This window comes from Stenotrophomonas sp. YJH_SMC_65, from assembly GCF_059369475.1.
This window is the reverse complement of sequence record NZ_JCAFSR010000001.1, coordinates 340,921-397,120: the sequence shown is the minus strand read 5'-3', so window position 1 is coordinate 397,120 and position 56,200 is coordinate 340,921. Positions and strand designations below refer to the sequence as shown.

The 56,200-nt window shown below is 67.6% G+C and carries 52 protein-coding genes and 3 tRNA genes (2 of these 55 running past the window's edge); 27 read left to right on the top strand and 28 right to left on the bottom strand.

Translation table 11 applies throughout. The features are described 5' to 3' along the window. The 3 genes from AC5P7A_RS01790 to AC5P7A_RS01780 form a co-directional block, all read right to left on the bottom strand. Positions 1–440: the start of an argininosuccinate synthase gene (locus AC5P7A_RS01790; RefSeq protein ID WP_014647787.1), read on the bottom strand. 757 nt of this gene lie to the left of the window's left edge; only the first 440 of its 1,197 coding nucleotides appear in the window; its start codon is at positions 438–440; the stop codon falls past the left edge of the window. 119 nt (positions 441–559) lie between these two features. Further along, complete coding sequence (locus AC5P7A_RS01785) at positions 560–1,570, bottom strand: N-acetylornithine carbamoyltransferase (protein ID WP_495219832.1); 1,011 nt, start codon at positions 1,568–1,570, stop codon at positions 560–562. A 331-nt stretch (positions 1,571–1,901) separates the two neighbouring features. Then, entirely contained in the window at positions 1,902–2,465 is a 564-nt protein-coding gene (locus tag AC5P7A_RS01780; protein WP_014647790.1) for a glycine zipper 2TM domain-containing protein, read from the bottom strand. Positions 2,466–2,653: 188 nt separating this feature from the next. On the opposite strand from AC5P7A_RS01780, the gene cysS reads away from it, so the two are divergent. From cysS to AC5P7A_RS01765, 3 genes are read left to right on the top strand one after another with little or no spacing between them, the layout of a single operon-like run. After that, positions 2,654–4,030, top strand: coding sequence for a cysteine--tRNA ligase (gene cysS, locus AC5P7A_RS01775; RefSeq protein WP_495219831.1), 1,377 nt, complete (start codon positions 2,654–2,656; stop codon positions 4,028–4,030). A 54-nt stretch (positions 4,031–4,084) separates the two neighbouring features. After that, positions 4,085–4,537 (top strand): SufE family protein, encoded by a 453-nt coding sequence (locus AC5P7A_RS01770; protein WP_032956126.1) that lies wholly within the window; start codon positions 4,085–4,087, stop codon positions 4,535–4,537. After that, positions 4,534–5,781, top strand: coding sequence for an MFS transporter (locus AC5P7A_RS01765; protein WP_032956128.1), 1,248 nt, complete (start codon positions 4,534–4,536; stop codon positions 5,779–5,781). Before AC5P7A_RS01770 ends, AC5P7A_RS01765 begins: the two co-directional genes overlap by 4 nt. 546 nt (positions 5,782–6,327) lie before the next feature. Here AC5P7A_RS01765 and dksA read toward each other — a convergent pair. Then, positions 6,328–7,554: an RNA polymerase-binding protein DksA gene (dksA, locus tag AC5P7A_RS01760; RefSeq protein WP_075076325.1), complete on the bottom strand. Its 1,227-nt coding sequence runs from the start codon at positions 7,552–7,554 to the stop codon at positions 6,328–6,330. 271 nt (positions 7,555–7,825) lie between these two features. Between dksA and yidD the strand changes: the two genes are divergently transcribed. Genes yidD through AC5P7A_RS01745 form a run of 3 tightly spaced genes read left to right on the top strand, consistent with a single transcriptional unit; the run spans position 7,826 to position 10,279 of the window. Next, positions 7,826–8,080 carry a membrane protein insertion efficiency factor YidD gene (gene yidD, locus AC5P7A_RS01755; protein WP_014037867.1) on the top strand — a complete coding sequence of 85 codons (255 nt, stop codon included), beginning with the start codon at positions 7,826–7,828 and terminating at the stop codon, positions 8,078–8,080. A 1-nt stretch (position 8,081) separates the two neighbouring features. Then, the gene (locus AC5P7A_RS01750) at positions 8,082–9,428 is read left to right on the top strand and encodes a dihydroorotase (protein WP_014647796.1); all 1,347 of its coding nucleotides are present in this window, start codon (positions 8,082–8,084) and stop codon (positions 9,426–9,428) included. After that, a complete protein-coding gene (locus AC5P7A_RS01745) occupies positions 9,428–10,279 on the top strand; it encodes a M23 family metallopeptidase (RefSeq protein ID WP_495219830.1) in 852 nt (283 codons plus the stop codon). The genes AC5P7A_RS01750 and AC5P7A_RS01745 overlap by 1 nt, the downstream gene beginning before the upstream one ends. 89 nt (positions 10,280–10,368) lie before the next feature. Here the strand turns inward: AC5P7A_RS01745 and AC5P7A_RS01740 are convergent, their stop codons facing one another. From AC5P7A_RS01740 to efp, 5 genes are all read right to left on the bottom strand, one after another. Next, the gene (locus AC5P7A_RS01740) at positions 10,369–11,073 is read right to left on the bottom strand and encodes a squalene/phytoene synthase family protein (RefSeq protein WP_032956133.1); all 705 of its coding nucleotides are present in this window, start codon (positions 11,071–11,073) and stop codon (positions 10,369–10,371) included. An 11-nt stretch (positions 11,074–11,084) separates the two neighbouring features. Beyond that, on the bottom strand, positions 11,085–11,780 hold the full coding sequence (locus AC5P7A_RS01735; RefSeq protein ID WP_197605046.1) for a phosphoglycolate phosphatase: 696 nt from the start codon (positions 11,778–11,780) through the stop codon (positions 11,085–11,087). Next, entirely contained in the window at positions 11,777–12,493 is a 717-nt protein-coding gene (gene ubiG / locus AC5P7A_RS01730; protein WP_014647800.1) for a bifunctional 2-polyprenyl-6-hydroxyphenol methylase/3-demethylubiquinol 3-O-methyltransferase UbiG, read from the bottom strand. The genes AC5P7A_RS01735 and ubiG overlap by 4 nt, the downstream gene beginning before the upstream one ends. A gap of 26 nt (positions 12,494–12,519) precedes the next feature. Further along, complete coding sequence (locus tag AC5P7A_RS01725; RefSeq protein WP_111205990.1) at positions 12,520–13,863, bottom strand: TRZ/ATZ family hydrolase; 1,344 nt, start codon at positions 13,861–13,863, stop codon at positions 12,520–12,522. A gap of 206 nt (positions 13,864–14,069) precedes the next feature. Further along, positions 14,070–14,636 (bottom strand): elongation factor P, encoded by a 567-nt coding sequence (gene efp / locus AC5P7A_RS01720; RefSeq protein ID WP_005410381.1) that lies wholly within the window; start codon positions 14,634–14,636, stop codon positions 14,070–14,072. A gap of 96 nt (positions 14,637–14,732) precedes the next feature. On the opposite strand from efp, the gene epmB reads away from it, so the two are divergent. Then, positions 14,733–15,773 (top strand): EF-P beta-lysylation protein EpmB, encoded by a 1,041-nt coding sequence (epmB, locus tag AC5P7A_RS01715; RefSeq protein ID WP_495219829.1) that lies wholly within the window; start codon positions 14,733–14,735, stop codon positions 15,771–15,773. A 66-nt stretch (positions 15,774–15,839) separates the two neighbouring features. On the opposite strand, the gene AC5P7A_RS01710 is transcribed toward epmB, so the two are convergent. The 3 genes from AC5P7A_RS01710 to AC5P7A_RS01700 all read right to left on the bottom strand — a co-directional run bounded on the left by AC5P7A_RS01710 (position 15,840) and on the right by AC5P7A_RS01700 (position 19,712). Next, complete coding sequence (locus tag AC5P7A_RS01710) at positions 15,840–17,966, bottom strand: putative bifunctional diguanylate cyclase/phosphodiesterase (RefSeq protein ID WP_014647803.1); 2,127 nt, start codon at positions 17,964–17,966, stop codon at positions 15,840–15,842. Next, a complete protein-coding gene (locus AC5P7A_RS01705) occupies positions 17,963–18,838 on the bottom strand; it encodes a phosphate/phosphite/phosphonate ABC transporter substrate-binding protein (RefSeq protein WP_227864238.1) in 876 nt (291 codons plus the stop codon). The genes AC5P7A_RS01710 and AC5P7A_RS01705 overlap by 4 nt, the downstream gene beginning before the upstream one ends. Before the next feature lie 103 nt (positions 18,839–18,941). Next, positions 18,942–19,712, bottom strand: a complete 771-nt coding sequence (locus AC5P7A_RS01700; protein ID WP_032956141.1) for an RNA methyltransferase — start codon at positions 19,710–19,712, stop codon at positions 18,942–18,944. 120 nt (positions 19,713–19,832) lie between these two features. Between AC5P7A_RS01700 and AC5P7A_RS01695 the strand changes: the two genes are divergently transcribed. Continuing rightward, complete coding sequence (locus tag AC5P7A_RS01695) at positions 19,833–20,660, top strand: inositol monophosphatase family protein (RefSeq protein WP_005417749.1); 828 nt, start codon at positions 19,833–19,835, stop codon at positions 20,658–20,660. A gap of 671 nt (positions 20,661–21,331) precedes the next feature. On the opposite strand, the gene htpX is transcribed toward AC5P7A_RS01695, so the two are convergent. Then, positions 21,332–22,198, bottom strand: coding sequence for a protease HtpX (gene htpX, locus AC5P7A_RS01690; RefSeq protein WP_014647806.1), 867 nt, complete (start codon positions 22,196–22,198; stop codon positions 21,332–21,334). A gap of 93 nt (positions 22,199–22,291) precedes the next feature. On the opposite strand from htpX, the gene gluQRS reads away from it, so the two are divergent. The 3 genes from gluQRS (at position 22,292) to phaR (ending at position 24,686) form a co-directional block, all read left to right on the top strand. Next, the gene (gene gluQRS, locus AC5P7A_RS01685) at positions 22,292–23,212 is read left to right on the top strand and encodes a tRNA glutamyl-Q(34) synthetase GluQRS (RefSeq protein WP_111205989.1); all 921 of its coding nucleotides are present in this window, start codon (positions 22,292–22,294) and stop codon (positions 23,210–23,212) included. A gap of 17 nt (positions 23,213–23,229) precedes the next feature. Next, a complete protein-coding gene (locus tag AC5P7A_RS01680) occupies positions 23,230–23,970 on the top strand; it encodes a beta-ketoacyl-ACP reductase (protein ID WP_014647808.1) in 741 nt (246 codons plus the stop codon). A 182-nt stretch (positions 23,971–24,152) separates the two neighbouring features. After that, positions 24,153–24,686 carry a polyhydroxyalkanoate synthesis repressor PhaR gene (phaR, locus tag AC5P7A_RS01675; RefSeq protein WP_041864232.1) on the top strand — a complete coding sequence of 178 codons (534 nt, stop codon included), beginning with the start codon at positions 24,153–24,155 and terminating at the stop codon, positions 24,684–24,686. A 74-nt stretch (positions 24,687–24,760) separates the two neighbouring features. On the opposite strand, the gene AC5P7A_RS01670 is transcribed toward phaR, so the two are convergent. The 6 genes from AC5P7A_RS01670 to AC5P7A_RS01645 all read right to left on the bottom strand — a co-directional run bounded on the left by AC5P7A_RS01670 (position 24,761) and on the right by AC5P7A_RS01645 (position 32,332). After that, a complete protein-coding gene (locus AC5P7A_RS01670; RefSeq protein ID WP_049405938.1) occupies positions 24,761–25,723 on the bottom strand; it encodes a TraB/GumN family protein in 963 nt (320 codons plus the stop codon). Between the two features lie 2 nt (positions 25,724–25,725). Beyond that, positions 25,726–26,655: a DUF1684 domain-containing protein gene (locus tag AC5P7A_RS01665; RefSeq protein ID WP_049442406.1), complete on the bottom strand. Its 930-nt coding sequence runs from the start codon at positions 26,653–26,655 to the stop codon at positions 25,726–25,728. A gap of 11 nt (positions 26,656–26,666) precedes the next feature. After that, positions 26,667–28,571 carry a DNA mismatch repair endonuclease MutL gene (gene mutL, locus AC5P7A_RS01660; RefSeq protein WP_049442405.1) on the bottom strand — a complete coding sequence of 635 codons (1,905 nt, stop codon included), beginning with the start codon at positions 28,569–28,571 and terminating at the stop codon, positions 26,667–26,669. Positions 28,572–28,717: 146 nt separating this feature from the next. Next, on the bottom strand, positions 28,718–30,286 hold the full coding sequence (locus AC5P7A_RS01655) for an N-acetylmuramoyl-L-alanine amidase (RefSeq protein ID WP_495219828.1): 1,569 nt from the start codon (positions 30,284–30,286) through the stop codon (positions 28,718–28,720). An 82-nt stretch (positions 30,287–30,368) separates the two neighbouring features. Next, positions 30,369–30,851, bottom strand: coding sequence for a tRNA (adenosine(37)-N6)-threonylcarbamoyltransferase complex ATPase subunit type 1 TsaE (gene tsaE / locus AC5P7A_RS01650; RefSeq protein WP_049405932.1), 483 nt, complete (start codon positions 30,849–30,851; stop codon positions 30,369–30,371). After that, positions 30,848–32,332 carry an NAD(P)H-hydrate dehydratase gene (locus AC5P7A_RS01645; RefSeq protein WP_111205987.1) on the bottom strand — a complete coding sequence of 495 codons (1,485 nt, stop codon included), beginning with the start codon at positions 32,330–32,332 and terminating at the stop codon, positions 30,848–30,850. Before AC5P7A_RS01645 ends, tsaE begins: the two co-directional genes overlap by 4 nt. 23 nt (positions 32,333–32,355) lie before the next feature. On the opposite strand from AC5P7A_RS01645, the gene queG reads away from it, so the two are divergent. Both queG and xseA read left to right on the top strand, forming a co-directional pair. Further along, positions 32,356–33,426 carry a tRNA epoxyqueuosine(34) reductase QueG gene (queG, locus tag AC5P7A_RS01640; RefSeq protein ID WP_032956157.1) on the top strand — a complete coding sequence of 357 codons (1,071 nt, stop codon included), beginning with the start codon at positions 32,356–32,358 and terminating at the stop codon, positions 33,424–33,426. A gap of 44 nt (positions 33,427–33,470) precedes the next feature. Next, a complete protein-coding gene (xseA, locus tag AC5P7A_RS01635) occupies positions 33,471–34,802 on the top strand; it encodes an exodeoxyribonuclease VII large subunit (protein ID WP_014647817.1) in 1,332 nt (443 codons plus the stop codon). A gap of 626 nt (positions 34,803–35,428) precedes the next feature. On the opposite strand, the gene AC5P7A_RS01630 is transcribed toward xseA, so the two are convergent. Continuing rightward, on the bottom strand, positions 35,429–36,325 hold the full coding sequence (locus AC5P7A_RS01630; RefSeq protein ID WP_005417787.1) for a M48 family metallopeptidase: 897 nt from the start codon (positions 36,323–36,325) through the stop codon (positions 35,429–35,431). 84 nt (positions 36,326–36,409) lie between these two features. Beyond that, complete coding sequence (locus AC5P7A_RS01625; RefSeq protein WP_329768322.1) at positions 36,410–38,296, bottom strand: formylglycine-generating enzyme family protein; 1,887 nt, start codon at positions 38,294–38,296, stop codon at positions 36,410–36,412. Between the two features lie 84 nt (positions 38,297–38,380). Here AC5P7A_RS01625 and rnd point away from each other — a divergent pair, with 84 nt between their 5' ends. Continuing rightward, positions 38,381–39,460, top strand: coding sequence for a ribonuclease D (gene rnd / locus AC5P7A_RS01620; protein ID WP_032956162.1), 1,080 nt, complete (start codon positions 38,381–38,383; stop codon positions 39,458–39,460). 89 nt (positions 39,461–39,549) lie between these two features. Then, complete coding sequence (locus tag AC5P7A_RS01615; RefSeq protein WP_049442402.1) at positions 39,550–40,623, top strand: hypothetical protein; 1,074 nt, start codon at positions 39,550–39,552, stop codon at positions 40,621–40,623. 71 nt (positions 40,624–40,694) lie between these two features. On the opposite strand, the gene AC5P7A_RS01610 is transcribed toward AC5P7A_RS01615, so the two are convergent. Further along, positions 40,695–43,025 (bottom strand): TonB-dependent receptor, encoded by a 2,331-nt coding sequence (locus AC5P7A_RS01610; RefSeq protein ID WP_046431763.1) that lies wholly within the window; start codon positions 43,023–43,025, stop codon positions 40,695–40,697. A gap of 231 nt (positions 43,026–43,256) precedes the next feature. Between AC5P7A_RS01610 and AC5P7A_RS01605 the strand changes: the two genes are divergently transcribed. Beyond that, a tRNA-Ala gene (locus tag AC5P7A_RS01605) sits at positions 43,257–43,332 on the top strand. 61 nt (positions 43,333–43,393) lie between these two features. Here the strand turns inward: AC5P7A_RS01605 and AC5P7A_RS01600 are convergent. Further along, a complete protein-coding gene (locus AC5P7A_RS01600) occupies positions 43,394–43,567 on the bottom strand; it encodes a hypothetical protein (protein WP_006457496.1) in 174 nt (57 codons plus the stop codon). 158 nt (positions 43,568–43,725) lie between these two features. Between AC5P7A_RS01600 and AC5P7A_RS01595 the strand changes: the two genes are divergently transcribed. Beyond that, positions 43,726–44,211, top strand: coding sequence for a hypothetical protein (locus AC5P7A_RS01595; RefSeq protein WP_075076317.1), 486 nt, complete (start codon positions 43,726–43,728; stop codon positions 44,209–44,211). A gap of 6 nt (positions 44,212–44,217) precedes the next feature. Here the strand turns inward: AC5P7A_RS01595 and AC5P7A_RS01590 are convergent, their stop codons facing one another. Beyond that, the gene (locus AC5P7A_RS01590) at positions 44,218–44,979 is read right to left on the bottom strand and encodes an SDR family oxidoreductase (protein ID WP_014647822.1); all 762 of its coding nucleotides are present in this window, start codon (positions 44,977–44,979) and stop codon (positions 44,218–44,220) included. A 132-nt stretch (positions 44,980–45,111) separates the two neighbouring features. On the opposite strand from AC5P7A_RS01590, the gene AC5P7A_RS01585 reads away from it, so the two are divergent. Continuing rightward, positions 45,112–45,954, top strand: coding sequence for a bifunctional transcriptional activator/DNA repair enzyme AdaA (locus AC5P7A_RS01585; RefSeq protein ID WP_126411190.1), 843 nt, complete (start codon positions 45,112–45,114; stop codon positions 45,952–45,954). Positions 45,955–46,000: 46 nt separating this feature from the next. Here the strand turns inward: AC5P7A_RS01585 and curA are convergent, their stop codons facing one another. Beyond that, positions 46,001–47,026 (bottom strand): NADPH-dependent curcumin/dihydrocurcumin reductase, encoded by a 1,026-nt coding sequence (curA, locus tag AC5P7A_RS01580; RefSeq protein WP_495219827.1) that lies wholly within the window; start codon positions 47,024–47,026, stop codon positions 46,001–46,003. 334 nt (positions 47,027–47,360) lie between these two features. Here curA and AC5P7A_RS01575 point away from each other — a divergent pair. The 7 genes from AC5P7A_RS01575 to dxs all read left to right on the top strand — a co-directional run bounded on the left by AC5P7A_RS01575 (position 47,361) and on the right by dxs (position 53,929). Further along, positions 47,361–47,436 (top strand) — tRNA-Phe (locus AC5P7A_RS01575). 72 nt (positions 47,437–47,508) lie between these two features. Next, positions 47,509–47,584 (top strand) — tRNA-Phe (locus AC5P7A_RS01570). 142 nt (positions 47,585–47,726) lie between these two features. Further along, positions 47,727–48,278 carry a lipocalin family protein gene (locus AC5P7A_RS01565; RefSeq protein WP_049405026.1) on the top strand — a complete coding sequence of 184 codons (552 nt, stop codon included), beginning with the start codon at positions 47,727–47,729 and terminating at the stop codon, positions 48,276–48,278. A 165-nt stretch (positions 48,279–48,443) separates the two neighbouring features. Beyond that, positions 48,444–48,920, top strand: coding sequence for an LEA/WHy family protein (locus tag AC5P7A_RS01560; protein WP_049442392.1), 477 nt, complete (start codon positions 48,444–48,446; stop codon positions 48,918–48,920). Between the two features lie 64 nt (positions 48,921–48,984). Next, positions 48,985–50,775, top strand: a complete 1,791-nt coding sequence (locus tag AC5P7A_RS01555) for an acyl-CoA dehydrogenase C-terminal domain-containing protein (RefSeq protein ID WP_049442391.1) — start codon at positions 48,985–48,987, stop codon at positions 50,773–50,775. Between the two features lie 475 nt (positions 50,776–51,250). Then, the gene (locus AC5P7A_RS01550) at positions 51,251–51,916 is read left to right on the top strand and encodes an HNH endonuclease (RefSeq protein WP_445391808.1); all 666 of its coding nucleotides are present in this window, start codon (positions 51,251–51,253) and stop codon (positions 51,914–51,916) included. A gap of 105 nt (positions 51,917–52,021) precedes the next feature. Beyond that, positions 52,022–53,929: a 1-deoxy-D-xylulose-5-phosphate synthase gene (dxs, locus tag AC5P7A_RS01545; protein ID WP_032956193.1), complete on the top strand. Its 1,908-nt coding sequence runs from the start codon at positions 52,022–52,024 to the stop codon at positions 53,927–53,929. A 139-nt stretch (positions 53,930–54,068) separates the two neighbouring features. Here the strand turns inward: dxs and AC5P7A_RS01540 are convergent, their stop codons facing one another. The 3 genes from AC5P7A_RS01540 to AC5P7A_RS01530 form a co-directional block, all read right to left on the bottom strand. Further along, positions 54,069–54,272 carry a hypothetical protein gene (locus AC5P7A_RS01540; RefSeq protein ID WP_005417823.1) on the bottom strand — a complete coding sequence of 68 codons (204 nt, stop codon included), beginning with the start codon at positions 54,270–54,272 and terminating at the stop codon, positions 54,069–54,071. Between the two features lie 174 nt (positions 54,273–54,446). Continuing rightward, positions 54,447–55,010, bottom strand: coding sequence for a DUF3011 domain-containing protein (locus AC5P7A_RS01535; RefSeq protein ID WP_032956176.1), 564 nt, complete (start codon positions 55,008–55,010; stop codon positions 54,447–54,449). Positions 55,011–55,141: 131 nt separating this feature from the next. Next, positions 55,142–55,348: a hypothetical protein gene (locus tag AC5P7A_RS01530; RefSeq protein ID WP_032956178.1), complete on the bottom strand. Its 207-nt coding sequence runs from the start codon at positions 55,346–55,348 to the stop codon at positions 55,142–55,144. A 402-nt stretch (positions 55,349–55,750) separates the two neighbouring features. Between AC5P7A_RS01530 and AC5P7A_RS01525 the strand changes: the two genes are divergently transcribed. Next, entirely contained in the window at positions 55,751–56,032 is a 282-nt protein-coding gene (locus tag AC5P7A_RS01525; RefSeq protein WP_014647838.1) for a hypothetical protein, read from the top strand. Positions 56,033–56,044: 12 nt separating this feature from the next. Then, positions 56,045–56,200 carry the 5' portion of a DUF1653 domain-containing protein gene (locus tag AC5P7A_RS01520; protein WP_014647839.1) on the top strand. The gene runs 78 nt beyond the window's last position, so the window shows 156 of its 234 coding nt (coding positions 1–156); it begins with the start codon at positions 56,045–56,047; its stop codon lies off the right edge, out of view.

The following is a 56,200-nucleotide window of genomic DNA, read 5'->3' as shown; positions in this document are numbered from 1 at the left end:
ATCTCGCGGATCGGCGCGATGATCTGGTAGTCGCCCAGCGCCTTCACGGCCAGGTCGAAGCGGACCTGGTCGTTGCCCATGCCGGTGCAACCGTGGGCGATGATGTTGGTGCCCAGCTCGGCAGCACGCTTCAGCGCGGCATCGACGATCAGGTAGCGGTCCGAGACCAGCAGCGGGTACTGGCCCTGGTAGCCTTCGCCGGCCCACACGAACGGCTTGACGAAGCCTTCCCAGATGGCCGGGCCACCGTTGACGGTGAGGTGGCTCGCCACGCCCAGTTCGGCGGCGCGCTTCTCGATGAAGTCACGCTCTTCATCATCGACGCCGCCGGTGTCGGCGAACACGGTGTGCACGTTGTAGCCGCGCTCCTGCAGGTACGGCACGCAGAAGCTGGTATCCAGGCCGCCGGAGAAGGCGAGAACGACGTCTTTGTTGCTCATGGGGGTCAGGTCCACTTGGGGGATGGGAATTCGGTAGAGCCGACCGTTGGTCGGCTGGAATATTGGATGCGCCGCTGCGGGAGCAGCCGACCAACGGTCGGCTCTACCCCTTGTTCGATCTAGCGCCCGGCAACCGCCGCCATGATCGCCTTCTGCGCGTGCAGGCGGTTCTCGGCTTCGTTGATGGCGATGCACTGCGGCGAATCCATCACCGCGTCGGTGGCCTTCACGTTGCGGCGCAGCGGCAAGCAGTGGCTGAACACACCATTGTTGGTCAGCGCCATCTTCCGCTCGTCCACGATGAAGTGCTTGAACTGGTCGCGGATCGGCTTCTCCGGTTCCCAGTTGCCGAAGAACGGCAGCGCGCCCCAGCTCTTGGCGTAGACCACGTCGGCGCCGGCGTAGGCGCTGTCGATGTCATGGCTGATCTTCAGCGAGCCGCCGCTCTCGGCCACGTTCTGCTCGGCCCAGCCCATGTAACGCTCGTCGAGGATGTAGTCGGCGGTCGGGCACAGCAGGGTCACGTCCATGCCCATGCGGGTGGCGATGGTCAGCGCCGAATTGGCAACGGCGGTGTTCAGCGGCTTGGGGTGGTAGGTCCAGGTCAGCACGTACTTCTTGCCACGCAGGTCCTGGGTGCCGAAGTGCTCCTGCAGGGCCATGATGTGGGCCAGCTCCTGGCACGGGTGGGTGATGGTCTCCATGTTGATGACCGGCACCGGCGAGTACCTGGCGAAGCTGTTGAGGACGATGTCCTGGCGGTCGTAGGCCCAGTCGATGAACTTGGGGAACGCACGCACGGCGATGATGTCGCAGTAACGACCCAGCACCTTGGCCACTTCGGCGATGTGCTCTTCGGTATCGCCGTCCATCACCGTGCCGAGGTTGAACTCGATCGGCCACGCATCCTTGCCCGGCTGCAGCACCACCGCGTGGGCACCGAGCTGGAACGCGCCCAGTTCGAAGCTGGTGCGGGTGCGCATGGACGGGTTGAAGAACACCAGCGCGATCGACTTGCCCTTGAGCTGGTCGCCGAGCTTGTTGCGCTTGAACAGCGCCGCCTGGGTCAACAGCGCGTCGAGATCGCTGCGGCTCCAGTCCTGGGTGTTCAGGAAGTGCTTGGGGGACATCATCTTTCCTTGCGTGGCGGCGCCGGTTTCGACGCGGTGGAAGGGAAAACAGGAATCAAAGGTGGAGCGGGAAGATTGCAGTTGCAGCTTTCAGAAGATGCATTTTCGAAGCGCGGAAACGAAAAAACCCAGCCGGCGGGCTGGGTTTTTTCGGACGAACAGCAAAAAGCTCCGGTTACCCAGCGAGGATGTGGGGTTCCGGTCGACGCGCACGCGAGGTCATGCCCGACGCCTGTCGGGCTGCGCTGCTGTCGTGCTGGAAGTCGGTGAGCTTCATGGTCAACCATCTTTGCATGCGGCCGAGGCCGGCGCAAGGGCCGGGGTCCCAGAATCAGGGATTGCTGGCCGTGCCCTGCTCCGGGCCGACCCAGGGCGTGATCGACACCCGGATCTTGAGCCGGTTGCCGGGGTCTTCCGGCAGCCGCGAACGGTACTTGGTGCCCTTGTAGACGTAATCCACGTCGTAGGCGATGGGCCGGCGGAATTCACGCCCCACCGGCACGATGCGGCAGTCGCGGGTCAGCATCGGGCCAGTGTTGGCCGGTGCCGGGGCCGGCGTCTCGGCTCCGGGCTCCTCAACGGCCTCTTCGTCGCTGCGCTTGAACATCGAGCGCACCGAGTCCCAGAAGCGGCTGATCCGGCCCTTGTCCTCGACCGGCTCCTCGCCGGTCACGTTCACCGGGGCCAGGGTCCGGGTCGACACCGGCTCGCAGTGCTCCTCGGTGCGGGTCGCGCGCAGGGTCTGGAACACCGGCTCCACGTTCAGCACCTGGGCGTAGTCGAACTTCACGTTCTCAACGATCACCACCCGGTTGCGGGGCTCGGCCTCCTGCGCCAGCACCACGGCGGGCAGCGCCGACAGGCAGGCCAGGGTCAGCAACGCGGTGGATTTCATTGGCGACGGGAGCAAGGACACGGCAATAGTGTAGGCAGTGGCGAGCGCAAGGGGCTGAACATTACCCGTCCACGCCGCTCCTGCCCACCCCACCCCGGGTGGCCCCGGCGTCCACCGGTGGCAACGGGTGCCCCCAAAGGGGGCCGACACGTTCTAAAATCACAGGCTTGTCCCCCAGCCACAGCCCCATGACCCTGCGCCTGCACAACAACCTGACTCGCCAGCTCGAACCGTTCACCCCGCTCGATCCGGCCTGTCCGACCCTGTATGTGTGCGGCCCGACGGTCTACAACTACGTGCACATCGGCAACGCCCGTGGCCCGGTGGTGTTCGGGGTGCTGGCCGACCTGCTGCGGCGCCGTTTCGGTGGCCTGCGCTACGCGCGCAACATCACCGACGTGGACGACAAGATCAACACCGCCGCGCGCGAGCAGGGCGTACCGATCAGCACCATCACCGACAGGTTCGCCGCCGCCTACCGTGAGGACATGGCCGCGCTGGGCGTGGTGCCGCCGGACATCGAGCCGGAGGTGACCGCGCACATTCCGCAGATCATCACCATGATCGAGCAGCTGATCGCCAACGGGCATGCCTACGCTGCCGAAGGCCACGTGCTGTTCGCGGTGGCCAGCTTCGATGGCTACGGCAAGCTCTCGCGCCGCGATCCGGACGAAATGCTGGCCGGCGCCCGTGTCGACGTGGCCCCGTACAAGCGTGATCCGGGTGATTTCGTGCTGTGGAAGCCGTCCAGCGACGACCTGCCCGGCTGGGCGTCGCCCTGGGGCCGTGGCCGCCCGGGCTGGCACATCGAGTGCTCGGCAATGGCCGCCGCCCACCTGGGCGAGACCATCGACATCCATGCCGGCGGCGTCGACCTGCAGTTCCCGCACCACGAGAACGAGCTTGCGCAGAGCGAGTGCGCCCACGGCGGCAAGATCTTCGCCCGCTTCTGGCTGCACAACGGCATGCTCAACTTCGGCGGCGCCAAGATGAGCAAGTCGCTGGGCAACATCGAGCGCGTGCACGACCTGGTGCGCCAGCACCCGCCGGAAGCACTGCGCCTGGCCCTGCTGTCGGCCCACTACCGGCAACCGCTGGACTGGTCCGATGGCCTGATCGAACAGTCGGTGCGCACCCTGGACCGCCTGTACGGCACCTTGCGCGAACTGGCGTCAGTCGAGGCGGTCGTTGCGATCCCGGCCACGGTCGAAGCGACCCTGGATGACGATCTGAACACCCCGCAGGCACTGGCCGAAGTGGCCCGCATCGCCGCCGATGCGCGTCGTGCCACCGATCCGGCCGAGCAGGCGCGCCTGAAGGGTGAACTGCTCGGCGCCGGACTGGCACTGGGCCTGCTGCAGGCCGATCCAGCGCAGTGGTTCGGCACTGCGACCAGCGACGGCGGCGACGATGCCCGCATCCAGGGCCTGATCGATGAGCGTGCCGCTGCCAAGAAGGCGCGCGACTTCGCCCGTTCCGACGCCATCCGCGACCAGCTGGCCGCCGAAGGCATCGTGCTGGAAGACACCCCGCAGGGTGTGCGCTGGTCGCGCAAGCGCGGCTGACCCGCCCTGCCCCGTGGCCGGTACGCCGGCCACGCCCCCACCGTAGAGACTGTTGTGATCGACTCCCCGTTCCCGCTTGAACCCACCGCCGCCGAGGCACAGGCCGCCATCGCCGAGGAATTCGGCTTCTTCGGCGACTGGTCCGAGCGTTACCAGTACCTGATCGACCTCGGCCGCAAGCTGCCGGCCTTCCCGGAAGAATGGAAGACCGAAGAGCATCGCCTGCTCGGCTGCCAGTCGATGGTCTGGATCGTGCCCGAAGGCAACGCGCAGTCGCTGCGCTTCCATGCCATCAGTGATTCGGCGATTGTCTCCGGCCTGATCTTCCTGGCCCTGCGTGTGTACTCCGGGCGCTCGGCGCAGGAGATCCTGGCTACCGAGCCGAGCTACATCCAGGACATCGGCCTGGCCCGCCACCTCTCGCCGACCCGCAGCAACGGCGTGGCGGCGATGCTGGCCTTCATCCGCGAGACCGCGCAGGCCCAGCTGCAGCGCGACCCGTCGTGAGCGAGCCTGCCACAGCCGAAGACAGCGCGCTGGGCCTGCTGTCCCGGCCCGGTTTCGCCAGGCTGCTGGCGTACCGCATCTTCGCGATGCTGTCCTACCAGGTGGTCGCGGTCACCGTCGGCTGGCACATCTACGAAGTCACCCGCAATCCGTTCTCGCTGGGCCTGATCGGCCTGGCCGAGGTGCTGCCGTTCTTCTGCGTGGCGCCGTTCGCCGGTTACCTGGTGGATCACCTGCCGCGCCGCCGCCTGGGCATGGTCGCCTGTTGCGGACTGATCGCCACCGCACTGGTATTGACCAGCGTGGCCATGGGCTGGCTGCCGATCGACGGCGTGTGGCCGATCTACGCAGCCATTGCGCTGACCGGCATGGTCCGCGCCTTCCTGTCGCCGATCTACAACGCCCTGTTCGCCCGCGTACTGGCCCGTGACCAGTTCGCGCGTGGCGCCGGCCTGGGCGCGGTGGTATTCCAGGCCGGCATGATCGCCGGCCCGGCACTGGGCGGCGTGCTGGTCGGCTTCGGTGGCAAGGGCCTGTCCTACGCGGTGGCCACCGCCTTCGCGCTGGTGGCGATGGCCTGCCTGGCCACGCTGAAAGTGGAGGAGCCGGTGCACACCGGCCCTGCCGCGCCGATCTTCAAGAGCATCGCCGAAGGCGCGCGCTTCGTGGTCGGCAACCGGATCATGGTCGGCGCGATGGCGCTGGACATGTTCTCGGTGCTGCTGGGCGGCGTGGTGGCGATGCTGCCGGCGTTCCTGCACGAAATCCTGCACCACGGCCCGGAAGGCCTGGGCATCCTGCGCGCGATGCCGGCGCTGGGCTCGGTGTGCGTGGGCCTGTGGCTGGCCCGCCACCCGCTGCACCGCAATGCCGGCCGCGTGCTGCTGTTCGCGGTGGCCGGCTTCGGCCTGTGCGTGATCAGCTTCGGGCTGTCGCAGCACTTCTGGCTGTCGGCGCTGATCCTGCTGTTCTACGGCGCCTTCGATGGCGTCTCGGTGGTGATCCGCTCGACCATCCTGCAGCTGGCCACGCCGGAAGAAATGCGCGGTCGCGTATCGTCGATCAACGGCATCTTCATCAGTTCGTCCAACGAGCTGGGCGCGTTCTATGCCGGCACGATGGCGAAGCTGCTCGGCCTGGTACCGGCCGTGGTGCTGGGCGGGTTCGCGGTGCTGAGCGTGGCCGGGATCACCGCGTGGAAGAACCCGACGCTGCGGAAGTTGAATCTTCGCGACCTGCAGTGAGCCTGTAGAGCCGAGCCCATGCTCGGCTGCGTATTTCCGTGCGCCCACGCGCCGGGCCATGCCCGGCGGGCTCTTTCCGCGACCGCGGTGGGGTGTCACGTTTCTTTTCGCGCGAAAAGAAAAGTAACCAAAGAAACACGCCGCCATCCGCGAGCCGGCGCTGCGCGCCGGTGCCCTGTGCTCCTCGGTGAATCAGGGGACGACGCGGAGAGCCAGCCGACCAGCAGTCGGCTCTACAGGATAGAGCCGCCTCTTCGCCCCTGATTCCCCTGCGGTGCTCGGCTCGCTACAAGGCGGACTCAACAGCCGCGAGCGCACGCATGACCGCTCCTGATAGAGCCAAGCCATGCTTGGCTGCCTTTGCTTTTGCTTTTGCTCTTCCTTGCCCTCCGGCTTCGGCCTGAGCCGAGCGTGGGCTCGGCTCTACATCGGACCCACCCGCAGGCTCCACCCGATACCCGGAAGGCGCTCTACACAGCCAACTCGAACCCAACAAAAAACCCGGCCGAAGCCGGGTTTTCTGCATGACCAGACAACGATCAGGAATCAGTCGCCCTGCTGCTTCTGCAGATGCTCCCAACGCTCCTGGGCATCGATGGTGCGCTCGGCGGTCAGGCGCGCCTCCAGGCGCTCCAGGCCGATTTCTTCGCCGGTGTCGACGCAGTAACCGTAGTCGCCCGCTTCCAGGCGCTTCAGGGTGCTGTCGATCTTGCCGATCAGCTTGCGGTAGCGGTCGCGGGTACGCAGTTCCAGCGAGTTCTCGGTTTCGCGGGTCGCGCGCTCGGCTTCGTCGCCGATGTCACGCACTTCCTCGCGCAGGTTCTCGATGGTCTGCTTGGACTCTTCCACCAGGTCCGCGCGCCAGTTCTGCAGGCGCTGGCGGAAATACTCCTGCTGCAGCGGGCTCATGTATTCCTCTTCCGAGGACGGCTTGTAGCCAGCCGGCAGGATCGGGCGGCCGGTGGCCTCGTCGGTCTTGTATTCGACCACCTTGTACTTGCTGCGCGGGGCCGGTGCTGCCGAGCGGGCGGCGACGGCCACGGCAACCTTGCCGACAGGGCGCGACACGGTCTTCGGGGCGGAATCGGATTTCACGGCGGTTTTGGCAGGCGATTTCGAAACGGGCACGGGATTCTTGGATTGCGGGGCCTTCGAAGCGGCAGGAGCGGCGGCCGGGGCCGGCTTGGAGGCCGGTTGGGCTGCTGCCACTGCCACGGTCTTGGCCGGGACAGGCTTGGCCGGAGCCGGCTTGGCAGCAGGCTTCGGTGCGGACTTCACTACTGGGGCCGGGGCCGGCTTTACGGCCGGTGCGGCAACATTCTTGGCAACCTTCTTTGCAGCGGCAGGCGTGGCGACCGGCTTGGCCGCAGCGACCTTCTTTGCCGCCGGCTTGGCGACCGGCTTGGCTGCAGCCTTCTTCACCACCGCCTTCGGCGCCGGCTTGGCTGCTGCCTTCTTGACCACCGGCTTGGCGACGGTCTTCTTCACCGGCGCAGCCTTGCTGACGGCCTTTTTCACCGGCGCCTTCTTGCTGGCAGCGGCTGGCTTGGCCTTGGCGGGCGCAGCGGCCTTCTTCGCCACCGGCTTGGTTGCCTTGACCGGCGTTTTCTTTGCGGTGGCCTTCCTGGCCGCCGGTTGCGAGGACGCTGCCTTGGTCGCCGGCTTGCTCGCCGGCTTCTTGGCAACGGGCTTTGCCGCCAACTTCTTCACAACAGGCTTGGCGGTTTTCTTGGCGGCCGTTGCGGCCTTCTTTGCAGTTTTTTTAGCAGCCACGAAACGCTCTTCCTTGGATTCCCCGGGGCCCGGGAAAGCGGGCCTTTATAGCCTACCCGACCCGCAGCAGCAACCTCGGCACCCTGCTCCATTCAGTCCTGGAGCCAAGGCGCCCAATGGGCAGTCCGACGAACACGGACCGCCTTGCGCGGTACGGAACCTGGCCAGCACCCGACGGTGCTGGTACCGGTCGCAGGCCATCGGCGACATGCGACCAACGGCCCATCCTGCACAAATGCGGCCTTCATGCCAACTGGCATAAGATGACTGGGTGATCTCGCGCCTGCTCATCGCCCTGCTGCGCTTCTACAAGCGCTTCATCAGCCCCTTGCTGGGGCCCCGCTGCCGTTTCGTGCCGAGCTGTTCTGAATACGCGATGGACGCGATCTCGCGGCACGGCCCGCTGCGCGGCAGCTGGCTGGCTGCGCGCAGGCTGGGCCGCTGCCACCCGTTCCATCCCGGCGGCTTCGACCCCGTGCCCGAGTCCCCCAACGCCCCCTCTTGCCGTTGCACAGGAAAACATTGACATGTCCTCCACCCTCATCACCAATGCCCGCATGGTCAACGAAGGCCGCACCTTCGACGGCGACCTGCGCATCGAGAACGGCCGCATCGCGCAGATCGGCAACGGGCTGGCGCCGCGCGACGGCGAGCAGGTGGTGGACGCGGCCGGGCGCTGGCTGCTCCCGGGCATGATCGATGACCAGGTGCACTTCCGCGAACCGGGCCTGACCCACAAGGGCGACATCGCCAGCGAATCGGCGGCGGCCGTGGCCGGTGGCCTGACCAGCTTCATGGACATGCCCAACACCAACCCGCCGACGCTGGATTCGACCATCCTGGAAGCCAAGTACGAGCTCGCGCGCGGCCGCGCCTGGGCCAACTACGGCTTCTACCACGGCGCCAGCAATGACAACCTGGACGCCATCCGTGCGCTGGACCCGAAGAAGGCGCCGGGCGTGAAGGTGTTCATGGGTGCTTCGACCGGCAACATGCTGGTCGACAACCCCGAAACGCTGGACGCGATCTTCCGCGAATGCCCGACCCCGATCATCACGCACTGCGAAGACACGCCGATGATCGATGCCAACCTGAAGGCCTTCCAGGAAAAGTACGGCGATGCGCTGACCCCGGACATGCACCCGGACATCCGCTCGCGCGAAGCCTGCATCAAGTCGACCCGCCTGGCGATGTCGCTGGCGCGCAAACACGGCACCCGCCTGCACGTGCTGCACATCTCCACCGCCGATGAACTGGCGCTGTTCGAGAAGGGCCCGCTGATCCGCGCCGATGGCAGCCGCAAGCAGATCACCGCTGAAACCTGCGTGCACTTCCTGCACTTCGCGCGCCCGGACTATGCGACCAAGGGCAACCTGATCAAGTGCAACCCGGCCATCAAGGAAGTGTCCGACCGCGAGGCGATCACCGCTGCGCTGGCCGACGACGTGCTGGACGTGCTGGCTACCGACCACGCGCCGCACACCTGGGAAGAGAAGCAGAAGCCCTACGCGCAGGCCCCCTCCGGCCTGCCACTGGTGCAGTACGCGCTGGTGGCCGCGCTGGAGCGCGTGCACGAAGGCAAGCTGACCCGCGAGCAGGTGGTGCAGAAGTTCGCCCACGCCCCGGCGCAGCTGTTCGACGTGGAAGAACGTGGTTTCCTGCGCGAAGGCTACTTCGCCGATCTGGTCCTGGTCGAAGACGTGCCGTTCACGGTCAAGCGCGAGGACGTGCTGTCCAAGTGCGGCTGGTCGCCGTTTGAGGGCACCACCTTCCGTTCGCGCGTCGCCTCCACCTGGGTCAACGGCCAGCTGGTGTGGGACGGCAGCAACCTGGTGGGCGAACCCGCCGGCCAGCGCATGACCTACGACCGCTGATGCGCTCGGCACTTCTGATCGGGGCGCTGCTGGCCGCGCCCCTGTTTTCCGTACCCGCGGCGCAGGCGCAGGCGCAGGATGGCATTGGCAGCCTGATCGACAGCCGCGTGGTGTTCCCGACCAGTGCGTCGCAGGGCGCACTGGTGATCGGCAAGGTTCCCGCCGGCAGCCGCGTGCAGTACGCCGGTCGCCAGCTGCGGGTGAGCGGCTACGGCAGCGTGGTGTTCGGCATCGGCCGTGACGAGAAGGGCCCGCTGCGCGTGCAGGTGCAGCGCCCCGATGGTGGCAGCGAGACCGCGACCATTGCGGTGACGCCGCGCGACTGGCCCACAGAGCGGGTCAATGGCGTGCCGCCGAAGACGGTCAACCCGCCGCCGGCGATTGCCGAGCGGATCAAGCGCGAACAGGCGCAGGTGACCGCCGCACGCGCCCGCGATGACGACCGCACCGACTTCACCCAGACCTTCATCTGGCCGGTGCAGGGCCGCATCAGCGGCCGCTTCGGCAATGCCCGCGTGTACAACGGCCAGCCCGGTGCCGGTCATTCCGGCATGGACATCGCGGTGCCGACCGGCACGCCGGTGAAAGCACCGGCCGCCGGCATCGTCACCTTCGCCGGCCCGGACCTGTACCTGACCGGCGGCACGTTGCTGCTCGACCACGGCTTCGGGGTCAGCTCCAACTTCCTGCACCTCTCGCGCATCGACGTAAAGGTCGGCGACCGGGTTGAACAGGGCCAGGTGATCGCTGCGGTCGGCGCCACCGGCCGTGCCACCGGCCCGCACCTGCACTGGGGCATGAACTGGTTCGAGACCCGTATCGACCCGCTGCTGGTGCTGGAGCGCAAGTAACGGTAGTGCCGGCCGCTGGCCGGCAACCTCATCCTCTTCCGCGCCCTGCTGGATGCCGGCCAGCGGCCGGCACTACCAGGTACGTTGGATCAACCGCGCGCGGCCCACCACACGCGCAGCAGGGTGCGCACCGGGGTGGCCTCGATCGGCTTGCCTGCGGCCTGTGCCGCCACCCGCGCACGCGCCAGGCTGGACCACACACGGCGCGGGCGCGGGCCGGGCACGCGGGTGCCCCACCCCTTCAACAGATGCTGCGCCCAGCGCTGTGCGGCATTGCTGGCGTCCTCGTCCAGCAGGCTGCGCGGCACACCCGCCACGCCAGCGTCCTGCAGGCGCTGCGCCAGGGTCTGCAGCTGCACCGCACGACCGGCGCCGGTGCGCGGCTTGTCAGCGAACAAGGCCGCCTCCACCGCGGCTACGGCCTCGGCGTAGTTCGCCAGCGCGCGCTCGGCGCCGGCCGCATCCAGCGCGACCGTGCGCGCTTCAACCAGATCCGGAAGTGCTTCGGCCAACTGGGCCCACGGTGCACGCACCGGCTCCAGCAGCCTGCCCAGCGGATGGCGCGAGCGATGTCCCGCCCAGCTGCGCAGCTCCTCGCCCCACCACGCCAGCTTGGCGTCGGCCGGCAGCGGATCGCCGCTGGTGTTGAGCATGTCGTCGAACTCCTGCAGCAGCGCGAACCACGCCACTGCAAGCTCGCGTTGCGATTCGGCCACGAACGGGGCGGCCACCGACCATTCCGGCCAACGGCTGCGCCACTTGTCGAGGAAACTGTCCAGCGCGGTACTGCTCACTACACCATTCCTTACGGCTGGGCCGGGGCTGCCGGCCGGGTCGGCCAGAGACTGGCCAGTTGCAGAAGTTCAGCGTTCTCGACCAGCACGTCGGCCTGCCAGGCCAGCGGATCGTCGCTGTGCAGGCGGTAGCCCCACAGGGCTGCCACCGACGGCATGGCCGCGGCCCGCGCGGCGATGATGTCGCGCTCGTCGTCACCCACGTACACGCAGTCTTCGGCGGCAACGCCAATGGCCTGCGCAGCGTGCAGCAGCGGCAGCGGGTGAGGTTTGCGCTCGGCCAGGCTGTCACCGCCGACCAGCACTGCGCAGCGCTGCTGCCAGCCGTGCTGCGGCAGGATCAGCCGCGCCAGGTACTCGGGCTTGTTGGTGACGATGCCCCATACGGTGCCGGCGTCATCCAGCGCGGCAAGCATGCCGGCCACGCCATCGAACAGCACCGCGTGTTGGCCGATCAGCGCTTCGTAGCGCTGCAGGAATTCCGGAATCAGTGCATCTCGCGCAGCGGCATCCAGGTCCGGGAAAGCGGCCCCGACCATCGCGCGCGAGCCCTTGGAGACCACCGGGCGCAGCACCGCCGGATTGATCGGCGCACGACCACGCTCGGCCAGCATCGCGTTGCAGGTGGCGACGAAGTCCGGCGCGCTGTCCAGCAGGGTGCCGTCCAGGTCGAACAGCACCGCACGCGGGAAGCGGGCGGCGGTCATGCCGGCTTGACCGCGTAGGCCAGGTAGTTGATATCGGTGCGGCTGCTCAGGCGGGCATGGTTGCGCCACGGCTCGTAGGCCATGCCGCTGACATCCACCAGCTGCAGGTCGGCCTCGCGCAGCCAGCGCGCCAGCTCGGCCGGCTTGATGAATTCCTGGTAGTGGTGCGTGCCCTTGGGCAGCAGGCGCGCCACGTACTCGGCGCCGACGATCGCCACCGCGAACGCGGCGGCGGTGCGGTTGATGGTCGACAGGAACAGGTGGCCGCCCGGCTTCAGCAGGCGCTTGCAGGCCTCGATGATCGCGCCCGGGTCCGGCACGTGCTCCAGCATTTCCATGCAGGTGACCACGTCGAAGCTGCCCGGCTGCTCGGCGGCCAGATCTTCGGCCGCCTGCACCCGGTAATCGACCTGGGCGCCGCTTTCCAGCGCATGCAGGCGCGCGACCTTGACCAGCTCCGGGGCCAGGTCGATGGCGGTGACGTCAGCACCGGCCTGGGCCAGCGCTTCGCTCAACAGGCCGCCACCGCAGCCGATGTCGAGCACGCGGGCGCCGCGCAGCGGCACGCGGTCAGCCACGTACTGCAGGCGCACCGGATTCAGCGCATGCAGCGGCTTCTGCGGGCCGTCAGCGTCCCACCAGCGGTTGGCCAGCGCGGCGAACTTGTCCAGCTCGGCCTGATCGAAATTTGAGGAAGCGTGGGGGGCAGTCATGGGGGATGTCCTTGCGGCGCCAGGGTTCAGGCGCGGATATGGCGGATGCGCTCGCGCCACTGGCGCGCGTTGGCGATGATGCCCGGCAGGTCCATGCCGACCAGCTCGCGCTGCACCAGCTTCGGCTTGCCGGCGATCCAGACATCGCTGACCTGCTGGCGGCCGGTGGCGTACACCAGCTGCGACAGCACGTTGTGCAGCGGCTGTGTTTCCAGCGCGGACAGATCAACGCAGACCAGGTCGGCCTGCTTGCCGACTTCGATCGAGCCGATGCGGTCGCCGAAGCCCAGCGCGCGTGCGCCACCCAGCGTGGACGCGCGCAGCGTGGTTGCCGCGTCCAGTGCAGTGGCGTCGTCGGCCACGGCCTTGGCCAGGATCGCCGCGGTGCGGTTCTCGCTGAACATGTCCAGGTCGTTGTTGCTGGCGCAGCCATCGGTACCGATCGCCAGGTTCACGCCTGCGCGCTGCAGGGCGCAGGCCGGGCAGAAACCGGAGGCCAGCTTCAGGTTGGATTCCGGGCAATGCACCACGCTGACGCCACGTTCGGCGCACAGGTGGATTTCCGCATCGGTCAGCTGGGTCATGTGCACCGCGATCAGGCGGTCGTTGACCAGGCCGAGCCGATCCAGCCGCGCCAGCGGGCGCTGGCCGTGCAGCCTGATCGAATCGTTGATTTCCTGCGCGGTCTCGTGGGTGTGCAGGTGCACCTGCATGTCGAGCTGGTCGGACAGCATCCGCACCCGCTCGAAGTTGGCATCATTGACCGTGTAAGGCGCATGCGGCGCGAACGCGGTGCCGATCAGCGGATCGTTGCGCCACTGGTCGTGCAGTTCACCGGCCTTGGCGAAGTACTCGTCGTCGCTCTTGGCCCAGGCGGTGGGGAAATCGATGATGACCGCGCCCACCAGCGCGCGGAAACCGTGTTTCTTGTAGACCGCGGCCTGCACGTCGCCGAAGAAGTAGTTCTCGTTGGCGCAGGTGGTGCCGCCGCGCAGCATCTCGGCGATGGCCAGGGTGGTACCGTCGGCAACGAATTCGGGGCCGATCACCGCCGCTTCCACCGGCCAGATGTGCTGCTGCAGCCAGGTCATCAGCGGCAGGTCGTCGGCAACGCCGCGCAGCAGGGTCATCGGGTTGTGCGTGTGCGCGTTGACCAGGCCCGGCATCAGCGCAGCCTCGGGTCGGCTCACCACCTGGGTGGCGCGGAAGCGTGCGCGCGCCTCGGCACGCGGCAGGATGGCCACGATCTCGCTGCCACGCACGGCAACGGCATGGTCTTCCAGCACCACCGCATGCGGCTCGATCGGAACGACGTAACCGGCTTCGATGAGCAGGTCGCAGGCTTCGGGGAGGTGCGGGCTATCGCTCATGCGGGCTCACTGGCTGTGGGGGCGGCGAGATACTTCTGGGGACACGCCCCTGAGTAAGGGGCTGCCGCGAAGCGGCGGGGTCTGGAGACCCGTGAAGCGGGGCCCATGATCTGCCGAAGCAGATCATGGGAGCGCCAGCGCGAATGTGCTGGCGCGTACCCGGCCAGCGGCCGGCATTACCGCAAGGTCGGCCTATGGCCGGAACCTTACTTGACGCGTGCGGAGTATTCGCCCGAACGGGTGTCGACGCGGATCACTTCGTCCTGGTTGACGAACAGCGGCACGCGGACCACGGCGCCGGTTTCCAGGGTGGCCGGCTTGCCGCCGCCGCCCGAGGTGTCGCCACGGACGCCCGGATCGGTTTCGGTGATCTTCAGTTCGACGAAGTTCGGCGGCTGCACGAAGATCGGCTCACCGTTCCACAGGGTGACCACGCAGGACTCTTCGCCCTTCAGCCACTTTTCGGCGCCGCCCATGCCGGCCTTGGTGGCCTGGACCTGCTCGAAGGATTCCGGGTCCATGAAGTGCCAGTACTCACCGTCGCTGTACATGAAGTTCATGTCGGTATCGACGACGTCGGCTGCATCCAGCGAGTCGGTCGACTTCATGGTCACTTCCTGGGTACGGCCGTCCTTGATCAGGCGGTACTTCACGCGGGTGAAGGCCTGGCCCTTGCCCGGCTTGACGTATTCGGTGTCGATGATGACGGCCGGTTGGTTGTTGACCAGGATCTTCATCCCGTTCTTGACGTCGTTCATGCCGTAGCTGGCCATGCGTAAACTCCTGAGTGGCAAAAACGCCGCGGGTGCGGCGAGCCGTTAGAATGGAAAGCCCACCGGGTGCCGGTGGGCGACTGTTTTTCTGCCCCCATGATAACCGCAGGCCCCCTCTCCATGCAGCTTTCCGCCTTCCCCCGGCCCCAGTCGCCAGGCGCGCCCGCGCGCTGGCAGCAGCTCTGGCGCCAGGCGCTGCGCGACCCGCACGCCCTGCTGGCCCGGCTGCAGCTGGACCCGGCCGCGCTGGGTGTCTCGGAGGCGGCCATTGCCCAGTTCGCGCTGCGCGTGCCGGAGGGCTTCGTGGCGCGCATGCGCGTGGGCGACGCGGCCGACCCGCTGCTGCGCCAGGTGCTGCCCGTCGACGAGGAAATGCGCCCGGCACCCGGGTTCAGTTTCGATGCGGTGGGTGATGGTGCCGCCAGGAAGGCCACCGGCGTCATCCAGAAGTACCGTGGACGCGCCCTGCTGGTCGCCACCGGCAGTTGCGCGATCAACTGCCGCTACTGCTTCCGCCGCCACTTCGACTATGCCGTGGAAAACGCCGCCAAGGGCGGCTGGCAGGAGGCCGTAGCGGCCATCGCGGCCGACCCGGACATCGACGAGGTCATCCTGTCCGGCGGCGACCCGCTGTCACTGGCCACGCACAAGCTGGCCGAGCTGACCGATGCGCTGCGCGCGATCCCGCACATCCGCCGCCTGCGCATCCACACCCGGCTGCCGATCGTGCTGCCGGAGCGCGTGGACGAGGAGCTGCTGGCCTGGCTGGGCAGCCTGCCGTGGCCGCTGGCGATCGTGGTCCACGCCAACCATGCCAATGAGTTCGACGCCAGCGTGGACGCTGCGATGAGCCGCCTGCGCGGCGTCGGCGCCCAGCTGCTTAACCAGGCCGTCCTGCTGCGCGGGGTCAACGACAGCGTGCAGGCCCTGCAGGACCTGAGCGAGCGCAGCTTCGCCGCCGGCGTGCTGCCCTATTACCTGCACCAGCTGGACCGGGTCGAGGGCGTGGCCCACTTCGAAGTGGACGACAGCCAGGCCAAGGCGCTGATTGCCGGCCTGACCGCACGCCTGTCCGGCTACCTGATCCCCAAGCTGGTGCGCGAACTGCCCGGCGACCCGAGCAAGCGCCCGGTGTAATTCCGCAGGGGGTCAGATCCCTTTTCCTGCGGAAAAGGGATCTGACCCCGACACAACAACCGTCGGTCAGAGACCCGATTCGATCATCCGCACCACTTCGGTGGCAGTCACCGGGTGGCTCAGCCAGTAGCCCTGGCCAAGATCGCAGCCGCGCTGCACCAGCAGTTCGAACTGCGCCTGCTGCTCGATGCCTTCGGCCACCACCGTGATGCCCAGCGCGTGGGCCATGGCGATGATGGCCGTGGTCAGTGCCAGATCGTCGGGATCGCGCTGCATGTCGGCCACGAAACTCTTGTCGATCTTCACGCCGTCCACCGGCACCTGGCGCAGGTGGCTGAGACCGGAGAAGCCCGTTCCGAAATCATCCAGCCAGACCTTCACGCCGGTGCGGTGCAGCTTGTCCAGCAGCTGCGCGGCAACCATCTCGTCGCCGATCACTGCGGTTTCGGTCAGCTCCAGGTGCAGGCGCGAGGCCGGTAGCCCGGACTCATGCAGGCACTGTGCAACCAGCGCCGGCAGCTCGCCGCCGCGCAGCTGCCGCGGTGATACGTTCACCGACACGAACAGATCGTCGCCGCCCGCACCCCGTGGCCACTGCGAGGCTTCCATGCAGGCCGCACGCAGTACCTTCGGGCCGATGATCTCGATCAGCCCGCTCTGCTCGGCCACTTCGATGAACACCGACGGCGGAATCGTGCCCAGGGTCGGATGCTGCCAGCGCAGCAGCACTTCGACGCCGACCATGCGCCGGTCGCGCATGCGGAAGATCGGCTGGTAGGCCAGGCGCAGCTCGCCGCGCTCCCAGGCCCCGCGCAGCTCCTGCTCCATGTGCACGCGGCGCTCGACCGCATGGTCCATCGCCCGGCTGTAATGGCGGTAGCAGTTCTTGCCGGCCATCTTCGCCTGGTACATGGCGATATCGCCGTTCTTCAGCAGCGTCGTCGCATCGGCGGCATCGTCCGGGAACAGGGTCACGCCGATCGAGGTCCCCAGGAACAGCTCCCTGCCCTGTACCACCAGCGGCTTGCCCAGTTCGCGCACCAGCACCTCGGCCAGCAGCCGGGCGTTCGCGGCCACGTCGCCATCGCCGACCAGGATCACGAACTCGTCGCCGCCGAAGCGGGCCAGCAGCGCCTCATCGCCTCCCGCTTCGGCGACCGCGCGCCCGATGCGCTGTGCGAACTGCAACAGCGCTTCGTCACCGGCCTCGTGGCCGAGGGTATCGTTGACGCGCTTGAAGTCGTCGATATCGGCGAACAGCAGGCCCAGCCGATGATTGGATGCGCGCGCCGCCATCAGGCGATGGTCCAGTGCTTCCCGGAACGCCAGCCGGTTGGTCAACCCGGTCAGCGCATCGGTATAGGCCATGCGCCGCACCTCGCGGTCATGGCGGGCGATGGAATCGCGCATCCGGGCAAAGCCGCGCACCAGCTCGCCGACCTCGTCATTGCGGGTGTTCTCGGCCAGCGGCGCCTGGTAGTCGCCAGCCTCGATGCGGCGTGCCGCAGCGGCCAGGTCCCGGATCGGCGCCACCAGGGTGCGCTGCACGTACAGGATCACCGCCACGCCGATCACCACCAGCAGGCCCAGCATCAGCAGCAGCCAGCCCAGGTGGCGGCTGCCGACCTGCTGCAGGCGCTCGCCGAGCGTGGCATTGGCTGCCTGTTCGCGCTGCTGCACCTCGTCCAGCGCCATGCCGACGCGGACGCCGCCGATGCGCTGGTTGCCGACCATGATCGGCATGGTGTTGTCGAGCACCTTGGGCGATTCCTGCACCACCAGCGCCTGCGCCACCGCGGCCTTGGGAGCGAGCGGGTCGGCCATCGGCTGGCCGAAGCCGGACACCTCGATCGAGCCGTCATGCACCAGCCGGCCACGGTCGTCGAACACCAGCACATAGCGCACGACCGGCTGCCGTGCGGTGCTGCGCACCAGCGCACCGACCTGGTCCAGGTCGCGGTAGTACAACGGGTTGGCCAGCGCGTCGGACAGCTCGCGCGCCATCGCTTCGCCGCGGCTGCGCACGCTGCGGTCGAACAGTTCATGGATGACGCCACCACTGAGGTTGCGCACCTCGCCCTGCATCGCCGCCTGCCGCCCCAGCAACACTGCCAGGATCGCCACCACCACGACCATCGCCCCGCCCATCGCGAGCAGGAACCGGGCCTGCATTCCCGAGCCGAGCCACTTCATTCCACTTCCATCCGCACGCGCGTCAATCCTTGTTTCAATTCATCCAGCCGCTGCTGCGCATGCGCATCGACGCGGTGGAAACCGGAAGTACCGAAAAACCGATGCAACGCCCCCTGCGCCTGCGGGTCACTGGCCGCCTGCAGCAGGACGTCCTGCAGCCGGTCACGCACCCGCGGGTCGAGGTCGGCGCGCACCATCTCCACCGCCCGCGGGTAGGGCCTGGTGCGCAGCAGCTCGCGGAAGTCGCGCCGGAATGCCGCCGGCATCCGTCGCTCGTCGTTCCAGTCCACGCTGCTCACCGCCCCCACGTCAACCACGCCCTTGTGCACGAACGTAGCGATGTTCAACTCGCTGCGCGCGAACACATACCCCACACTGTCCCGGCCCGGCATGTCCCACACGCCGGCCAGGATCTGCGGCGCCAGCCCCTCCTGCAGCAGCGTCATCACCGGCACCAGGTAGGCACTGGTGGACGCCGTGTTCTGCAACGCCAGGCGATGCCCACGCATATCCTGGATGCGCTGGACCGGACTGTCGCGGCGCACGAAGAACACGGTCTGGTACTCACGCACGCCATTGCGCTCGGTCAGCAACAACGGCCGCGCGCCACTGCGCTGGCCGAGTGCCACCGCCGTACCCGACGTTTCCGTGACCCAGTCGACCCGCCCCCGCCGCAGATAGCTGGCCATCTGCTGCGGGTCGCGCGCCATCAGGATCCGCCCCTCCTTGATGCCGACGTCATGCATGCGTGCCACCACATAGTCCAGCAACGGCTGCAGCTGCTCGTAATGGGCCTTGGGATCATCGCTGATCCGGCCCAGCACCAGCACCGGGTCCGGTGCTGCATGCACCGTCCCGGCCAGCAGGATCATGACCAGGCTCAGCAGTCCCCTCTGCACTGCCCTTCGCAGACCCGACACAGGCTTCATCCCCCCTGGGTATCCGGACAGACTACCCGAAAAAATGAGAACGTCGTCAGCTGTCCTTGTTGCCCGCTTGTGCCAGTCGCGCCATGCGCTGGGTGTCGGCCAGGATGCCGCGCAACAGGCGCACTTCCTGCTCGCTCGGCTCGCTGCGCAGGAACAGGCGGCGCAACTTGCGCATCGCTGATTCCGGTGCGCGGCCCTTGTGGAAATCGATCTCGTCCAAGGTGTCGCCGAGCTGGGCGAAGAAGCTCTCCATCTGCTCATGGCTGGCGGCCTGTTCGCGGAAACCCGGCTCGGCGTCGGCGGCCGGCTGCGCGCCCAGCAGCTGCATGCGCGTTTCATAGGCCAGCACCTGCACCGCGGCTGCCAGGTTGAGCGAGCTGAACGCCGGGTCGGATGGAATATGCACCGCCGCATGGCAGAGCTGCAGTTCCTCGTTGGTCAGCCCGGTGCGCTCGCGACCGAACACCAGCGCCACCTCGGCGCCCTCGCCCGCCTTGGCCACCGCACGGGCGGCGGCATCGGCCGGCAGGTACTCCTCCAGCTGGACGCGGCGGGCACGGGCGGTGCAGCCCAGCACCAGTCGGCAATCGGCCACGGCCTCGGCCAGGGTGGCCACCACCGGGGCGTCCCCCAGCACGTCTTCGGCACCGGCCGAGCGGCGGAAAGCCTCCTCGTCCAGCGGTTTTTCGGGGGCGACCAGCACCAGGCGGGCCAGGCCCATGGTCTTCAGGGCACGGGCGGCAGCGCCCATGTTGCCGGGGTGCTGGGTACCGACCAGGACGAATCGGAGGCGGGTGGCGGCGGGAAACTGGGACATGAACAGGGAAAAGGTCGAGCTGGACGATGACCAATGGTAAACTGTGCGGCCGGCCACTGCGCCGGACCCGCTCTTTTCCCCCGCCAGTCCATCTCTTCTGCCTTTCCGGGAGCCCACGCCATGCAGAAACCCGCCGTCACCGTCATGGTCAAGGCCGCCCGCCTCGCCGGCAACGTCCTGTTGCGCAACATCAACAAGCTCGAGGCACTGAACGTAGTGCAGAAGGGCCGGATGGACTACGCCAGCGAAGTGGATGCGGACGCGGAAAAGGTCATCGTCAAGGAACTCAAGCGCGCTTACCCGGACTACGGCATCTTCGGCGAAGAAGGTGGCGTGCAGGGCGAGCGCCGCCAGATGTGGGTCATCGACCCGCTGGACGGCACCAGCAATTACCTGCGCGGCGTGCCGCACTACTGCGTGTCGATCGCCCTGGTCGAGAATGGCGAACCGACCGATGCGGTCATCTTCGACCCGCTGCGCAATGAACTGTTCACCGCAAGCCGTGGCGCTGGCGCCGTGCTGAACGACCGCCGCATCCGCGTGGCCGATCGCAAGGACCTGGAAGGCACGATGATCCACACCGGCTTCGCACCGCGCGAGCGCAGCCGTGCCAGCGCCCAGCTGAAGGCGGTTGACGCCCTGCTGGTGCACGGCGAGGACATCCGCCGCACCGGCTCGGCCGCACTGGACCTGGCCTACGTGGCCTGCGGCCGCGCCGACGCCTACTTCGAAGCCGGCGTGAAGGCGTGGGACATCGCCGCCGGCCTGCTGCTGGTCCGCGAGGCGGGTGGCAAGGTCTGCGACTTCAAGGGCGCGACCCTGGGCCGCATGGACAACCGTGGCCCGGAGACCCACCAGATCGTGGCCGGCAACCTGAAGGTGGCCGAGTCGCTGCAGAAGGTGCTGGTCAACACCGGCTATGCGGCGGAGTTCGACGCGAAGTTCTGAGGTTTCGCGTAATGCGGTTCATGGAGACGGCACCTGCGAGGGTGCCGTTTTCGTTTGCGCGCACGGAGAGTCGTTTCCGCGACTGCGGAGGGGTGTCACTTTCTTTGCTCGTGCAAAGAAAGTAACCAAAGAAACACGCCGCCAGGGCGCGAGCCGATGCTACGCATCGGTACCCTGCGCTCCTCGGCCCGTCGAGGGACGGTGCGGGAACTCGCTGCGCTCAGACACCCGCACCTCTTCGCCCTCGCCGGACCTGCGGTGCTCGGCTCGCTCAAGGCGGACCCAAGGTCAAATGCCACAGCTGCACCCAGTAAATCCACGCCACGTGTGGATGCTGTTGTTCTTGATCTTGATCTTGATCTTCCAGTCCGCCTTGAGCGAGCCGAGCATCGCAGGGGAATCAGGGGCGAAGAGGCGCCGGTGTCTGAGCGCAGCGAGTTCGGCGCCGTCCCCTGATTCGCCGAGAAGCACAGGGAACCGTCGCGCAGCGACGGCTCGCGCCCCGGCGGCGTGTTTCTTTGGTTACTTTCTTTGCACGAGCAAAGAAAGTGACACCTCCCCGCAGGCGCGGAAACGATCCGCCGGGCACGATCCGGCATCAGCAATGCATCGCGCAAACAAAAACGCCCGGCGCGGGGCCAGGCGTTCCTGCACTACCGTGGAGCGGTGGCTTACGCCGCCGTCGACGCCCGCAGCGCGGCGATGCGCTCTTCCAGCGGCGGGTGGCTCATGAACAGCTTCTTGGCCGTCGAACCGGAAATGCCGAAGGCGGCAATCTGGGTCGGCAGCGTGCTCTGGCCGTGGTTCAGCTGCAGGCGCTCCAGCGCGGCGATCATCTTCTGGCGGCCCGCCAGCGAGGCACCACCCGCATCGGCACGGAACTCGCGGTGGCGCGAGAACCACATCGAGATCATCGTGGCGAACAGGCCGAACACCATCTCCAGCACGAACACGATGATGTAGTAGGCGAAGCCGCGGCCGCCGCCTTCGCGGTTGCCCGACAGCGCGCTGTCGATGATGCCGCCGACCACGCGGGCCAGCACGATCACGAAGGTGTTCAACACGCCCTGCAGCAGTGCCATGGTGATCATGTCACCGTTGGCGACGTGGGCGATCTCGTGGCCCAGCACCGCTTCGGCCTCGTCTTCACTCATGTTGTGCAGCAGGCCGGTGGACACCGCCACCAGCGCGTTGTTGCGGTTGGCACCGGTGGCGAAGGCATTGATCTCCGGGCCGTCATAGACCGCCACTTCGGGCATGCCGATGCCGGCCGCCTTGGCCTGCCGCTCGACGGTGGCCAGCAGCCAGCGCTCGGTCTGGTTGCGCGGCTCGGTGATCACCACCGCACCGGTGGAGCGCTTGGCCATCCACTTGGACAGCAGCAGCGAGATGAAGGAGCCACCGAAGCCGAAGATCGCGGCCATGACCAGCAGGCCACTCATCTGGCTCGGATTGACCCCCAGCAACGACATCACGATGCTGGCGAGGATCAGGACCGCGAAGTTGGTCGCCAGGAACAGGGCAATGCGGGTAAACATGGGAAAATCCGGCTCGGAAGGGGTCGATACCAGTCAATTTGCGGTGTGGTCAGCTTGAATTCAAGCGCCAACCTGACCGACGATTCAGCCAGCATGACCTCCCCCATTTCCTGCGGCCGCTTCGCGCCCTCGCCGACCGGCCTGCTCCACCCCGGATCCCTGCTTGCCGCCTTCGGCAGCTGGCTGCTCGCCCGCCATCACGGCGGCCTGTGGCGGCTGCGCATTGAAGACGTCGATCCGCCGCGCACGGTGCCTGGCGCCGCGGAGGCACAACTGCAGGCGCTGGCCGCCTTCGGCCTCACCCATGACGGCCCGGTCCTGTGGCAGAGCGCGCGCGGGGAGGCCTACCAGGCCGCGCTCGACGTGCTGCTGGCCAGCGATCTGGCCTTTGTCTGCCACTGCAGCCGCAGCGAACTGGCCGCCAGCGGCGGCATCCACCACCGCTGCGTTGCGCGACAGCCACGACCGGACCCTGCCGTCCGCTTCCGCGTGCCACGCGGCAGCATCGTGCACTTCAATGATGGCCTGCGCGGGCCGCAGCACCAGGACGTGCATGCCGAGGTTGGCGACTTCGTGCTGCGCCGTGCAGATGGCTGCTGGGCCTACCAGTTGGCCGTGGTGGTCGATGACGCCGAACAGGGCGTGACCGAAGTGGTGCGCGGCGCCGACCTGCTCGATTCCACCGCGCGGCAGATCCTGCTGCAGCAGGCGCTGGGCCTGGCCGTGCCACGCTACTGGCACCTGCCGCTGCTGCTCGATGCACCGGGGCACAAACTGTCCAAGTCGCTGGCGTCGCTGCCGGTGGACAGCACGCGGCCGGTGCCGGTATTGCGCGCGCTCTGGCAGCTGCTGGGCCAGGCGCCTGCCGCACTGGACGGCGCCGATGAGCGGGATGCGCTGCTGGAGGCTGCGCAACGGGCGTTCGACCCGGCGCGGCTGCCGCGGACCGACATCCTGTTGCCGGCCGGCGCACTTTCCGCGCCGATGTTGCAGAATCCCCCTTCCCCCACCTGATACCCGGACAGCACTCCATGACATCTCGCGTCGCACTGGTCACCGGCGGAACCGGCGGCATCGGTACCGCCATCTGCCAACGCCTGGCCGACCAGGGCCACCGGGTCGCCACCAACTACCGCGACGAGGCCAAGGCCCGCGCCTGGCAGCAGGCGATGACCGAGCGCGGCTACCACGTGGCGATCTTCCCGGGCGATGTCTCCGATCCGGACAGCGCCGAAGCACTCGTGCGCGCCGTCGAGGCCGAGCTGGGCCCGGTCGAGATCCTGGTCAACAACGCCGGCATCACCCGTGACACCACCTTCCACCGCATGCGCGCGGACCAGTGGCACGATGTGATCAACACCAATCTCAACTCGGTGTTCAACGTCACCCGGCCGGTCATCGAGGGCATGCGCCGCCGCGGCTGGGGCCGGGTCATCCAGATCAGCTCGATCAACGGCCTGAAGGGCCAGTACGGCCAGGCCAACTACGCTGCGGCCAAGGCCGGCATGCACGGCTTCACCATCTCGCTGGCCCGCGAGAACGCCGGCTTCGGCATCACTGTCAACACCATTTCGCCCGGCTACGTCGCCACCGACATGGTGATGGCGGTTCCGGAGGACGTGCGCGCCAAGATCATCGCCGACATCCCGACCGGACGCCTCGGCAAGCCGGAAGAAATCGCCTATGGCGTGTCCTTCCTGGTGGCCGAGGAAGCCTCGTGGATCACCGGCAGCAACCTGGACATCAACGGCGGACACCACATGGGCTGGTGAGCCGCGCAGGGGGCGCCGCGGCATGCACCGGCGGCCCCTGCCGATGGTCATGCTGCGCAGCACGCAAACCCTTGTTGCGCAACATGATCGCCCCTGAAAGCCAAGCCTGGCGGGGGCTGGGGCGGTTGCAACCGCTGCTGCACTGCGCCATGCTGCGCGTCTACTGTGACGAGTACCGCTTCATGGCTGCGACCCGCATCATCAAGAAGTATCCGAACCGCCGTCTCTACGACACCGAGATCTCCAGCTACATCACCATCGAGGACGTGCGCCAGCTGATCCTGGATGGTGAAGACTTCGAAGTCCGCGACGCCAAGAGCGGCGACGACCTCACTCGATCGGTCCTGCTGCAGATCATCGCCGACCAGGAACAGGACGGCGAGCCGATGCTGTCCACCCAGCTGCTGAGCCAGCTGATCCGCTTCTACGGCGATTCCCTGCAGGGCTTCATGGGCAACTATCTGGAGCGCAGCATGCAGGTCTTCCTCGACCAGCAGCAGCAGTTCCGCCAGCAGATGGGCAACCTGCTGGGCCAGACCCCGTGGGCGATGATGAACCAGCTGACCGAGCGCAACCTGGAGTTGTGGCAGGAATTCCAGCGCAGCATGGGCAGCGGTTTCGGTGGCCCGCGCCCCGGCGGTACCGGAACGGGAACCGGCACCGGCAACAAGCCCGGCGAACCGGGCACCGGCACCGGCGGCAAGACCCGCCGCTGAACGGCAGCTACGGCTGATACGAAAACGGCGCGCCCCTGGCGCGCCGTTCTGTTTGGCATCGCGCCAACGATGCGTCAGCGTTTCGCCTTGCACCCCGTGCACACGCGCTCGACCTTGTAGCCCTTGGCCTTCAGCTTCTCGACCACGCCATCACTGCCCAGCAGGTGCAGCGTGCCGACCACCACCAGCGTACCGCCCTGCCCGGCCTGCAGGTACGGCTGCAGCTTCGGCACCCAGGCATCGTTGCGCCCGGTGTTGATGCGCTGGTACAGCTGCGGATACTGCTGGCGCATCTCCGCCGCCATCTTGGTCCACAGCAGGCGCTCGTCGCCGCGACGCCATGCATCATGCAGCAGCCGCGCCTGCTCATCGGCCTTGCCGGCCTGGTCCAGCGCTTCGGCCAGCATCTGCCGCTGCTCCTGCACCGTCATCCCGTCAAGCATGCCGATCTGGGTATCGATGTCCTCCAGGCCCGCCGTCTTGCGGCCGGTCTTCTGCGCACGCTCCATGAAGTGGCGGTCCAGGCCCAGCGCCGGGTCCAGGCCCAGTTTCTGCATCTGCCCGACCGAAATGCTCAGGCCGACAAACCAGGCCTTCATGCCCTGCATCTGCGCCAGCGGCAGCTGGTTCTGGGCAGCAAAGGCCTGCAGCTTCTGCCAGGTCGGCGCATCCAGATCACGCTTCAGCTCGCTGCCATCGGTGCGGGTCGCGGCCTGCACCATGCGGCTGGCCAGCTGCGGCGACTGCATGTCTTCCGGCGACAGCTCGAACACCACCCGCTGCGAGGCCTCGAACGCCTGCTCGACATCGGGCGACAGCGGGTAGTCCTGCGGCTTCAGCAGGTGGAACGACCCCAGCAGGTACACGCGTGCATCGCCCGGGCCGGTGACTTTCCACAACAGCGGTACGGGCGGCTTGGCCGCCGCCGCGGTCGCGGCCGCAGCCGTGGTGCCCGGCGCATCGCGGGCAGTGGCCAGGGGTGCCATCGCGCACGCCGCCATCAGCAGCGCGGCACGGAACAGGTGTTTGATCGGCATGGTCAGCCTTCTCCTTCAGGCAGGTGGTACGCCTTCTCGCCCGCTTCCACGTGCAGGTCCAGCCGGTTTTCCGGTGGCGCCAGCGGACAGGTGGCGTAGGCGGTGAACGCGCACGGCGGGTTGTAGGCATGGTTGAAATCGATGCGCACGGTGCCGTCTGCGGCGGGCGCATCGGTATCCAGGTAGCGACCGGCCGGATAGCTGCCGCGGCCGCTGGTGCGGTCGGCGAAGATCAGGAACAGCGGCTGCCCGGGCGCACCGATCGCTTCCAGCCGCCAGCTGCGACCATCGCGTTCGAACTCGACCGCGCCGGCATTGGGCATCTCGGTGGTCAGGCCGGTGATGTCGACGATCGGCAGGGTCTTGCCCGGCGGGTGCGCGATGAAGCGCGCCTGCACCTGCCAGTCCACGCCGCCCGGCCAGTACTGCAGGCCGGCAAAGTCACGCCGCGCAGGCGCATCGGCATGCTTGACCCGCAGCGCGTCCCGCGGCCCCCGGCGGATGATGCTGAGCTGGCCCTTGCCGCCATCGAAGGCCAGCAGCGTCGGTTGCGCGTCCTTGTCGGTGTCAACGCGGATGCGGCCGCGCACCGGCAGGCCATCATGACTGACATCGACACCGGCTTCAGGCGTGAACCACCACTGCGTCCCTTCGCGACGCAGCAGGCCCAGCTTGTCCGGGCCAACCGTCAGGCGGATGCCGTTGGTAGCGCCGCTGCCAACGAAATGCGATTTGTTCTGCAGCCAGTGCAGGCCCACCAGCGCCGTCCAGCCATCGGGCCGGGTCAGGTCCTGGTAGCGCGCTACACGCCATTGTTGCTGCGCGGCCGCGTAGGCCGGATCTTCAGCGGCCGTCGGCACCGGCGGTGTTGCCGGGCTGCAGGCGGCCAACACCACGGCGGCCAGCAGGCCCGCCATTCCCCGATAACGCATCGATGCTCCCCTCAACGTCCGCGCAGGAACCAGCGGTCGATCTCCGCCAGCGAAAAACGGGCCCAGGTCGGTCGGCCGTGGTTGCACTGGCCGGACCGTTCGGTGATTTCCATGTCGCGCAGCAGCGCGTTCATTTCCGGCAGGGTCAAGCGCCGGTTGGCACGCACCGCGCCGTGGCAGGCCATGGTCGAAAGCAGTTCGTCGCGTGCACTGGCCACGCGGCGGCTCTGGCCATGCTCGCGCAGGTCGGTCAGCACGTCGCGCAGCAGCCCTTCCGGTTCGGCATGCGCCAACAATGCCGGAATACTGCGCACGTGCAGCGAACCGGGGCCGGCACGGGTCACCTCGAAGCCGAGCGCCGCCAGGGTTTCAGCTTCGCTCTCGGCGGTGTCGGCCTCGCGCTCGCCCACTGCCAGCGTGATCGGCACCAGCAACGGCTGCGACTGCAGGCCGATGCCATCGTGCGCGTTCTTCAGGCGCTCGTAGCCGATGCGTTCGTGGGCCGCATGCATGTCGACCACGATCAGGCCTTCGGCGTTCTCGGCCAGGATGTAGATGCCATGCAGCTGCGCGATCGCATAGCCCAGCGGCGGCACGCCTGCGTCGGCACTGGTGACCGGCAGTCCGTTCTCGGTCGGCATCGGCGGCAGCGCAGCACCGCGCTCGGCGCCGGCCGGTGCGGCATACAGCGCGGCATAGGCAGCCGGTGCATCGGCCACCTGCAGGCCCAGCGGCTGCTGCGGGCGCCATCCGGAGAATCCGCCACCACCACCTCCCGAGCCGGCACCCGGCGCGGGCCCACGCACCAGCCCGAAGCCCGACGCGCCTGCGCTCGATGCCATCGGCATGGCCGTGGCATCCACCGGCTGCGCAGCACCGGCACCGATCTCCTGCGCCGACATGCCGGCGCGGGTATCGGCCAGCGCATCCTTCAGCGTGCGGTAGACGAAATCATGGACCAGCCGCGAATCACGGAAGCGCACTTCGTGCTTGGCAGGGTGCACGTTGACGTCGACGCGGGTCGGATCCAGTTCCAGGAACAGCACATAGGCCGGCTGGCGGCCGTGGTACAGCACATCGCCGTAGGCCATCTTCACTGCGTGGGCGACGCTGCGGTCACGCACCGAGCGACCGTTGACGTACAGGTACTGCTGGTCGGCGCTCGCGCGCGAATAATGCGGCTGCGCGATCCAGCCATGCAGGCGCAGTCCGGCACCGCTGTGGTCCACGCGCACGGCCTGGTTGGCGAAATCCTCGCCCAGCGTTTCGGCAAGGCGTGTATCGGAATACAGATCGCCCGGCTTGTAACGACGCGAGGCCTTGCCGTTGTGCGACACGCGCAGCTCGACATCCGGCCGTGCCAGCGCCAGCGAACGCAGCCACTCTTCGATATGGCCCAGTTCGGTGCGCTCGGCGCGCAGGAACTTGCGCCGCGCCGGCACGTTGTAGAACAGCTCGCGCACTTCCACCGTGGTGCCCGGCGCGTGCGCGCGCGGGGTCACCTCGCCGATCTTGCCGCCTTCGATCTGCAACGCCGAACCGTGCTCGTCATGCGCGCGGCGCGAGGCCAGGGTGAAGCGGCTGACCGAGGCGATCGAAGGCAGCGCTTCACCGCGGAACCCCAGCGTTGCCACCGATTCCAGATCGTCCAGGTCGGCGATCTTGCTGGTGGCGTGGCGCGATACCGCCAGCGGCAGCTGCTCCGGTGCGATGCCGCTGCCATTGTCACGGATGCGGATCAGGCGCACACCGCCCTCTTCCAGATCGATGTCGACGCGGCTGGCGCCGGCATCGATCGCGTTCTCGACCAGTTCCTTGACCACCGACGCGGGCCGTTCGACCACTTCGCCAGCGGCGATCTGGTTGATGAGGATCTCCGGCAACGGCCGGATCGGGCGCGGACCGGGCGCGCTCATGGGAGGTGATGGGCAGCAGACTTCATGGGTCGATGATAGCGGAGCTGCCGAGGATAGAGTCGAGCCATGCTCGACTGCGGGCTACCGACAAGGCCCAGTCGAGCGCGGCTCGACTCTACGGAAAGCAGCAACCCGCCTTCGGCGGCTTACTTGCTGCCGCCGGCCATGGTGCCGGCCGCGTCGATCTCGGCCTGGGCGCGGGCCGCATACAACGTCCCCGGCGGCGGCTGGCGGCTGAAGAAGGTGTGCACGCCGTCCAGCACGGCGCCAGCGATCTTGCGCTGGTACGCCGGGTCCATCAGGCGGCGTTCTTCATCCGGATTGGAGATGAACGCGGTTTCCACCAGCATCGCCGGCATGTCCGAGGTGCGCAGCACCGCGAAGTTGGCGCGCTCGATGTTCGGCTTGTGGTTGTTGCCGATCCGCTTCAGGCCGCCCAGCACGTGGCCGGCCGCGTCTTCGGACGCCTTCATGTAGCCGCTCTGCGCCAGGTCCAGCAGCACGTTGGCCAGGGTGCCTTCGGTCTGCTGCAGGCGCACGCCACCGACCAGGTCGGCCGCGTTTTCCTTGTCCGCCAGCCAGCGGGCGCGCTGCGAAGAGGCGCCCTTGGTCGACAGCACGTAGACCGATGAGCCCGTGGCCGAGCGGTTTTCGGCCGCGTCGGCATGGATCGAGATGAAGATGTCCGCCTTGTTCGCACGCGCCTTCTGCGCACGCATCGGCAGCGGAATGAACACGTCGCTGTCGCGCGTCAGGTAGGCCTTCAGGCCCGGCGTGGCGTTGACCTGGCGGGCCAGCTCGCGCGCCACTGCCAGAGTGACATCCTTCTCGCGCTTGCCGGTCGGGCCGATCGCACCCGGGTCCTGGCCGCCGTGTCCGGGATCGATCGCCACCACCAGGTGGCGCATGCCGGCCTGCATGCGGATACGCGACGCATCGCTGGGCATGACAGGACGCGGCGGTTCCACCGGCGTCGGTGCCGGTGTAGGCACGGTGGCCGGCGGCGTGGTCACCACCGCTGCGGTGCGCTGGCCGGCGAGGATCGCGGCCGGCGAGGACGACGGCGTGCTGCTGGCGGTGACACCGGCCGCAGCAACCTGGGCCGGCGCAATGGTCGGTGCCGGGGTCGGCGTGGCCGGTGCGGCGGCAGTGGCGCTGGCCTGCTGCTGTACCTGTGCGGTCAGCAGGGCCGTGGCACGCGCGGCATCGGTGCGCGACTGCGCGCTCTCGGCCGGAGTCGGTACTGGTGCAGCTCCCGCCGCGGGCGCCTGCGGCTGCACGGCTGGCGTCGCCGCCGGGCGGCTGCTGGCCAAGGCCGCGCCATCGCCCGGCCATTCGATCACCAGCTTGGATTCATTGCCCTCGCGCTGCATCTGCGGGCGGAACGGCGCCACCGATTCGGCGAGGTCGAAAACGACGCGGAACGTGCCCGGGACCGGCTGTCCGGTACGCACCGCCGTGACCACGCCCTGCGCGGCCGGCATCTTCAGGTTGCGTATGGCGCTGGAGTCGGGGAAATCGACCACCAGGCGGTTCGGGCCGGCCAGCGACAGGGTCTTGTAGCCGCCACTGCCGACCAGCGAGATCTCGGCACGGGTGCCGGTAGCGCCGGTGTTCAGCAGGACCTGTCGGACTTCACCCGCCCACGTACTGACGCTCGCCAGACCCAGTCCGACGGCGGCACAGATGGCGATGAGACGGTTCCCCGGGCGCATGGCTCAGGATTCAATCACCGCGCTGAACGGAATGCAACACTTTTTTCCTTAATAATCCGTAACCTGCCGGTCTTTGTTCTCGTCAGCCGACAGAAATGGCCTGCAAGTCGCCCCCTTGCGGCAACCGTTCCAGCCATTCATGTCCTACGTCGCTGGCCCCAGTGAGACGGACGCGTCGTCCCTGCCCCTCGATCTCCAGCGCCACCACCAGGTCGGTCGGCGGCAGCGCGCCGGCGCCCCGTTCCGGCCATTCGACCAGCCACAGCACCGCGCTGCCCTCGTCCAGGCCGAGGAAATCCAGCTCACCGGCCTGGCCGATGCGATACAGGTCCAGGTGCCACGCCTCGCCGCCACTGGCCAGCGGATAGCGCTCGACCAGGGTGTAGGTGGGGCTGCGGATCGCGCCCTGCACGCCCAGCGCGCGCAGCAGCGCGCGGGCCGTGGTGGACTTGCCGGCACCCAGGTCGCCGCGCAGTTCGATCAGCGCCTGCGGCGGCCGGGTGGCCGCCAGCCACTGCCCGAGCAGTTCGGTGGCGTCGCTGTCGGCAAGGAAGAATTCGGTCATGGGGAGAGGTCCGGGTTGGCCAGTCGCCGCAGCGGCGCCAGCAGATCAGTAGGAAGCAGGCCGCGCGCGCCATCGGCGGCAGCTGCATCGCCCGCCAGCGCATGCAGCAGCGCGCCCGCGGCCGCGGCATCGAAGGCCGCAAGGCCCTGCGCGCGCAGGCTGGCGATGATGCCGGTGAGCAGGTCGCCCATGCCTCCCGCGGCCATCCCTGGGTTACCGGCAGCGATCAACCGGGGCGTTTGCCCAGGCGCTGCCACGATGCTGCCAGCGCCCTTCAGCACCACCACGGCATGGAAGCGCTCGGCCAGCATGTGCGCACAGGTGTAGCGGTCGGCCTGGATTTCAGCCGTGCTGCAGCCGAGCAGGCGCGCGGCCTCGCCCGGGTGCGGTGTGAGAATGGCATCGGGCAACGCGCGCGGATCCTGCGCCAGCAGGTTCAGGGCGTCAGCATCGACCACCAATGGCTTGTTGCTGGCCAGCACCCGCGCAAACAAGGCGCGTGCCCATTCGTCCTGGCCCAGACCGGGCCCGATCGCCACCACCTTCGCCTTGTCCAGCAGCGCCGGCAGCACATCGCCATCTTCCAGTGCATGGGTCATGGCCTCGGGCAACCGGGCCAGCAGTGGACCGACGTGGTCGCGGCGGGTGCCCAGGCTCAACAGCCCCGCACCCGCGCGCAAGGCGGCTTCGGCCGCCATCGCGATGGCACCGCCGCTGCCGTGGTTGCCGCCGACGCACAGCACGTGCCCGGATTCGCCCTTGTGGGTATTGGCGCGGCGCGGTGGCAACAGGGCCCGCAACCTCACCTGCGTCCAGTGCTCCGCAGCGGGTACCACGCCTTGCCAGGCCGCCGCGGGCAACAGCAGGGGCGCCAGGACCTTGTGCCCGCAATGATCCAGCGCATCGCCGGAATACAGCCCGCGATGCGCCACGATGAACTGCAGGGTCAGTGCAGCGCGCACTGCTACGCCCGGCACCGCCCCACGGTCGGCATCGACGCCACTGGGAACATCCAGCGCCAGCACCGGCGCAGTCTGCGCGTTGAGCGCGGTAATCAACGCCTGCGCCGTACCCTCCGGCGCGCGATCAAAGCCCAGCCCGAACAGGGCATCGACCCAGACGTCGGCCTCGGGCAGCATGCCGTCGAAATCGGTGATGGTGCCGCCGCCGGACCTGAATTCAGATGCTGCACGCTGTGCCAGCGCGGTCGAGGGCGGCCTGCCCGGCAGGGCGATCACTGTCACCTCGCGCCCGGCCTGCAGCGCGTGACGGGCCAGCACATGGCCATCGCCCCCATTGTTGCCAGCGCCGACCACCACGCCGATCCGCCGCGCCTGCGGCCAATGCTGCAGCAGGCACTGCCAGGCGGCCTGGCCGGCCTGCGCCATCAGGCCCCAGCCGCCGTCGGCGGCCAACGCCGAGGCCTGCGCATCAAGCGCACGCGCGGCAGCGGAATCGAACAGATCGGCAAGGTTGGCCATGCAGGGATTTTATACTGGTGCACATGTCCCCCGCCCCCACCCCTGTCGATCCGGTCCAGGCCGTGCAGCGCATCCGCGAACTGGCGCGTGCGCATGGCTTCCAGCGCTGCGGCATCGCTGGTATCGAACTGGGCGAGGATGAAGCGCACCTGGCCGACTGGCTGGGCCAGGGCCTGTACGGCACGATGGACTGGATGGCGCGCCACGGCACCTTGCGCGCGCGACCGGCCGAGCTGCTGCCCGGCACCGTGCGCGTGATTTCAGTGGGCATGGACTACAGCCACAAGGACGACACCGAAGCCTGGGCGACCCTGGCCGACCCGGGCCGCGCCTACGTGGCGCGCTACGCGCTGGGCCGCGACTATCACAAGCTGATGCGCAACCGCCTGCAGAAGCTGGCGACGCAGATCAACGATGAAGTAGCGCCACTGGGCTACCGCGTGTTCGTCGATTCCGCCCCCGTGCTGGAACGCGCACTGGCGCGCAACGCCGGCCTCGGCTGGATCGGCAAGCACACCTGCCTGATCGACCGCCATGGCGGTTCATGGTTCTTCATCGGCGAGATCTACATCGACATCCCGTTGCCGATCGACACGCCGGCCACGGCGCACTGCGGCACCTGCACGCGTTGCATCGATGTCTGCCCGACCCAGGCCATCACCGGCCCGCAGCGGCTGGACGCGCGGCGCTGCATTTCCTACCTCACCATCGAGCACGACGGCGCCATTCCCGAAGACATGCGTCCGTTGATCGGCAACCGCATCTACGGCTGCGACGACTGCCAGCTGGTCTGCCCCTGGAACAAGTTCGCCAAGCGCACCGACGAAGCCGATTTCCGCGCGCGCAACAACCTCGATACCGCGCGCCTGGACCAGCTGTTCGCCTGGGACGAGGCCGAGTTCCTGCGCCGCACCGAGGGCAGCCCGATCCGCCGCAGCGGGCACGAGCGCTGGCTGCGCAACATCGCCGTGGCACTGGGCAACGCACCGTCCTCGGCCGAAGCATTGGCCGCGTTGCAGACCCGCGTCGATGATCCCTCGCCGCTGGTGCGTGAACACGTGCAGTGGGCGCTGGGCCAGCACACGGCGCGCTGACGTGCGATCCTGAGCCCCCGCTCCACCCGCAGCACGCCGTTCCCATGCAGCCACGCAACAACGACATTTTCACCCCCAGCCAGCTCAACACCCTGGCCCGCGACCTGCTGGAAGGCAGTTTCCCGGCGATCTGGGTCGAGGCCGAACTGGGCAGCGTGGCGCGTCCTGCCTCCGGTCACCTGTATTTCACCCTGAAGGACGCGCGTGCGCAGCTGCGCGCCGCAATGTTCCGGATGAAGGCGCAGTACCTGAAGTTCGTGCCGCGCGAAGGCATGCGCGTGCTGGTGCGCGGCAAGGTGACCCTGTACGACGCCCGTGGCGAGTACCAGATGGTGCTGGACCACATGGAAGAGGCGGGCGAAGGCGCACTGCGCCGCGCCTTCGAGGAACTGAAGGCACGGCTGGAGGCCGAGGGCCTGTTCGACCCGGCGCGCAAACGGCCACTGCCGGCGCATGTACAACGTCTGGCAGTGATCACCTCGCCGACCGGCGCCGCCGTGCGCGATGTGCTGAGCGTGCTCGGCCGCCGTTTCCCGCTGCTGGAAGTCGACCTGCTGCCGACCCTGGTGCAGGGCAGCAGCGCCGCCGCGCAGATCACCCGCCTGCTGCAGGCGGCCGATGCCAGTGGTCGCTACGACGTGATCCTGCTGACCCGCGGCGGCGGTTCGCTGGAAGACCTGTGGGCCTTCAATGACGAAGCCCTGGCCCGTGCGATCGCCGCCAGCCACACCCCAGTGGTTTCGGCGGTCGGCCACGAAACCGACTTCAGCCTCAGCGACTTCGCCGCCGACCTGCGTGCGCCGACGCCTTCGGTGGCAGCTGAACTGCTGGTACCCGACCAGCGCGAACTGGCCCTGCGCCTGCGCCGCACGGCCGCGCGCATGGTGCAGCTGCAACGGCATGCGATGCAGCAGGCGATGCAGCGCGCCGACCGCGCCCTGCTGCGCCTGAACGCCCAGAGCCCGCAGGCGCGGCTGGACTTGTTGCGCCGACGCCAGCTGGATCTGGGCCGGCGCCTGCATGCGGCGTTCAACCAGCAGCAGGAGCGTCGCGCCGCGCGCCTGCGTCATGCGGCGGCAGTGCTGCGCGGGCACCATCCGCAGCGCCAGCTCGATGCGATGCAGCGCCGTCTGGCTGCCCTGCGCGGGCGGCCGCAGGCCGCGATGCAGCGCCTGCTGGAGCGCGATGCACTGCGACTGCGCGGACTGGCGCGTTCACTTGAAGCGGTCAGCCCGCTGGCGACCGTGGCGCGTGGCTACAGCATCCTGACCCGCAGCGATGATGGCACCCTGGTACGCCAGATCGATCAGGTAAAGCCAGGTGACGCACTGCAGGCCCGCGTCGGCGACGGTGTGATCGACGTACAGGTCAAGTAAGGGGTGTTCGGCAGGGCTGCGCCCTGCACCTGCGGTAGTGCCGGCCGCTGGCCGGCAACCTCAACAGCAACAGCAAAAGCGGCTCTGGATTGCTGATGGTTTGGCGGGGCGGTGTGGCTGTGCAGGACACGCCGTAGACCCCGCTGCGCGGTCCGGCCCAGCCGCCGGCGGCTGTGCGTTCGGGCGCTTGCGAAGCAGTGCTTCGCAAGCAAAGCGCCCTCACCCTTGGGGGCTCGATGTCGCCAACGGTCCTGCACAGCCACACCGCCCCACCTCTGACAGATTCCGATGACTGTTGGTAGGTGTCGAGCTTGGTCGACACGGTAGATCCTGTCAGATATCGAATCAATTCGGGGTCAGATCCGTTTTCCTACGGAAAACGGATCTGACCCCAAGAGCATTTCCGACAGACCGCAGCAAACTGTCGAAGGCGGGGTGGGTCCGGTTGCGGGAGTGTCCGCGGCATGGATGCCGCGGCCAAGCCCCCATGGAAGGGTTTACGGCGTCTCCCGCAACCGGACCCACCCCGCCATCCCTCAGGAAACCCGCTTCCGCTGTTGCTGCTGCCGGCCAGCGGCCGGCACTACCTACCGCGGGTGCAGGGCTGCAAGCCCTGCCGCCCCCCCCTACTTTGCCTGCTCGCAGAACTTCTGCCGGTACTCGAGCGCCTTCGGCATCAGCGCCTGCAGGTTCTGGATGCGGGTACCCGGGTTCGGGTGGGTGGAGGCGAACTCCGGCGGCGCCTGGCCGCCACTGGCCTGGCCCATGCGCTGCCACAGCGGCACCGCCTCGCGGGGATCGAAGCAGGCCGCTGCGGCCAGCATCAGCCCCACTTCATCGGCCTGCGTCTCGTGGCTGCGCGCATAGGGCAGCAGGTAGCCGTAGCCCATCGCCGACATCATCATCTGTTGCTGCTGCGCATCCATGCCGCTGGCGGCACCAGCCATCTGCCCGATCTGGGTCAGCTTCTGCTGCGCCATCCGCTGTGCACCATGGCGTAGAAGCGCATGGGCGATCTCATGGCCCATCACCACCGCCATCGCGTCACGCGTACGCGCCACCGGCACCAGGCCGGTGTAGACCGCCATCTTGCCACCCGGCAGGCAGAACGCATTGGCCTGCTCGGACGGGATCACATTCACTTCCCACTGGAAATCCCGCGCGAAATGCGCCGGCTGCACGCCGTGCTCCTGTGCCAGCGCGGTCTCCACCACGTCCACCTTGGCGATCAGGCGCTGGGCGATGTCGCGCACATCACGCGCGATCGGCGCATTCGGATCCATCGGCCGTTCCTGCGACAGGATCTGCTGGTAGGCCTGCAGCCCGAGCGCGGTCTCCTGGCGCGCATCCAGGCTGCTGTCGATCATCACCTTCTCGCCAGTGTAGGGATCGACCGTGCGATTGGAGAACCAGTAGAACACCGCATAGCCCGCCGCCAGCAGCAGCACCCACCAGCGGATGTTGCCGAACAGGCCGCGCCGCTGCGGGCCTTGCGGCGAGCGGGAAAAGGGATCGTTGCGCATCGGTGTCTTCCAGCAGGCCCCGCCGGCCGGCGGGCACGGCGCAATCTTAGTGCGCGGACGCCAGCAGCGGGTGAAGCCCGATGCTCAGATGCCCCGCACCAGACGGAAGCCGATGCGCGCGTTGGTGGTGTCCGAGTCCTGCGATTGCCGCCAGGCCGCACGGGTCTGCTCGGGCGCATTGGCCCAGTTGCCGCCCCGGATCACCCGCGACCGGCAGCCCGGGTTGAACCAGGCGACACCATCGGACGGCGCACGCCGGTAGCTGGCATGCCAGCAGTCGGCCACCCACTCGCTGAGATTGCCAGCCATGTCGTGCAGGCCGAAGGCATTGGCCTGGAAACTGGCCACCGGCGCGGGCCCCCACCAGCCATCGCCATAGCCGACGAAGGCGTTGTGCCAGTGCCGTCCCGAGGGCGAGACATCCTTGCTGCCGGTGAAGTTGCCAGCGCCGGGCGGCGGCGTGCCGGCGTCGCCCCACGGATAACGGCCACTGCTGCCGGCACGCAGCGCGTACTCGAATTCGGCCTCGCTCGGCAGCCGGTAGCTGCGTCCTGTCTGCTCGGACAGCCACGCCGCGTAGTTTTCGGCATCACGCACGCTCACATGCATCACCGGCGAATTGCCCAGTGCGCGCGCGCCATCGTAATCGGAACGCCAGTCCACACCGCTGCGGCGGATGAAATTGCCGCTGCGCTCGTCATAGACCACCGAGTGGCCGCGCCGGGTCGCACGCGGCCGCGCATTGGTCGACTTCACATAGCGCTCGAAATCACTGACCGTGATCTCGGTGATCGCCATCGCAAACCCGCGGTCGAAGCGCACATAATGCGAGGGCCGCTCGGCATCGCTGGCACCGGGCTCGGCATCACCCGCGCCCATCTGGAAGCCACCATGCGGCACCACGATCATCTGCGGGCCGCGCCCGCCATCGCGCATGGCGTCGCTGAACACCTGCCCGGGACGGAAGCTGCCGTAATGGGTGGCCAGGTCGATGCGTTCGCGCAACTGGGCCACCACCGCATCACCTGGCAAGGCGATGCGCAGGGCCTCGGCCAGCTTCTCGCGCGCCGGCTTCAGGCCCTGTGGCGTCGCCAGTTCGCGAAGGCCATCATCGCGCAGCTGCAGCAGTGCCGCCGCGCGTATCTGTTCGATACGTTCGAAGGCATCGGCAATGGCCGGTGATGAGTCACGGACCTTGCTGGCTTCGGCCAGCCAGGTGCCGGCGCTGGCAAAGTCACGCACCCGCGCCGCGTCCTCGGCACGGCGGATCAGGCCACTCTCGGCCGCCGCCAGGCCCTGCCGTGCCCGGCTGTTGTGTTCATCCAGGGCCAGCGCTTCACGGAAGTTGCCGATCGCTCCGTCACCGTCCTCACCGATCCGCCCCGAACGCAGGTCTTCCTCGCCGGCACGGTTGTAGGCCACCACGCGCTGGGCGAGCTCCACCCGTCCCTGCAGCGCGCGAACCTTCTCATCCTTCGGCGCCAGGGTCAGCAGCACCAGTGCTTGGCGGCTGGCCTCGGCCAGCGCCTCGCGCTGCTGCAGCGGCCGGACCAGCAGGGCATCGGCCTGCTGCTGAAGGCGCTGGCGGGCGCGCTGCAGGCCGTTGCGGGCCTGGCGGTCATCCGGGTCTTCTTCCTGCACCGCCAGCCACAGCGGAACCGCCGCGTCGGCGTCCTCGTACAGGCGCCCTTCGGCGAACGCCTTCTCGGCCGCGCGACGCAGCTGGGCCAGGCTGCGCCCCTGCCGATCGACCCGCGGTGGCGTCCACCGCTGCACATCCTCGGCGGCATCCTCACCGGCGATGGTGACGCTGCCCTGCGCCGCCTCCTGCGTCGCGTCCGCCTGCATGCCTTGCTGCGGCCGTGCGTCTTCGCCAGCAGCCGGTCCCGGCTCCGGTGTCGCCGAGGGCGACGGCGTGCAGCCGGCCAGGGCCAGGGCGGTGCACAGCACGGACGACAGCGGAAAACGCAAGCAGGATCTCCTTCGGCACGGATGCGGACCGACGTTAGGCTATTCTCCCCTGCCTGAGCAAACCCGAGTAGTAGGCCCTGACCCGTGGCAATCTGGATCACCACCCCCGCCGAGCTGGATCCGTACTTCCAGCAGCGTCCGGCCCGCATCGGCCTGGACACCGAATTCATCCGTGAACGCACCTTCTGGCCGCAGTTGGCCTTGGTGCAGATGGCGGTCGGGCAGGACATCCTGCTGATCGACCCCCTGATTCCCGGCATGACCGAGGCGCTGGCGCCGTGGCTGGCCGATGAATCGATCGTCAAGGTGATGCACAGCGCCAGCGAAGACCTGGTCGCCTTCAAGTGGGCCTGCGGCGTGTTGCCACGTCCGCTGTTCGACACCCAGATCGGCGCCTCGCTGGCCGGCATCGGTGGCGGTATGGGCTACCAGAAGCTGGTCGCGGAAATCACCGGCGTGGCGCTGGCCAAGGGCGAAACCCGTTCGGACTGGATGCGCCGCCCGTTGTCCGAGTCGCAGCTGCAGTACGCCGCCGACGATGTCGAGCACCTGTTCGCGCTGCATGACGCCATCGATGCCAGGTTGCAGGCGCTGGGCCGCCAACAGTGGCTGCACGACGACGGCGAGCGCCTGCTGGCCAGCGTCGCCAATGACGAAGACCGTTGGCCGCACCTGGCGATGCGCTCGGCGCAGTTCCTCGACACGGCCGCACAGCATCGGCTGCTGCGTCTGCTGCGCTGGCGCGATGTGCAGGCACGCAGCAGCGACCGCCCGCGCAGCTGGATCCTGGACAACGAACTGGCCGCCACGCTGGCACGCACGCCACCGGCCGATGCCGCCGCACTGGGCAAGCTGTTCGAACAGTTCCCGAAGGCACCGCGCAAGCTCGCGGGCGCTGTGTGGCAGGCGCTGGATACGCCGCTGGCCGATGAGGCCGAAGCACCGCTGGCGCTGCCGGCCAACGACAGCAACAAGCAGGCACTGAAGAAGCTGCAGGACGCGGTTGCCGAGCGCAGCCGCGAACTGGGCCTGCCGGATGGCGTATTGGCCTCACGCAAGCACCTGGAAAGCTATCTGGAACGCCGCCAGTGGCCGGCCGCACTGGCCGGCTGGCGCCAGCAGGAACTGGAATCGCGGCTGCAGGCGCTGCTGCCCGCACGTTGATGGCACAAGGCGCCGGACCACGTCGGCGCCATGCACCTCGAGCCTGCAGGGGCCGTGCTAGGTTTACCGGTACTGACAAGGAGACGTCGATGCAGACCCTCAAGATCGCGACCGCCTGCGCACTGCTGCTAACCACGTTGGGCCTGGCATGCTCTGGGCAGGCCGCACCGCTTTCCTATGCACAGGAAAAGGAGAACACAGCCAAGCTGGTGGACATCATTGACGGTGCCACCCGCGACGGTCTGGTTGCCGTGCTGGTGCCGGCCCCGTATGTCGTGCACAACGGCGGGCCAGGCGTCGGCTCTCCGGTCCCCGGCTTTCATCTGGGCAAGCGCTCGACCGACCTGCCCGGGTTCTCGACGCGGGTGTCCTTCCAGCACAAGGACATTCCCTCCCAGGGCTATGTGCAGCTGTTCAACACCAACGAACTGGAAACCGGCCCGCAGCGGACGGTGTTGATGGACGTGTTCGAGGTGCATCTGATTCCGCCGGGCACCTATCTGCTGAACGGTGCGGAGAACTACCGCCTGAACACCCGCGTGGCCAAGCTGAAGCCGCTGGGGACTACGGACGAAGTATCGAAGGACATCGGCGCCACCCGCCTGGCCGACGTCGATTACCGTTTCTATTCCTGGAAGAAGGTCTGGGTACCACCCGGCGTCCTGACCGATCAGCACTCCCAGCAGGTCTGCATCTCGGTGCATGTGGCCTCCGGCAACTGCGTGGCATGGGGCACCCAGAACTACGAAACCTCGCGCCCGACCGAAGGCTACTGGGATGACAGGATCGTCCCTGAAGACATCCCTGCCGTACGCATCCAGGCGGTCATTGCCAAGGCCCACGCGCCACTGGCCTTCACTGCCCGCGAAGGGCAGATCCTGCTCAGCCCCTTCATTGTTGCCGCCGACGGCGATATCGATTTCAACGCGAACGACTGCGCACCGGTCGACAAGCTGACGGGATGCGCCCTGCGCCGCTTCACGGTGCACTACCAACCCGCGCCGCTGGACGCTGCACGCAAGCACATCGCAATCACCTCGCGCGGCCTCAACGGCAAGCAGCGCAAGGTACTGGAGCGGATGGAGGCGATGCAGCTGCAGGTGCTGGGCCCCAGTGCGCCGTCCGATGCAGCGCTGGGCAAGGGCGTCAGCGCCACGCCGTGAGCACGGATGATGCCGAGCAACGAAAAACGGCGCTCGATGAGCGCCGTTTCCGTTACACGACGGGGTAAGCCTTACCAGTTCATGTTCAACGAGACACCGACGGTGCGCGGTTCGTTGTAGACCGCGGCCATGTAGTTCTCGATCACACCCTTGAGGTTCTTCTCGTTGGTGATGTTGCGCGCGAACAGCGCCACTTCATAGGCACCGTAGTTGCCCGAGTAGCCGATCTTCAGGCCGCCCTCGAAATCACCCTTGGAGTTGAACTCCTTGCTGTCGTACAGCACGAAGCTGGTGTAGCCCTGCTTGTTCCAGTCGGTGGACACGAACATGGTGCCCGCGTCGCTGACCGGGAAGTCGTAGCGGGCGGCCAGGTTGACGTTGTACTTCGGCGCGTTCGGCAGCGGGTTGCCGTCGATCTGCGCGAAGGTGTTGGCACCGACCTTGATGGTCGGGTCATTCACCGTGCACACCACCTTGCCGTTGAGGCCGCAGACCTGCGCGTAGACGCGCTTGTCCTTGATCTCGCTGTGCAGCAGGCTGACGCCGGCGCTCAGGGTCAGGTTCGGGATCGGGCGCAGCTCCATGTCCGCTTCGAAACCGTAGGCCTTGGCCTTGTCGGCATTGAACAGCACGCCGTTGCCGTCCGAATCGTTGCCGTTGAGCTGGATGTCATTGACGGTGTAGGTGAACGCGGTGGCGTTCAGGCGCAGGCGATTGTCCCACAGGCTGCTCTTCACGCCGGCTTCCCAGGACAGGATGGTCTCGGAATCGGCGGTGGTGAAGTCGGCATTGAACACCGCCGAACGGCCCTGGATGGTCGGGCCGCGGAAGCCGCGTGCGACCTTCGCATAGACGCTCACGTCCGGCGTGATCTGGTACATCGCGCTCAGATCCCAGCTCGGGGTGGTGTCGGACATCTTGACGTCGGTGCGGCCCTTGTAGGTCACCACGCCGGCGGCGGTGTCAGCGGTCTTCAGCAGGCGGGTGTGCTTCTCGTCCTTGGTCTGGCGCAGGCCGGCCGTGACGGTGAACTTGTCGGTGAAGGCGTAGCTCAGCTGGCCGAAACCGGCCCACGAGGTGTTCTTGTTGCGCAGTCGCACCCAGTTGTTCGGGTTGCGGGCCGCACCCTGCAGGAACCACGCACGCTGGTAGAAGTCGGTGGTGTCGCTGCCGTTGAAGTAGAACGCACCGGCCTGCCACTGCAGGGCGCTGTCGTCATGGCTGGCCAGGCGGAATTCCTGGGTCCACTGGTCCAGGTCGCGGATGCGGCCCATCGACTGGCCGTAGCCGTTCGGCACGCCGTTGACCGGGAAGTTCACCGCAGCGCCGCCGTCGGTGTCACCGCGGCTGTAGCCGGAGGTGGTCTCATAGGCGGTGATCGAGGTGAAGTCGATCGCGCCGAAGTCGTAGCGTGCCTTCACCGAGCCGCCGTAGGTCTTGTAGGCCTGCGGGTTGTTGTCGGCTTCGTCGTAGGCGACCTGGTCGCGCGGCACGTCGGTCTTGTTCGAGCCCTTGGTCAGCGCACCACGCAGGAACAGGGTCGAGGTGCCTTCGTAATCACGGGCGTGGGCCGAGGCCAGGATCGAGAACTGGTCGCTCGGGGTCAGCAGCAGCTGCGCGCGCACGTTGCGGTCATCGAAGCCGCCCATGGCGTTCTTCTTCGGGCTGACCGTGCCGTCAGCGCTCGGGCCCTTGTAGGTGTTGTCAACGTAGTCGTCGCGGTGCTGGTACAGCGCCGACACGCGGAACGAGGCGATGTCGTTGATCGGGCCGCCAAAGCCGCCGTCGATCGACACGCTGTTGTAGGTCGCATAGCTGGCGCTGACGCGGCCGGTGTAGTCCTGGGTCGGCTTCAGCGTGTCGAACTTGATGATGCCGGCGGTGGTGTTGCGGCCGAACAGCGAGCCCTGCGGGCCGCGCAGCACTTCCACCTGGTCCACGTCATAGACCGGGTTGGACTTCAGCACCACGTGCTCCAGCACCACATCGTCCTGGATGATCGACACCGGCTGCGAGGCACCCAGGTAGAAGTCGATGTTGCCCAGGCCGCGGATATAGAAGCGCGGGAAGATGCGGCCGGTGGTGGTTTCCGCATACAGGCTCGGCACGCGGCCGGACAGCGCCAGCAGGGTGTCGTCGCCGCCGGCGGTGAAGTCGCGCATGCGCTCGCCCTGCACCACGCCCACCGAGACCGGCACTTCCTGCAGGTTCTGCTCGCGGTGCTCGGCGGTCACGGTGATCGTGTCCAGGCCCGTCGGGGTCGGCGCGCTGTCCTGCGCGGCGGCACCAAAGCTGCCGACCAGGGCCAGGCCGGCACAGGCCAGGGCCAGCGGATGGCGGCGGAAGGAAACGAAGGAAGACGACATACCCGACAGGCGGCGGGAATCGGAATGGGAGGGCATGGAATGCTCTGAGGAGGCGTCCGTGCGGCCTGCGCGAGCCGGGCGGCAAAAAGGAGGAGAACTGCGCAAGCCGCCATTATCCCCCAAATTGTTACGATTTCGTTGCGCGGCATCCGGCCCCGACAAACCGGACGGTTTCGGCACAGTGCACGCCTTCATGCCACGCCGTCCGGCACATCCCGGGTCGGCTTGGCAAGGCGCAGCCAGTTGGCTACACTGAAGCCCTGCCGTGGGGCCATAGCTCAGCTGGGAGAGCGCGTCGTTCGCAATGACGAGGTCAGGAGTTCGATCCTCCTTGGCTCCACCACTCATTAAGAAGACCCGCCGATCGTCGCGATCTGCGGGTTTTTTCTTGCATCGATCACGAGTCAGGCAGGTTCCTGATCCCCGTCCTTGCGGCGTGGACCACGCGAATGCGTATCACGCACCTGCTGATCGCGCTGCCCCGGCCGCTGCTTTGCCACGTCCTCCTGCGCCCTGTCCTGACGGCTTTCCTGTACGCCCTGTTTCGGATCGCCAGGGTCTTTGTCGCGCTCGCTCATCGAAGTCTCCTGTGCCGGCGAAGGCCGATCAGGACTTCACGCTAGAGGCTGCGCAGTAATCCGCAGGTCAGGCCCGCGCGAACAGCGTGTGCAGTTCCGCTTGCCGCCGCAGCTCACGGCTCTGCAGAATCCGGACCAACATGCCCAGCCAGTCCGCGATGTCACCTCCCGCCCAGCACGCCGCGCGTACGCTGCCAATGCGCCTCGATCCAGCGGACGGCAGCATCCAGCTCGGCCACCTGACGACGTTGATCTGCCCCACCCTTTCACTGGAGGAGGCGCGCATCGCCTTCGCCACGCTGATGCATGGCGAGCGCGATGCCGGCACCGGCTATCACTGGCTCAGCCTGCACCGGGTCAGTCTGGGCGGTGCGCCCGCCGGCATCAGCCTGTGCTTCCACGGGCAACAGCTCGACATGGTGACGATCGGCGTCGATCTGCCGGGTGCGACACTGGAAGACGGCTGGCCGACCCAGGTCGCGATCGATGCCGAAGTCGCTTTCATGCGTCGCACCTTGGCCACGGCTCTGGGGCGCAAACTGGCAGGTGGCCGCGCCCGGTTCGAGTGGGGCGAGGCATGGGCCCGGTTCGACCCGAAAGGCTTCATGGCCAGCAGCGGTATCCGCTACACGCCGCGCTCATGACGCCGCTCAGGTACGGGTGATCGACACTCCACCTTCAACACGCATCGCGGTACCGGTAACGAAACTGCTTTCATCGCTGGCCAGGAACAGCGCCGCGTTGGCGATCTCCTCCGGCTCGGCCATGCGCTTGAGTGCGTGCAGCGAGCGCACGAAGTCGCGGGCATCGCCGGTGGGTGCGGCCTGCCGGCCCATCTCGGTATCGGTACCGCCAGGCAGCAGCACGTTGCTGCGTACGCCACGCGCGCCGTACTCGGCGGCGATCACCTGGCTCAGGCCGATCAGTCCGGCCTTGCTCGACGCGTAGGCGGCCATACCCGGGAAGCCCACGGTATGGCCGACAAAGGTACCGACAAACACCAGCGAGCCACCCCCGCGTGCCAGCAATGCCGGCAACTGCGCGCGTGCGGCATGGAAGGCGGCGTCGAGATTGGTGGCCATCACCTCGCGCCACGCATCCGCCGGGAACTCTGCTGCCGGCACGCCGGGGCCGAGCATGCCGGCATTGTTGAGCGCGATGTCCAGGCCTCCGAATGACTGTTGGGCCAGATCCACCAGCGCCTGCGCCGTGCCCGGATCAGCCACATCGGCGGCATGCATCACCACCTCGCCGCCGGCGCCACGGATCTGCTCGGCCAGTGCGTGCAGCGGTTGCGGCCGCCGCGCATTGAGCACCAGTTTTGCCCCTTCGGCAGCAAAGCGCAGGGCGCTGGCACGACCAATGCCAGCGCTGGCACCGGTGATGAGGGCGATCTTGTTGTTCAGGCGCATGAGGGTGGTACCGGTTGTGGAGTGGCCGCCACGATGCCGCGCCTCCGGCCCACCAACACTCCGTTTCCGGGCCTCGCGACCAGGTGCAGGAAACGGAGTTTCCGCAGAACCGGCACGTGCCAGAATCCTCCCATGGACAGCACCGCCACCACCGCCCTCGACGCCCGCGTCGAACGGGTCTGCCGCCATCTGCAGGCCAGCCTCGACGAGCCCTCGCTGCAGGAGCTGGCCGACATCGCCGGCTGCAGCCCGACGCGCCTGCATCGCCTGTTCAAACAGGCCACCGGGCTGACCCCCAAGCAGTACGCTGCCGCGCTGCGCGCCGACCGCCTGCGCACCGGGCTCGAACAGCAGGAGCGCATCACCGATGCCTTCCACGATGCCGGCTTCGGCTCCAGCGGGCGCTTCTACGAGAACGCACCGAAGTTGCTGGGCATGACTCCCAAGCAATGGCGCGCAGGTGGTCGCGGCGAAGTCATCCACTTCGCGCTTGCCGAAAGCTCACTGGGCAGCGTGCTGGTGGCCAGCAGCGCCACCGGCGTGGTCGCGATCCTGCTCGGCGACGATCCGGAGGCGCTGCTGCAGTCACTGCAGCAACGCTTCCGCCAGGCCGAACTGGTCGGTGCCGACCACGGCTATGAGCAACTGGTGGCACAGGTGGTGGGCCTGGTCGAGGATCCCTCGCGAGGCGCCACACTGCCGCTGGATATCCGCGGCACCGCCTTCCAGCAGCGGGTATGGCAGGCACTGCAGCAGATTCCGCGCGGCCAGACCGCGTCGTATGCGGATATTGCCGCGCATATCGGTGCACCACGCTCGAGTCGTGCGGTGGCACGTGCCTGCGCGAGCAATCCATTAGCGGTAGCCGTGCCCTGCCACCGCGTGGTGCGCCGCGACGGTGACCTGTCCGGCTATGCCTGGGGCGTTGCGCGCAAGCGCGAACTGCTGCGCCGGGAAAAGGTCGCCAACGGCTGACGCCACCCGATAGCCGCCGACCTTGGTCGGCACACCCACCAAGCACTCAATCCAGCTTCACCACCAGCTTGCCGAAGTTACGCCCCTGCAACAGCCCGAAGAACGCCTCCGGCGCCTTCTCCAGACCTTCCACCACATCCTCGCGGTACTGGATGCGGCCCTCGCGCAGCCACTGCGGCATCTCGCGTTCGAAGTCCGGCCACAGGTGGTTGAAGTCGTGCACGATGAAACCACGCACGGTCAAGCGCTGGCGCAGGATCTGGCTGAACAGTGACGGCAGCCGATCCGGGCCAGGCTGCTCGACGCCCCGCTCGTTGTAGGTAGCGATGGTGCCGCAGACCGGAATGCGGGCGAAGTCGTTGAGCAGCGGCAGCACCGCATCCAGCACATGGCCGCCGACATTCTCGAAGTACACGTCGATGCCCGCAGGCACTGCCGCGCGCAGCTGGTCCGCAAAATCAGCCACGCGATGATCCAGCGCCACGTCCACGCCCAGCGTCTGCAGATAGGCACGCTTGGCCTCGCCACCGGCGATGGCGACCACGCGCGCGCCCTGCAGCCTGGCCAGCTGCGCCACGGTCGCGCCCACCGGCCCGGTCGCGGCGGCTACCACCAACGTCTCGCCCGGCTTCAGACGGGCGATTTCATGCAGGCTGGAATAGGCGGTGAAGCCGGGCATGCCATATACCCCCAGCGCCGTACTGAGCGGCAGCCCGGCCGGATCCAGACGACGCCCCAGCGCCTTGGCCGGCAGCACCGCGTGGGTCTGCCAGCCACCCGGCGCCAGCACCAGCTCGCCTGCGGTTACGCCCTCGGCCTTGGATTGCAGCACCTCGGCCACGGTCTGGCCTTCCATCACCGCCCCTACCGCCACCGGCGCGGCATACGACGGGCCCTCGTCCATGCGTCCTCGCATGTACGGGTCCAACGAAAGGTAGCGGTTGCGCAGCAGCACTTCGCCCTCGGCCAGTGCCGGCAGCGCAACCTGTTCCAGGCGGAAATTGGCTGCATTTGGCGCCCCCTGCGGGCGCGAGGCAAGCACGATGCGGGACGCGGTGGAGGAATCGGACATGGCCAGGTCTCTGCTGTTGCCAGCATCGGGAAAGGACTGCCGACACTACGCTGCGGCGATCCCCGATGGCGGCCACGAAAACAGCGTTCCACTGCCCGGACCCGCGCGGGTCCGGCGCACCCCCTGCCCTTGCAGCTTTGGCGAACGCGGCGACCTGCAGATTTCCACCGCAGACGACAATCGATGGGGCACGCCCCGCCCCACAACGGAGGATCAAGCACTTGCGAGCGCGCAGAGGGCAATGTGAAGAAATCTTGGCAAAACGCTTGCCGAAGGCAGCCGACCTCCGTAATATACGCGTCCTTGGCAGCGACCTCGCTGCAACGAAACATGTGGCCGAGTAGCTCAGTTGGTAGAGCAGGGGATTGAAAATCCCCGTGTCGGCGGTTCGATTCCGTCTTCGGCCACCACTTTCGAAGGCCTGCAGAAATGCGGGTCTTTTTTTTCCGGAAACCGCACTCACCGCGGTAGCCACACAATTTGGCCGAGTAGCTCAGTTGGTAGAGCAGGGGATTGAAAATCCCCGTGTCGGCGGTTCGATTCCGTCTTCGGCCACCATCTTCAGAGACCTGCAGAAATGCAGGTCTTTTTTTTATTCGCGCTTCGCGCAAGCGGCGACCACCGTGGCTCGGTTGACGAAACATTTACACCGGCACGGGCCGCGGCACCTACGCTCCAGACTCCTGCCTGGAGCCTGCCGATGCATCTGCGCCCCGCCCTGCTCGCCTGCCTGCTGCTGGCCGCCTTCCCGGTGATCGCCACTGAACCGGTGCGCGCGGTCGAGCACCTGGACATTGATCGCTACGCGGGCCAATGGCACGAGATCGCGCATCTTCCAGTCTCGTTCCAGAAGCAGTGCGTGGGCGACATCACCGCCAACTATGGCCTGCGCCGCGACGGCCGCATCAGCGTCACCAATGCCTGCCGCAAGGGTGACGGCGAGCGCGTGGTCGCCGAAGGCGTGGCACGCCCGGTGGCCGGCCATCCCGGGCAACTGCAGGTGCGCTTCGTCCCCGACTGGCTGAGCTGGGCGCCCCTGGTCTGGGCCGACTACTGGGTGCTGGCGCTGGACCCGGACTATCAATGGGCCCTGGTCGGCGAACCCGGCCGCAAGTATCTGTGGATCCTCTCGCGCCTGCCGGAGATGGAGCGCGATCGGTTCGAACAGTTGAAAGCCAAGGCCGAGTCGATGGGGTACGACCTCGGGCCACTGCGCCTGATGGCCCCGCTGCGCGATCCCGCGGCCGACTGAACCGCTTCGCATCCGGCGCATCGTGCGCGCGCCATCCGGCGTTGTGCATGCCCGACCGCCATCTTCACGCGCTACCCTCTGCGGACGGGTCGCTCCGGGCGATCCATAAAACCATACGCCGTAGTATGCTTACCCCAACGCACCCCCTCCAGAGGACTTGCGCCCATGCTCCACCGCTTCCGTACCGCCTTGATCGTCCTGTGCACCCTCGCCCTTGTTGCCTGCAGCGACGGCATCGTCAAGCGTGTTTCGGAACCGGCGGCCAGCCTGCAGCAGCTGACCGTGCGTGCCGACGGCAACTGGACCGTGGCCCTGCGCCTGCAGAACTTCAGCTCGATGCCGATGACCTTCGATGATGTCTCACTGGCGCTGACCGTCGGCGACAGCGATGCCGGCACCCTGCAGGTCAAGCCCGGCATCTCCATCGGCGGCACCTCCGCCGACGTCATCAATGTCGACCTCGTGCCCAGCTCGACCGCGCGCCTGGTGGTGGCCGACGCGCTGGCCAGCAACCGCACCCTGGCCTACGCCCTGAAGGGAACGGTGGCGGCCACGCCGCAGGAAAAGAAGCAGCGCAGCTTCGACATCAGCAGCCGCAGCACCCTCAACCAGGCCCCCGGCCTGCCCGGCGTGCTGCGCTGAACCCGCCTTTCGTCGCGGCGCCCGGCGCCGCTCCCCTCTGCCCTGATCAAATCGAGACGTACCGATGAGCAGCTACACCGCCCCGCTTTCCGACCTCCGTTTCGCCCTGCACGACGTGCTCAAGGTCGAACCCCTGTTCGCCCGCCTGGGCTTCACCGACGCCACCGCCGACGTGGTCGATGCCGTGCTGGAGGAAGCCGGCCGCTTCAGCGCCACCGTGCTGGCCCCGCTCAACAGCGTCGGCGACGAGATCGGCTGCGTACTCGACCAGGCCACCGGTGAAGTGACCACCCCGCCCGGCTTCAAGCAGGCCTACGACCAGTTCGTCGATGGCGGCTGGACCGGCCTGACCGCCTCGCCGGAGCTGGGCGGCCAGGGCCTGCCGCACACCCTGGGGGTGCCGCTCAACGAAATGATCAACGCCGCCAACCTGGCGTGGGGCAACTTCCCGCTGCTCTCGCACGGCGCCATTGAAGCGCTGAAGCAGCACGGCGAGGCGTGGCAGCACGACGCCTTCCTCAAGCCGCTGATCGAAGGCCGCTGGACCGGCACGATGTGCCTGACCGAGCCGCACTGCGGCACCGACCTGGGCCTGCTCAAGACCAAGGCCGAGCCGAACGCCGACGGCAGCTACTCGATCACCGGCACCAAGATCTTCATCACCGCCGGGGAGCACGACCTGACCGGGAACATCGTGCACCTGGTGCTGGCCAAGCTGCCCGACGCCCCTTCGGGCGCCAAGGGCATCTCGCTGTTCGTCACCCCGAAGTTCAAGGTCGACCGCGATGGCAACGTCGGCGAGCGCAATGCACTGCGCTGTGGCTCGATCGAACACAAGATGGGCATCAAGGGGTCGGTCACCTGCGTGATGAACTTCGATGGTGCGCAGGGTTACCTGGTCGGCCAGCCGCACAAGGGCCTGCAGGCCATGTTCACCATGATGAACACCGCGCGCCTGGGTGTCGGCCTGCAGGGCATCGGCCTGTCCGAGCGCGCCTACCAGAACGCACTGAAGTACAGCCGTGAGCGCCTGCAGTCGCGCGCCCTGAGCGGCGCCAGGTTCCCGGAGAAGCCGGCCGACCCGATCCTGGTCCACCCGGACGTGCGTCGCATGCTGCTGACCGTGAAGTCGCTGGTCGAAGGCAGCCGCCTGCTGGCGCTGCATGCCGCCACCCTGATCGACATCGCCCACCACGCCCAGGATGCCGCCGAGCGCGAGCGCGCCGACACCCTGGTGAGCTTCCTGACCCCGATCTCCAAGGCCTGCCAGACCGAATGGGGCATCGAGAACACCTACAACGCCCTGCAGTGCTTCGGTGGCCACGGCTACATCCGCGAGCACGGCATGGAGCAGCTGGCCCGCGATGCACGCATCACCACGCTGTATGAAGGCACCACCGGCATCCAGGCGCTGGACCTGATCGGCCGCAAGACCGCATCCAGCCAGGGCGCCGGCCTGAAGCTGATGCTGGCCGAGATCGAAGCCTTCGCCAAGGAACACGAGGGCAACGAAGCGCTGGCCGAGTTCATCGGCCCGCTGCGCGCCAAGGCCGCCGAATGGGGCAAGCTGACGATGGACGTGCTGCAGCGCGCGGCCGCCAATCCCGACGAACTGGGCGCGGCCAGCTACGACTACCTGTTCTATTCGGGTTACGTGGTGCTGGCCTACTGGTGGGCCCGCAGCGTGGCCGCCGCCGATGCCAGCGCGCACGGCGCCGCCTTCGCCCAGGGCAAGCGCGAGACCGCACGGTTCTACTTCGCCCGCGTGCTGCCGCGCACCCTCAGCCACGCCGCCGCGATCCAGGCCGGTGCCGCGCCGCTGATGGCCATGGACGACGAGCGCTTCGGCGCCTGAGCCGGGCTTCGCCCGGCACCCGCGGTAGTGCCGGCCGCTGGCCGGCAACCGCAATAGCAACAGCTGGATCCCGGTGGATGGCGGGGCGGTGTGGGCTGGCAGGACACGCCGTAAACCCCGCTCCGCGGTCCGGCCCAGCCGCTGGCGACTGTGCGGTCGGGCGCTTGCGAAGCAGTGCTTCGCAAGCAAAGCGCCCTCACCCCTGGGGGCTCGATGGCGCCCTCCATGGCGCCAACGGTCCTGCCAACCCACACCGCCCCGCCTCTGACAGTTCCCCGCGATCTGCGTAGATCCACGCCACGCGTGGATGGAAACCACCGAAATCCATCTGGGGAAAAGCCCCCCTTTGTTAAGGGGGGCGCACCGACAGGTGCGGGGGATAGGAGGAATGCGCGGACCTGAATCATTGCGATTTGGGTTTCGCCCTCCGGGCGATACCCAAATCGCAATGATTCAGGTATAAGCTGTTCTCCCGATGGAGACAGACACTACACGCTTGGGTCTGATCGAAGCCGGAGCTCTGTTTTCTGCTCCGGGCGCCGAAGCATCGCCCAACGCCACGACGCTGCATCGCCCCGGTTCGGTCCGGCTGCTCTCGCTTGATGCCCACGGACGCGTACTGGACTGGATCACCTGGCAGGATGCGGCTTGCCTCTACGCCCGCGAGGCGGTGGCCTGGACGCTCGGCGACCCCTGCCTGCACATCCACGGCGGCACCAACCGTTTCAGCGGCCTGCAGAGCGGCATGGACCTGCACCCGATCATCGCCGCCCGCGGCCACGCCCGCTCCCGTGCGATCGACCCGACGCCGAACCTGACCAACCAGGCCCTTTTCGCCCGCGACGCCCATCTGTGCATGTACTGCGGCCAGCAGTTCAGCCGCCCCACGCTCACCCGCGACCACGTCATGCCGCTGTCCAAGGGCGGCCTGGACTGCTGGGAAAACGTGGTCACCGCCTGCTTCCACTGCAATTCGCGCAAGAGCGACCGCACCCCGCAGCAGGCCGGCATGCCCCTGCTGGCAGTGCCCTACCGGCCCAGCTGGATCGAGCACCTGATCCTGTCCAACCGCAACATCCTGGCCGACCAGATGGCCTTCCTGAAGGCGCAATTGCCCAAGCGCTCGAAACTGAGCACCTGAACGCCTGAAAATGCAACCCTCACCGTCCTGTCACGGACGGCGGCGTTTGCTTGCCCCACCCCCGTTTGAGGGCGAAAATGGGCGTTCAGAAAAAGTGCGAACATGATGATCGACTCTGCCCGCTATCCCCGCCTCGCGCGCATCCAGACGCCGGATGACCTGCGCACGTTCGACGAATCCGAATTGAGGGCGGTTGCCGACGAACTGCGCGCCTACCTCATTGAATCGGTGGGCAAGAGTGGCGGCCACTTCGCCGCCGGCCTGGGCGTGATCGAGCTCACCGTGGCCCTGCACTACCTGTACCAGACACCGCACGACCAGCTGGTCTGGGACGTCGGCCATCAGACTTACCCGCACAAGATCCTGACCGGCCGCCGCGACGAGATCCACACCGTCAAGCAGAAGGACGGCATCGCGCCGTTCCCGAAGCGCGAGGAAAGCGAGTACGACACTTTTGGTGTCGGCCACTCCTCGACCTCGATCTCGGCCGCACTGGGCATGGCCATCGCCCGCCAGTCCGAAGGCGACGACCGCAAGATCGTGGCGGTGATCGGTGACGGCGCGATGACCGCCGGCATGGCGTTCGAAGCGCTGATGCACGCTGGCGGCATGGAGCCGGAGCCGAACCTGCTGGTGATCCTCAACGACAACAACATGTCGATCTCCGAGGCCGTGGGCGGCCTGACCAAGATGCTGGGCCGCGCCACCGGCAGCCGCACGCTCAACGCGCTGCGCGAAGGCGGCAAGAAGATTCTCGGTGACAAGAAGAACAATCCGGCACGCTTCGTGAAACGCTGGGAAGAGCACTGGAAGGGCATGTTCGTGCCTTCCACGATGTTTGAGGAAATGGGCTTCCACTACACCGGCCCGATCGACGGCCACGACATGCCCGCCCTGCTGTCCACGCTGAAGACGCTGCGCGCCTCCAAGGGCCCGAAGCTGCTGCATGTGATGACCACCAAGGGCAAGGGTTACGAGCCGGCCGAGGGCGACCAGATCGGTTACCACGCCGTGGGCCCGTTCGATCCGGACAAGGGCCTGGTGGCCAAGGCCGGTGCCAAGAAGCCGACCTACACCGATGTATTCAGCGACTGGCTGTGCGATGCCGCCGCCGCCGAGCCGCGCCTGTACGGCATCACCCCGGCGATGCGCGAAGGCTCCGGCCTGGTGCGTTTCAGCAAGGAATACCCGCAGCGCTATTTCGACGTGGCGATTGCCGAACAGCATGCGGTCACCCTCGCCGCCGGCATGGCCACACAGGGTGGCAAGCCGGTGGTGGCGATCTACTCGACCTTCCTGCAGCGCGCGTACGACCAGTTGGTACATGACGTGGCCATCCAGGACCTGGACGTGCTGTTCGCGATCGACCGCGCCGGCGTGGTCGGCCCGGACGGTGCGACCCACGCCGGCAACCTCGACCTGAGCTTCCTGCGCTGCGTGCCGAACCTGGTGGTGATGGCACCGTCCAACGAAGCCGAGTGCCGGCAGATGCTAAGCACCGGCCTGCAGCACCCGGGCCCGGCCGCCGTGCGCTACCCGCGCGGCACCGGCACCGGCGTTGCAGCCGGCACCGACCTGTCGACCCTGCCGATCGGCAAGGGCGAACTGCGCCTGCAGGGCAGCCGCATTGCCCTGCTCGCCTTCGGCAGCACCGTGGCCGCCGCCGAGCAGGTCGGCCGCGAACTGGGCCTGAGCGTGGTCAACATGCGTTTCATCAAGCCGCTGGACCGCGAGCTGGTGCTGGCTGTCGCCGCCCAGCACGAGGGCCTGGTGACGATCGAAGACAACGTGGTGGCCGGTGGCGCCGGCTCCGGTGTTGGTGAACTGCTCAATGCCGAAGGCGTGCTGCGGCCGATCCTGCACCTGGGCCTGCCCGACAGCTACCAGCACCATGCCAGCCGCGAAGACCTGCTGGCCGAAGCCGGCATCGACGCGGCCGGCATCCGCGCCGCTGTGCTCAAGCGCTGGCCGCAGCTCGCCGCAGGTACCCCGCCGCTCAGCGCGGCAGGCTGAGGCCGATCACCACCCGGTAGATCCACACAGGGCGCAATGGGTGCGGACAGCGTCCGCACCCTCCAGGCTCGAAACGCGTAGATCCACGCCATGCGTGGATGATGGAATTCCGGGTGCCTGCCTTGGCAGGCACCCGCGCTCAGCCGTAACTGACCGCTTCGACGAATGCGCCGCTGGCTTCCACGCGCACGGCCGCACGCTGACCGGTGTCGACAAAGTGCAGGCGGGCCAGGGTCTCGGCGAAGTCGTAGGCGCGGGCGCCATCGCGGAACTCGATCGGCTCCGGCCGGTCCGGATGCAGCACGCGCCACTGGCGCTGTTCGCATTGCAGGCGGATCAACATGCAGCTCACTCCTTGAGGCAGCGTATCGATGGCGGCGGGATGCCCATGCCGGTTATGGCACACGGCACCGCTGGAATTCAGGGCACGCAACGTGCCCTGATCGCAGACAATACGGCGTTCAAAATGTGAGCTGTATCAGATTATTCTGATTTTCATGGGCTGAACCCGTAAAGCTCAGTTCACCTGGAACTGCGCCCGGCAGCCATCACTCACCCAGATGCCGCGGCGATCCCAGCCCCAGCTCTGGCCTTCGATGCAGGCGCTGCGTGAGTCCTGGCGGATCAGGCGCACACCCCGGCGGATGCGCGCATCGCAGTACTCCTGCCGATGTCCATTGGAATGGCAGGTGACCACATCGCCGCCGCCCCATCCGTTGCCATTGCCATTGCCCCAGCCGCCACCATTGCCACCCCAGCCGCCACCGCGGCGGTATTCACCGACGAATTCGGCACGGCACCCCTGTGTGACCCAGACGCCGTTGCGCGACTGGCCCCAGGTCTCACCTTCCACACAGGGCGAACCGGACAACTGGCGGATCAACCGCGCGCGGCCGTCCAGGCGGCACTCATTGCTGCGATTCTTGACCGACTCGCAGCGCACGATGCCACTGCCATCGCGGCCACCATAGCGGTCGTCGTCATAGCCGTAGCCATAGCTCTGCGCCTGGGCGCCGCCGGCCGCCGCCAGCATCGGCAACAGGGTGCAGGCCAGGGTGCGCCAAGTGAGTGCCTTGCCCATCGAGATCTCCAGATGAATACGATGGCGCAAGCATCCGGGATTCACGGCCCGGCGCACAGAGGGGAGCGCAACGGCAGTTTTTCCCCATTCAAACAACGCAACCGGACCTGACTGCGTCACAGTTGCTGGCGTCACTCTCCGACGTGAAGCGCGTCTACCGTATTGCCAAGCGCCGCGACCCGCACCGTGCTGCGCTGGCCGGTGCGGCGGTGATGCTCCAGGGCCAGCGCGGCGGCGGCGTCAAAGGCGTCGGCGCCACGTGCGTAGCGGGTGGCCTCGCGTGCCTGCGGGTGCAGTACGGACCAGCGCTGGGCAGTGCATTGGACGGTGATGACCATGGGGAGGCTCCTGCGGATAGAGGGTGCGGTGGCAGGCAGACGTGCCGCTCGCCGTTACACCATCAGGCTAGCGACCGCCTCCGGGATGGCCTATCAGATTTGTACGAAAAGTCCGCGCCAGTGCGTCAGAGCCCCACCCTCATCACATCCCTGAGTCCGTTTAGCTCGTTCATTCCGTGATCCTTGTCACGGAGTCAGCTGGGCTTCACACTACCATCATCAACAGGGGCCCCTTCCACATGCGCACCTTCTTCTCGCACCAGCGTTCGACGTTGCTGAAGTTCTATTTCGTGGCCAGCTATCTGATTCTGATCGAAGAGTTGGTCCGCGCCGCCGTGCATTGAGCGCTTGCTGACGGGCTATTTGCGACAGAAAATGTTGCTTTACGCACGGAGCTCGCGCATGAAGGTGCTTCTTCTGATTCCAGCGCTGCTGGTTCTGGCCGCATGCGCGAGCCCGGACAATGCAGCCCCGCGTGCCGACGGCAAGCCTTCGACCACCATGCCCAAGGTAGGCGGCGATCGCGACGCGCACGGCTGCATCGGCTCGGCCGGCTACCAGTGGTGCGAACACAGCCAGCGCTGCGAGCGGCCCTGGGAGCTGGCACAGGCACACGGCCTGGCCAACAGCGCCGAGGCCATCGACGCGTACTGCGCCACGCCCGCCAGCCCGGCGCGCAAGTGAGCACGACCCGTCATGGCTGAGCTGAGTCCCCTGCCCGACCTCGCCCGTGGCCGGTATCGCCACTTCAAGGGCGGCGAATACGAAGTGATCGACATCGTCCGCAGCAGCGAGACGCTGGAACCATTGGTGCTGTACCGCGCACTCTACGGCGAAGGTGGCCTGTGGGTA

Coding starts and splice junctions, on each gene's coding strand:
- dxs (WP_032956193.1), top strand. CDS start 52,022: ATGATCGACTCTGCCCGCTATCCCCGCCTCGCGCGCATCCAGACGCCG.
- AC5P7A_RS01655 (WP_495219828.1), bottom strand. CDS start 30,286: ATGCGCCCGGGGAACCGTCTCATCGCCATCTGTGCCGCCGTCGGACTG.
- AC5P7A_RS01705 (WP_227864238.1), bottom strand. CDS start 18,838: ATGATCCTGCTGGCCGGGACGGTGCATGCAGCACCGGACCCGGTGCTG.
- AC5P7A_RS01750 (WP_014647796.1), top strand. CDS start 8,082: ATGTCCTCCACCCTCATCACCAATGCCCGCATGGTCAACGAAGGCCGC.
- AC5P7A_RS01610 (WP_046431763.1), bottom strand. CDS start 43,025: ATGCCCTCCCATTCCGATTCCCGCCGCCTGTCGGGTATGTCGTCTTCC.
- curA (WP_495219827.1), bottom strand. CDS start 47,026: ATGTCCGATTCCTCCACCGCGTCCCGCATCGTGCTTGCCTCGCGCCCG.
- AC5P7A_RS01630 (WP_005417787.1), bottom strand. CDS start 36,325: ATGCGCAACGATCCCTTTTCCCGCTCGCCGCAAGGCCCGCAGCGGCGC.
- AC5P7A_RS01585 (WP_126411190.1), top strand. CDS start 45,112: ATGGACAGCACCGCCACCACCGCCCTCGACGCCCGCGTCGAACGGGTC.
- AC5P7A_RS01665 (WP_049442406.1), bottom strand. CDS start 26,655: ATGCGTTATCGGGGAATGGCGGGCCTGCTGGCCGCCGTGGTGTTGGCC.
- AC5P7A_RS01745 (WP_495219830.1), top strand. CDS start 9,428: ATGCGCTCGGCACTTCTGATCGGGGCGCTGCTGGCCGCGCCCCTGTTT.
- mutL (WP_049442405.1), bottom strand. CDS start 28,571: ATGAGCGCGCCCGGTCCGCGCCCGATCCGGCCGTTGCCGGAGATCCTC.
- AC5P7A_RS01555 (WP_049442391.1), top strand. CDS start 48,985: ATGAGCAGCTACACCGCCCCGCTTTCCGACCTCCGTTTCGCCCTGCAC.
- AC5P7A_RS01615 (WP_049442402.1), top strand. CDS start 39,550: ATGCAGACCCTCAAGATCGCGACCGCCTGCGCACTGCTGCTAACCACG.
- AC5P7A_RS01525 (WP_014647838.1), top strand. CDS start 55,751: ATGAAGGTGCTTCTTCTGATTCCAGCGCTGCTGGTTCTGGCCGCATGC.
- AC5P7A_RS01780 (WP_014647790.1), bottom strand. CDS start 2,465: ATGAAATCCACCGCGTTGCTGACCCTGGCCTGCCTGTCGGCGCTGCCC.
- AC5P7A_RS01535 (WP_032956176.1), bottom strand. CDS start 55,010: ATGGGCAAGGCACTCACTTGGCGCACCCTGGCCTGCACCCTGTTGCCG.
- AC5P7A_RS01710 (WP_014647803.1), bottom strand. CDS start 17,966: ATGAAGTGGCTCGGCTCGGGAATGCAGGCCCGGTTCCTGCTCGCGATG.
- AC5P7A_RS01645 (WP_111205987.1), bottom strand. CDS start 32,332: ATGGCCAACCTTGCCGATCTGTTCGATTCCGCTGCCGCGCGTGCGCTT.
- queG (WP_032956157.1), top strand. CDS start 32,356: ATGTCCCCCGCCCCCACCCCTGTCGATCCGGTCCAGGCCGTGCAGCGC.
- epmB (WP_495219829.1), top strand. CDS start 14,733: ATGATAACCGCAGGCCCCCTCTCCATGCAGCTTTCCGCCTTCCCCCGG.
- AC5P7A_RS01565 (WP_049405026.1), top strand. CDS start 47,727: ATGCATCTGCGCCCCGCCCTGCTCGCCTGCCTGCTGCTGGCCGCCTTC.
- tsaE (WP_049405932.1), bottom strand. CDS start 30,851: ATGACCGAATTCTTCCTTGCCGACAGCGACGCCACCGAACTGCTCGGG.
- AC5P7A_RS01560 (WP_049442392.1), top strand. CDS start 48,444: ATGCTCCACCGCTTCCGTACCGCCTTGATCGTCCTGTGCACCCTCGCC.
- htpX (WP_014647806.1), bottom strand. CDS start 22,198: ATGTTTACCCGCATTGCCCTGTTCCTGGCGACCAACTTCGCGGTCCTG.
- AC5P7A_RS01530 (WP_032956178.1), bottom strand. CDS start 55,348: ATGGTCATCACCGTCCAATGCACTGCCCAGCGCTGGTCCGTACTGCAC.
- AC5P7A_RS01600 (WP_006457496.1), bottom strand. CDS start 43,567: ATGAGCGAGCGCGACAAAGACCCTGGCGATCCGAAACAGGGCGTACAG.
- AC5P7A_RS01595 (WP_075076317.1), top strand. CDS start 43,726: ATGTCACCTCCCGCCCAGCACGCCGCGCGTACGCTGCCAATGCGCCTC.
- cysS (WP_495219831.1), top strand. CDS start 2,654: ATGACCCTGCGCCTGCACAACAACCTGACTCGCCAGCTCGAACCGTTC.
- AC5P7A_RS01785 (WP_495219832.1), bottom strand. CDS start 1,570: ATGTCCCCCAAGCACTTCCTGAACACCCAGGACTGGAGCCGCAGCGAT.
- AC5P7A_RS01695 (WP_005417749.1), top strand. CDS start 19,833: ATGCAGAAACCCGCCGTCACCGTCATGGTCAAGGCCGCCCGCCTCGCC.
- xseA (WP_014647817.1), top strand. CDS start 33,471: ATGCAGCCACGCAACAACGACATTTTCACCCCCAGCCAGCTCAACACC.
- phaR (WP_041864232.1), top strand. CDS start 24,153: ATGGCTGCGACCCGCATCATCAAGAAGTATCCGAACCGCCGTCTCTAC.
- AC5P7A_RS01680 (WP_014647808.1), top strand. CDS start 23,230: ATGACATCTCGCGTCGCACTGGTCACCGGCGGAACCGGCGGCATCGGT.
- efp (WP_005410381.1), bottom strand. CDS start 14,636: ATGGCCAGCTACGGCATGAACGACGTCAAGAACGGGATGAAGATCCTG.
- AC5P7A_RS01590 (WP_014647822.1), bottom strand. CDS start 44,979: ATGCGCCTGAACAACAAGATCGCCCTCATCACCGGTGCCAGCGCTGGC.
- ubiG (WP_014647800.1), bottom strand. CDS start 12,493: ATGACTGCCCCCCACGCTTCCTCAAATTTCGATCAGGCCGAGCTGGAC.
- gluQRS (WP_111205989.1), top strand. CDS start 22,292: ATGACCTCCCCCATTTCCTGCGGCCGCTTCGCGCCCTCGCCGACCGGC.
- AC5P7A_RS01725 (WP_111205990.1), bottom strand. CDS start 13,863: ATGAGCGATAGCCCGCACCTCCCCGAAGCCTGCGACCTGCTCATCGAA.
- AC5P7A_RS01550 (WP_445391808.1), top strand. CDS start 51,251: ATGGAGACAGACACTACACGCTTGGGTCTGATCGAAGCCGGAGCTCTG.
- AC5P7A_RS01735 (WP_197605046.1), bottom strand. CDS start 11,780: ATGACCGCCGCCCGCTTCCCGCGTGCGGTGCTGTTCGACCTGGACGGC.
- AC5P7A_RS01540 (WP_005417823.1), bottom strand. CDS start 54,272: ATGTTGATCCGCCTGCAATGCGAACAGCGCCAGTGGCGCGTGCTGCAT.
- AC5P7A_RS01700 (WP_032956141.1), bottom strand. CDS start 19,712: ATGTCCCAGTTTCCCGCCGCCACCCGCCTCCGATTCGTCCTGGTCGGT.
- AC5P7A_RS01670 (WP_049405938.1), bottom strand. CDS start 25,723: ATGCCGATCAAACACCTGTTCCGTGCCGCGCTGCTGATGGCGGCGTGC.